Raw genomic sequence first — 43,293 nt, 5'->3', positions numbered from 1 at the left:
CCCTGGGTCCGCCCGGTCCACGGAGTTGTCGCCCTGTTCGAAGGCCAGATCGTGCCCTTCGAGCTCTTCGGGATCGAGGCCGGTCGCGAGTCCGCAGGGCACTCGACGCTTTCGCCGAAGGGCTTTCCGGTAAAGGGAGTCGAGGACTACCTGGCGGCGTTGGCAGAGCGGGGCATCGTCGTCTTTCCGGCGGAGCGCAAGCGGCTACTGCTCGAGCGGATGACAGCTCGCGCCGTGGCGCTCGGCGGCGTGCTGGTCGAAGACTCTTCCCTGCTCGACAAGCTGGCGGCGATCTGCGAGATCCCCGGGGTGATGGAGGGGGCTTTCGCTGCCGACCTTTGTGCGTTGCCGCGGGAGGTGCTGGCGACGTCGCTGCGCGATCACCAGAGTGCGCTGACAGTGGAGAAGGACGGCGCGCTGCTGCCGGTGTTCCTGACCGTCATGGACCGCCCGGACGACCCGGCGGGGCGGGTGCGGGCGGGCAACGAGTGGGTCGTCGCGGCGCGGCTCGCCGACGCGAAGTTCTTCTTCGAGAAGGACCGCGCGACAGCGCTCGCCGACCGCCGCGAAGGCCTCGCGAAACTGACCTTCCAGGAGAAGCTCGGCAGCTACGCCGAGAAGAGCGTCCGTCTGGTCGCACTCGCCGATTCGATCGCCCGCGCGGCGGGAGTCTCCGACCTTTCTGCGGTGCGATCGGCCGCCGAGTTGCTGAAGGTGGATCTCGCGACCGACATGGTGAAGGAGTTTACCGACCTGCAAGGCGTCGTCGGTGGGCTCTACGCCCGCGCCGAAGGGGCGCCGGAGGCGGTCTGGCAGGCGATCTACGATCAGTATCGTCCGGCGGGAGCGAAGGATGCCTTGCCGCGCGGTGCGGTCGGCCAGGTGACGGCCCTCAGCGACCGCCTCGACACCCTCGCGGGGTTCTTCGGCCTCGGCCTGATTCCGACCGGCTCCAAGGATCCGTTCGGACTCCGGCGCGCAGCGCTCGGAGTCGTTCGCCTCGCGCTCGAAGGCGAGGTCGAGGTGAACCTCGAAGCGGCCCTGGGAGTCGCCTTTGGACTTCTTCACGAGAAGCTTCCAGTAAAGGGTGTCGTGGACGGCGGGGCAGCGGTGCCTTCGCCGAACGTTCCTTCTGCGCAGGCGAAGGCCTTCGGCCAGTTGGTCGAGTTCCTGCGTGATCGGCTGACGCATGTGCTCGGCGAGCGCGGCTTCGCCTACGACGAGGTCGCCGCGGCCATGGGGGCCGATGGCGACAGCCCCTTGGCCTTCCGCGCCATCGCCGCGCGAGCGGCGGCGCTCCAGGGCGCTCGCCAGGAGCCCGATTTCGCCATCGTCGCGCAAGCCGCCAAGCGCATCGCGAATATCACCAAAGGAAGCGAAGCCTTTCCCTTTGCTGAAGCCTTTTGCACGTTGGAGGCCGAACGCGCGCTGCGTCAGGCAGCCCTTGCATTGCATGACGAGATTCTCGCTGCGCGAGCGACTCGTGATTTCGCAACCGGTCTGCGCAGCGTGCGCAAGCTGGCTTCGCCGCTCGAGGTCTTCTTCAAGGAAGTGATGGTCATGGACCCCGACCCTCGACTGAAGCAGAACCGTATCGCCCTGCTGCAGTCGATCCAGACAGAGATCCGCTGGCTCGCCGACCTGTCGCAGATCGTCGTCTAGTTCGCCCCCGGAGTCAGACCGCCGGAGATCAGCGAGCTTTCAGGGACTGTCCCCAATTCTCGGAGGCGGCTTTTCAGGGCTGTCCCACCGCGACGCGAGGGGCGCTCGGGATCCAAAGTGGAAAAACTGGTGACAGTTACCTCATTTCGCCCAAGTTGAAGACCTGCGGCTCGGAGCGGACGCCGGGCGAAATCAGGTAACTGTCACCAATTTTTCCGAGCACGCGACCTCCGACGGTACGCCGGGGGCACGTATCTGCCCAGGGGAGCCGGGGCTCTCCGAAGCGTTGGCTTGGGGCAGGCACATGTCCCCAGCTGCGGGTCCGGCTACCCTTCGTCGTTAGGGCGGAGAAGAGAAGCCGTGTCGGAACCGTCCCAGCGGCCTACTCGCCGGCCGGGGGTTCCCAGAGCTCGACCTTGTTGCCCTCCGGATCGATGACCCAGCCGAACTTGCCGTATTCGGAGTCCTCGCCGCTCTTGTCGACGACGTTGCAGCCCTCCCTGCGCAGCTCGACGAGGAGTGCGGAGAGATCGGCGACGCGGTAGTTCACCATGAACGGCGCCGTGCTCGGGGCGTAGTAGTCGGTTGTTTCCGGGGCGATGTTCCAGATCGTGGTGCCCCCCGTCGGAGCCCCGGCGGCGTCGACCCAGCGAAAGGCCGCGCCCCCCCAATCCTGGACGTCGATGCCGAGGTGCTCTTTGTACCAGGCGCGCAGCGCGACCGGGTCCTTCGCCTTGAAGAAGATGCCTCCGATACCCGTGACTCTTTGCATGTGAACCTCCGGAGCTTGGAAAGCGAGTGAATGGGTCGTCTCGTCCTGCGCGGCGGCGGAATCGTTTCGTGCTCGGAGCCCCGGGTCCCGATCCCGCACCCCGTAAGCGGCCGCCTTGAGAACATCGGCGGCCACGGGGTAAGCCGCGGGATGTGGACTCCGGTCTCCTGCGCGCGAAACGATACCGCCTCCGCTCTCATCTGCGAATGGCCGAGCGCGCGACCGGACCGGGTCACTTCTTCCGCAGGATGCCGGCCGAGATCGCCGAGGCGAGGAGGCCGACCGGGAACGGCTCGAGGAAGGCCATGGCGGCGTTGATCAGCGGATTGTCCATCATGCGCTTCATCTGCGCCGCCTGGGCGGTCGCTTCGGCGATCTTCTCCGCCGATCCGCCGGCGGCCTTGACCTTGTCGATCATGAAGGCGGCGTACTTGTCACAGAAGTCGGGCATGAAGTTGGCGTAGACGATCGCCCAGACGATGCCGTAGCAGACCGACGCCACCGCGGCGATGCCCAGGCCGACGAGAAAGCCCCTGCCGAAGCTCATTTTGCCTCCGGCGACGCTGTCGCGATACGAGCGCATGCCGGGGAAGATCAGCAGCGCCGAAAGCACCAGCGCGGTATAGCCGATCACCATGCCGTACTCGAAGCCGATGCGGTCGGCGAACGGCATGGTGGCGAGCATCATGCTGATCGAGACGACGCCCGCGATCAGGCCCCAGGTGAGAATCGTGCGCTTCATCGACATGGCTTTCGTCTCCTGTGACGGCGGGGAGCAGCGGCTTCGATGCCGCGATCCGGTGCGGACGATAGGTCCTGCGCCGCGCCGCCGTCGTCACCCGTTCGAGTGATTTTTCGCTGTACCGGGCGATTCTCGCCCGATTTCGTGCTTTCGGGTGAGGGCTCCCGCCGGAGAGGAGCCCGGCGGTACTGGGAAAGGGGCCTGCGGTACCTGGAAAGGGCCCTGCGGCACCGGGAAAGGGGCCTGCGGTACTGGGAAAGGGGCCTGCGGCCCCGGGGGGAGCAGGCCTGCGGCCTGGCCGAGCTGCACCGCCTGCGTCCTTCGGCGGGCTCCCAGCTTGTCGAACAGCCGGCTCGAGTGGGTCTTCACGGTGTTCTCGCTGACGAAGAGGCGTTCGGCGATCTCGCGGTTGGAGAGGCCTGCGGCGATGAGCCCGAGGATCTCGAGCTCGCGGGCGGTGACGCCCAGCTCTTTCCGGCGGCGCTCGTCGACCGAAAACGGGGTGCCCCCCGGAACGGGCACGCCGGCCGGCACCGGGATGGGCACTTCGACCGGGACGAGGACCCTCTCGACGCGGGTGCGGGTGAGGCGCAGGCCGAGGAAGATCCCGAGCGTCGCGAAGAGGGCGGCGATGAGCCCGCCCCAGATCTCGACCGAGTGCTCGAGCACCAGGAAGCGGTACTCGGTGAAGCGCAGCGCGGCGAGCAGCAGACCGCAGAGGGCGCCGTAGCCGGCGATCCGTCGAGCGGTGGCAAGGAGCGGGGATGCGGCCACGCCGCGATGATAACCGCCTCAGGGCACGGTCGAGGACCAGGCGCCCGTGCCGCCGCTCGCAAAGCCGTCGAGAAAGAGGGCGCCGCCCGGGTTGTCTTCCGGTGTGGCGTCGAGTTGCAACAGGTAGGCCGCGAGCTCGGCGCGCTCTCCGGGGGCGAGCGCTCCGGCGACCCGGTGCGGGGCGGCGAGCGCGAGCTCGTCCGGCCGCGTCACCGTGATCTCGTCGAGGCTCAGGTTGGGGAAGGCGCTGGTGGCGGTGATCTCGAGCGTGTTCGTGCCACCGGCGGCGAAGACGACCCCCTCGAGCCGCGCCGTCCGCCAGTTCGTGTGGCGCCACGAGGGGTTGTTGCCGACCGCCGCCAGGGCGAGATCTTGCGCCACGCCGTTCACCGCGACGCCCACCTGCGCCGCACCGGAGCTGCTGTAGCGGAGCTCGATCGCCCCGATGCCGCCGGCGCCGCCGTCGACGCCCGCGAAGGTCACGCGCGCCCCGTTCGGCCCGAGCGCCGCGTAGGCTCTGCCGCGGACGGTGTCATCGTTGTTGAGCTCGACGTAGTTGCTGACGATCTGGGCGCCGGCAGAGGGGCTCGCCGCCTCGGCCGGCAGGACGGTACCGCCGGCTGTGTTGAAGAGGGAGTCGAGGTTCGGAGCCGAGCCGTCGTGGAGGTAGCTCGACTGCGTCCAGAGCCCGAGAAGCGTCGGCGTGTCGATGCCGGTGAGCGGTCCGCCGAGGCGGCCGCCCGACGTCGTTCGCAACGTTCCGACGTCGTGGAGGGTCGCTGTGCCCAGGCTCGAATCGGTGAAGGAGGGGCCGCGGTGGCAGGCCGTGCAGGCCAGGGCGCGAAAGTGCGTCCGGCCGGCGACCGCGGCGGCCGTGAGACTGCCGTCGGCGTTGCGGTACGGGCTGCGCGGGACGGCGGTCCTGCCGAGGGAAGCGACGTAGGCGGCGAGCCGATCGAGGTCCATCGACAGACCCGCCTTGGGCGGCCCGAGCGGCGCCGCGGTCGCGGCGTAGTCGTCGTCGTCCATGAAGCCGTTACCTCCGAAGGCGTCGCGGATGTCGTTCTCGAAGTCCTGGATCTCGTCGAAATTGGCGCTCCAGTGGACGTTGCCCTGTCCGGTCCCCGCCCGGCCGACCAGGGGCAGGGTGCGGCGCAACCCCTCGCCGCGGCCGGTGAAGTCCCAGACGCGGCCGTCGGCGCGGCCTTCGAGATGACAGGTGGCGCAGGAGAGGTAGCCCTCGGCGCTCATCCGCGGATCGCGCGCATGGTAGAAGAGGCGCTTGCCGGCGAGGACGTCCTCCGGCAACGGCTCGCCGGCGAGCGTCCCGGCGCTCTCGACGGCGCTCGATGGCAGCTGGATCGAGCCGCCGGCATAGAAGTCGCCGGCGTCGAAGAGGGTGGTCGTGCGGCCGAGGAAGTCCTTCGTGAAGATGCGGTCGCTCGCGGCGTCCGTGCAGAGCCCCTGGGGCGCGGAACCGGTCGCCAGGCGGGTGACGAGCGAGCCCAATCCGGCCGCGTTCTCGATTTCGAAGGCGTCGAGGATCACGAGCTCGTCATCTCCCTGCAGGGTCACGAAGAGGTAGTCCCCGAGCGGCGAGAAGGCGAGCGCCGAAGGCGAGTCGCTGTTGTCGAGGTCGATCGCCCGCACGGCGGTGCCGGAGGCGAGCGCCAGCTCGACCAGTGTCGCCCGTACCGTGTTGTCGGAATCGAGGTCGGGGCCGAAGAGATGGCCGCGCTCGACGTTCGGTTTGGTGGCCGCGACCCAGGCATGGGTGCCGGTGGGAGAGATGGCGATGGCCACCAGCTGGTTCGGCGTGCCGCGGCCATCGGCGGTGCTGTCGCGATGGGCGTCGCCGCCGAGCTTGGGCAGGCGGATCGTGCGGGTGAGCGTCAGAGTCGCCGTGGAGACGTCCCAGACCTCCCCCCAGTCGCGGTCGGAAAGGAAGCGGGTGACGAGCAGGCGTGCGCCGTCGGCCGAGAGCGCCAACGCCCGCGGCGACGGTCCGAGCGTGAGCGTCGCGGTGGTCTGGCGCGAGGCGGCGTCGATCCGGCGCACCTCGCCGCGGCCTTCGAGGGCGACGTAGAGCGTCTCTCCCGCCGGGGAGGCGACCAGCCCTGCCGGCCCACTGCCGTAACCGGTCGGAATCTCGTCGACCACCGAGCCGCCGGCATCGAGAACGCGGATGCGGTCGTCGTCGCCGCAGGTGACCCAGATTTCGCCGCCCGCCGCACGGGCGAGCGCTCGCGGTTTGGCGCAGACGGCGGTCTCGAGCTCGAACGCCCCCGAGTCGGCGTCGAGCGCGGCGACGGTGCCGTGGTCGGGGTTCACCGTCCAGACGCGGCGGGCGGAGGCGTCGCACAGCACCGAGGTGCTGGCGGCAGGCGACGGCCCTCCTGGCGGAACCGCGACGGTGACGACGCGGGTGCGCGAGGCGATCGCGCCGTGCGGGTCGCGCGCCTGAACGGTGGCACGGAAGTGCCCGGTGGACGCGTAGGTGTGGTTCGCGTTGGCGCCACCCCAGACGGTCTTCGGCGAGCCGTCGCCGAAGTCGAACCGGTACTCGACCGCCTCGCTCTGCGGTTCGACCGCGGTCGCGACGAAAGTGACCGACTCCCCGGGAGCGGCTGGGTACGGTGAGGCCGCGTAGCTGGTCAGGGTTGGCGGCGAGTTGCCGTTCACCGTCGAGCCGGTGGAGAAGGTGAAGCTGTAGCCGGCCATGCCGTTGCCGGCGGCGTCCTCGATGCCGCCGGCCGGCAGGAGCACCTCGTAGGTCGTGTTCGCGGAGAGCGGCTGGTCGGGGGTGAACGTCAGGATGTCGTCGAAGGCGAAGGTCAACCGGCCGGCGATGCTCGAGCCGCCCACCGGGCGGACGATGAAGGTCGCGCCGTTGACGACGGTCGGCGTCTCGAGAGTCTCGTGGATGAGCAGGGTGATCGGCGAGCCGGCGGGGTAGTTCGTCTGTCCGGCGCGCGGGATGTGGAAGCCGACCGACGGCCCGCGCGTGTCGGGAGCCGCCTGGTGCGCCCAGACCGCCATGCCCTGGTTCTCGCCGACGCCGCCGGTGACCAGGAGGTTGCCGAGCGGCAGGGCGAACTGCGAGGTGTCGATGCCGACGCCACCGCCGGTGGTGTGCGGCACGGTCGCGCCGTGGAGGTCGAGGACCGACTCGAAGGTGCGCATGTCGACCTTGTGGTCGCCGATGAAGGCGAACTCGTCCTGGAACTGGGCGTACATCGCGGCCGCGCCCGGCAGCGGGGTGTCGGCGATCAGCCGGAGATCCGAGGGGTCGGTGACGTCGACCACCTGCATGCCGTTGCCGCCGTCGCGGTAGGGGAACACCACGTAGAGCTTGCCGTCCCCGCCCCAGACCTCCGGCCAATAGCCCCCCGGCCCGCCGCTCGTCAAGACGTCGAGGAGCACCGGATTCGCCGGGTCCGAGACGTCGTAGGTTGCCACTCCCGTGCGGCTCTGGTCGGAGGCGAAGATGAGGAGGTTGCCGATCAGGAACGGATGGCCGACGACCCCGGTGAGACCGAGGTGATCCCAGCTGCCGAGCTCCACGCCGTTTCGTTCGATCGTCGCGAGGCCGGAGATCGCGCCGTAGCTCCACCAGGTGTCGCCGACGAAGAACGGCTGGAAGAGACAGCCGCGGACGCCGGCGCAGAGAAGATCGGGATAGGTCGTGCGGGTGAGGCTGCCGAAGGCGGGGTTGGCGCGAAACGACCAGGGGGCCTCCGGCGGCCAGTTGGCACCGAGGACGAGGTAGTCGCCGCTTTGCAGGTAGCCGTGGGCGTTGATCGGCATGGGGGTGACGCCCCAGGTGGCGAGCTGAACCGGATTTTCCGGGTCGGCGAGATCCCAGGTGCGCACCTGGAAATCCGATCCGGGCTCGCTCGAGGGCACCTCGGGGACCGAGAACAGGATGCCGTTGTGGTACGCGAGGATCGCCGTCCGGCCCTGGTTCGGCGCGAGCAGCCCGGACAGGAGCGTGCCTGGAGTCTGCGGAGCATTGGGGAAGCCCGCTCCGGCGAGGAGCGCCGGGGCGAGGAGGGCGGCCGCCACCAGTGCGTGGGCCAGCCGGGGCTGAGCGCGCCCGTGGTGTCGCCGTTCGCGCCGTCTGCCAGGAGCGCAGGGGTCGGCGGCAGGCGTCGATCGTAGCGAGTGCGAGGCGGAGAAGGGCATCAACGATCTCCTCGGAGAAACCTGGGAAGTTGCGACACGGAGGCTCGCACGAGGCCGCGCGGTCGGGGTGTGAAGCAGTTCGCGGTCGGCGGTTACGGCACGACTACGGTTCCCTCACCGCGGGATTCCGGCCGGTTCCGGACCTAGACCACCTCTTTGGACGGCGGGCAGAAATGCCCGCCGCTGTCAGAGTTCCCGAGCGGGTCGGCGATAGACTCGAGCGAGTCGCTCCTGCAGGTCTCGCCGTGCTTTCTTCGGATGACGAACGGATCTCCCGGTCGCGGAGGGTGCTCGATGGGCAACAAGTGGGTCTACGGCTTCGACGAACTGGCAGCAGCGGAGCGCACCGCCGGCAACTGGGACGCGGTTCGCGGCCTGCTGGGAGGCAAGGGCGCGAATCTGGCCGACATGACTCGCCAGGGACTGCCCGTGCCGCCCGGCTTCACCGTGACGACAGCCGCCTGCAACGCCTATCTCGAAGGCGGCGAGACGTTTCCGGATGGCCTCTGGGAGGAGGTTCTCGACGCGCTCGCGAGACTCGAGAGGATGACCGGCAAGCGCTTCGGTGATGCCGCGAATCCGCTGCTCGTCTCCTGCCGCTCGGGAGCCCGGTTCTCGATGCCCGGCATGATGGACACGGTGCTCAACATCGGCCTCAACGACGATGTCGCGGCCGGTCTCGAGCGGCTCACCGGTGACGCCCGCTTCGCCTTCGACAGCTACCGCCGGCTGGTGCAGATGTTCGGTTCCGTCGTGATGGAGATCGCTGACGAGCCGTTCGAAGAGGTACTTACCGAGGCCCGCAGGCGGGGCGGGGTGGCGAGCGACTCCGACCTCGGTGCGGACGACTGGCGGCGGGTCACCGCGGAGTTCAAGGCGATCATCGAGCGTCGGACGGGTCGGCCGTTCCCGCAGGACCCGCGCGAGCAGATCCGGCTCGCCACGGAGGCGGTCTTCCGCAGCTGGAACGGCCGCCGCGCCGTCGACTACCGGAACGCCGCCCGGATCGCCCACGACCTGGGCACGGCGGTCAACATCTGCACCATGGTGTTCGGCAACCTCGGCAACGATTCGGCGACCGGGGTCGCGATGACGCGCAGCGGCGCGACCGGCGCGCCGGGGATCGAGGGCGATTACCTCACCAACGCCCAGGGCGAAGACGTCGTCGCCGGAGTCCGGCTGACCAAACCGATCGAAGAGCTCCGCGCCGAGATGCCGGCGGCCTATGCGGAGTTCGAAGCGATCGCGGAGAAGCTCGAGCGCCACTATCGCGACATGCAGGACGTCGAGTTCACCATCGAGCGCGGCAAGCTCTGGATGCTGCAGACGCGGGATGCCAAGCGCACCGCCCAGGCCGCTGTCCGCATCGCTGTTGACATGGTCCAGGAGGGTCTGATCACACGCGAGCAGGCACTGCTGCGCGTCTCGCCGGACCAGGTCGATTTCTTCCTGCACCCGCAGTTGGAGAGGGGCTCGGTCAAGAAGGCAATCCAGGCTGGAGATCGGATCGCCCGGGGCTTGAACGTTTCACCAGGCGCAGCCGTGGGCGTCATCGCTTTCGACGCCGACGTCGCGGAGCGCTGGGCGAAGGAATCCGATCGGCCGGTCATCATGGTTCGCCCGGAGACCAAGCCGGACGACGTCCACGGCATGCTCGCGGCGAAGGGGCTGCTGACCAGCCGCGGCGGGCGCACGAGCCACGCGGCACTCGTCGCCCGCCAATTCGGCAAGCCGGCAGTGGTCGGAGTGGCGGAGCTCGAGATCGACCTCGAAGGTCGCACCATGCGGGTCGCGTCGCGGACCTTCGCCGAGGGCGACTGGATCTCGATCGACGGCACCTCGGGAGAGGTTTTCGCCGGCGAGCTCGCCACCATCGTGCCGGATCTCAAGGACCCCTATTTGCTGAAGCTTCTTTCCTGGGCGGATACCGAACGCCGCCTTCAGGTCTGGGCGAATGCCGACTATCCCACCGACGCCGGGCGGGCGCGCGACTACGGCGCGCAAGGCATCGGCCTCTGCCGCACCGAGCACATGTTCTTCGAGACCGAGCGCATGCCGGTGGTGCAGCGGATGATCCTCGCCAAGGACGACCCGGTCGTCGTCGCCGAGTGTCTCGAGTTTTTGCTTCGGCATCAGCGGAAGGATTTCTACGGTCTCTTCAAGGCGATGGACGGGTTGCCGGTCATCGTGCGTCTGATCGACCCGCCGTTGCACGAGTTCCTCCCCGGCCATCTCCAGGTCGCCATGGAGGTCGAGAAGCTCGAAGAGTCCGGCGCGGATCCGGCGGCGCTCGCCGATCGGCGCCAGGTGCTTTCGGCGATCGAGCGCCTGCACGAGTCCAACCCGATGCTCGGCCTGCGCGGGGTGCGCCTCGGAATCCACATGGCGGCGCTCACCCGCATGCAGGTCCGGGCGATCTTCGAGGCCGCCTGCCAGGCGGCGAGCGAGGGCATCGAGGTGCACCCGGAAGTGATGATTCCGCTGGTCGGGCACTGGCGCGAGCTCGAGGTGCAGCAGCAGGCGCTCGAGCAGGAGGCCGAGAAGGTCATGGCCGAGCAGGGCCGGCGGGTGAGCTACAAGTTCGGCACGATGATCGAGATCCCGCGCGCCGCCCTGACCGCCGACGAGCTCGCCCGTTTCGCCCAATTCTTCTCTTTCGGCACCAACGACCTGACGCAGATGACGTTCGGCATCTCGCGCGACGATGCCGAGAAGGGCTTCCTGCTCGAGTACCTCTCGAAAGCGATCCTGCCCGAGAACCCGTTCGCCTCGATCGACGAGCCCGGCGTCGGCAAGCTCATGCAGATGGCGGTCGAGCTGGGAAGAAAGACCCGTCCCGGCATGGAGATCGGCATCTGCGGCGAGCACGGCGGCGACCCCAAGTCGATCGCCTTCTGCCACAAGATCGGCCTCGACTACGTCTCCTGCTCCCCCTTCCGCATCCCCATCGCCCGCCTCGCGGCCGCCCAGGCAGCGCTCAAGGAGCGTGGAGTCACCGCGAAGTAGGGGAGCTCACCAGCCCAGCCGCACGTGGCGTGCGATGAGGTCGAAATGCTCGTCAGGGTACCCTCGGCCCCGGCTGCCAACCGACTGCCCAAACCGAGGATCCTCAGCGCCAAGGCGCTTCCCAGTGCAGACCGCTGAAGGCCTGGCCCCCGAACGGATTATTCGGCAGATTTCGCCAACTTTCCCACCCCAGATGAGCACCAGAAACTCCCCGCAACTACAGCAACCAAAGGCCCGTGCTTGCACTTCAAGGCGAATGTGCCACACTCCATACCGCCCAATGTCACACCCAACGCCCACGCCCCCTGTCGCGACGAATCGCAGTTAGGCCCGTTATCGTGACTCCGTCGCACACTGCAGCCACCTACGACAAAATCGCTCAACACTGGGACCACCCGGACTTCGATCACTTCAACGGAGTGGCGCAGCACCACCGGGCCCTTGGGTTCGTGTCCGCGTTTGGCACTGCGCTCGATGTCGGCTGCGGCAGCAACGGGCGCATCGTGTCTATGCTGCTCCAACGCGGCTTCAAAGTTGAGGCGCTGGACCTGTCGCCGGAGATGCTACGGCGCGCCAGACTTCACAATCCCAACGCTACGTTTCACCAGGCTGACATCTGCAGCTGGGAGTTCCACAGGCCCTTCGATTTCATTTCCGCGTGGGACAGCATCTGGCATGTCCCGCTTGATGCTCAAATCGCGGTGGTGAGAAAGCTCTGCTCCGGTCTCTCGCCGGGCGGCGTTTTCATATTCACCTCCGGCGGCGTCTACGAGCCTGATGAGGTCACTGCCAGGTGCTTTGGGCAGCCTCTGTACCATGCTGCGCCGGGAATTCCCGCACTGCTGAGAGCAATCGAAGAGTCTGGCTGCTTCTGCCGCCATCTTGAGTTCGATGCAGGTCCCAACGACAAGCATGTCTACCTGATTGTGCAACGGGCCTAACCAGTCGCTCGAGCGGACGCGTTGGGCGCCTGCTGTCCGCTTCGCGGGTCGCCAATGGTGGCGCGCCGCTCAACTCCAGATCAGTTAGGCGTCGGCCGGTCCATGGTCGCCGGAGGAAAGGAACCCATGCGCCTCCGCATCGCACTTTGTTCAATGAGCGCGGCGTTGGTGATTTCCATCGCCTGCGGCTCAAACGGGAGGCCAGCGAAGTCAATGGACCTAGAGAACTTCGGTACTCGCTATGCGGCTGCGTGGAGCAGCCAAGATCCCGCTCGCCTGGCGTCCTTCTATTCCGAAGAAGGGACTCTCATCGTGAACGCTGGCCCTCCGTCCATAGGGCGCGCTGCGATCACGGCAACTGCACAATCGTATATGGCAGCGTTTCCCGACATGGTCGTGACCATGACGCGAATGAGCGAGGAAGCCGGGCACCCAGTCTTCCATTGGCTCTGGACGGGCACAAACTCGGGCCCGGGGGGTACCGGCCGGTCCGTTCGAATTAGCGGTTATGAGGAATGGAACCTAGATGCAAACGGGCTTATCGAAGTGTCGAACGGCCATTTCGATGAAGCGGAGTACCAGCGCCAGCTGGAGTCTGGTGCCCCTCAGCAGCCGTGATGCACGACATGAAGAGTGTTCGGGAGAGGAATTCGACCCGACGCCCAACAGTCCGCTCAGCTCCAGATCCGTTAGGCGGCGCAAGCCACCATGCCTAGGTCCATCGCGCTCTTCACATTCGCCCTCTTGCTGCTTGCCTTGGTGGCTTTTTGGCCAATGTATCTGTCGAAGGACTGGGCTGCGATAGACCGCTACACCCACGCTCACGCGCTTTTTGGAACGATGTGGATGCTGGTCCTGATCTTCCAGCCGGTCTTGATACTTCGCGGCTACAGACTTGCTCATCGGATAGTTGGACGAACGTCACTGATCGTTGCTCTCGGATTTGTTCTCTCCGGCCTGATGCTCACTCACTTCCGTGTCAGCCGACTGACAGAAACCGCCTTTGCGAAGGAAGGGATCTACATCTACCTCCCCATTTTCATCGCGCTTCTCTTCGCCGCCGCGTGTTTCTTGGGCTTTCGCTGGCGCACGTCCATGCCAGTGCATGCACGCTTCATGTCGTCCACTGCACTCCTGCTGATTGACCCGGTCCTGGCCCGCATCATGTTCTTCTACGTGCCACCACTGCCGTCAGCTCATCTTTACCAAGGCATCACCTTCACGCTGATCGTGGCCGCGATGGCCTACCTTGTGAATTCACTTCCGCGGCAAGCGCCCGGCCGGATCTGGTACCGAAACTACTGTCTCGGGACGGCAGCAATCCTCGCACTCTATTTCGCGGTTCCCTACACCAGTGCGTGGCTGGCGTTTGCGAACTGGTTCCGTTCACTTCCGCTGACCTGATGCAGTTCAACGCTCTCTCGGCGCCGCCGAATAGCTCGCTCCAGCGGCCGGCCGGGCTTCGCCCGCCCGCCGCTCAGCTCCAGATCCGGTAGCAGGCTGCTGACAAACTCGAGTCTGTCAGCAGCCTGCTAGGCGAGACGAAGGAGTTGCACGTCGTAGGCGCGGAAGCCGGCGTCGAGGGTGACGAGGCGGAGGGAGTCGAGCTGCGCTTGCGCGATGAGCAGGCGGTCGAAGGGGTCGTCGTGGTGGCGGGGGAGGGCGCCAGCCCGTTGGGCGTGGCGGGCGGTGATCGGCAGCTCGGTGAAACCGTTGGCGTCGATCTCCTCGACCAGGTCGCCGGAGGTCTCGAGCTTGCCGAGGGCGATCTTGCTCGACGTTTCCCAGATCGTCGCGGCGCTCACCAGAACCTCATTCACCGGATCGGTGATGGCTGCGGAGAAGCGCGCCGGCAGGCGGCGGTCGTCGCGCAGCCACCAGAGCAGGACGTGAGTGTCGAGGAGGAGTCTCACTCCCCGTCTTCGCCGCCCTGGCCGAGAAAGGCAGCCATCATTCCTGCCGGCAGTGGCGCATCGAAATCGCGGGCGATGCGGATCTTCCTCTTCAGCCGGCCGGGTCGGCGCGGCTCGCCGTCGAGCGCCACCAGGCGAGCGACCGGTTTCCCGCCGCGCGTGATGACGATCGACTCGCCGCCCTCGACGCGGTGGAGGAGCCGCGAGAGGTGGGTCTTGGCCTCGTGTACGGTGACCGCGTCGCTCATAACTTAGTCAACTTAGTCCACCTGCGCCCAGGCGTCAAGAACCTGGGCCGCAGTTCACCCCGGCCCTTGCCGCCACTGTTAGTAGGATGCCCCCATGCCGCGCATCCAGATCCTGCCCGACCGGTTGGTGTCGCAGATCGCCGCCGGGGAGGTGGTGGAGCGGCCGTCTTCGGTGGTCAAGGAACTGGTCGAGAACGCCCTCGACGCCGGGGCGACGCGGCTCGAGATCGACCTCGAAGGGGGTGGCCGGCAGCGGATCCGGATCGCCGACGACGGCTCGGGGATGGACCGCGACGACGCGCTGCTCGCCTTCGACCGCCACGCCACGAGCAAGATCACCTCGATGGCCGACCTCGAGCAGGTCGCCACCCTGGGCTTCCGCGGCGAGGCGCTGGCGACGATCGCCGCGGTGGCCAAGGTCGAGCTCACCACCGCGATGGCGCCGGGGGAGGGGACGCGGGTGCTCCTCGAGGGCGGCCGGATCCTGGCGGTCGAGCCGACGGCCCGCACCCGCGGCACCACCATCGACGTCGCGTCGCTGTTCTTCAACGTCCCGGCGCGGCGCAAGTTCCTGAAGTCCCGAGAGACCGAGCTGCGGCGCTGCGTCGAGGTGGTCGAGGGCTACGTCCTCGCCCGGCCGGACGTCTCCTTTCGTTTGAGAAGCGAGGGCCGAGTCCTGCTGGAGGCCTCGGCGCAGGCAGGCGGCGAAGACGCGAGATCTGACGGGTTGCGTCGGCGGATCGGTGAGGTGTTTGGCCAGGCGTTCGAAAAGCTGCTGGTAAAGGTAAGTTCGGGCGAGGCACCCGCGGCGGGCTCGGAGCATTTTGCTCACGGTTTCGTCGGCTCTCCTGCGACGGCGCGCGGGGCCCGGCGCAGTTTTGTGTTCGTGAATCGCCGCCTGGTCCGCGATCGCGCCGTGCTCGCGACCTTCTACCGTGCGGTGCGCGACGAATGGCGCAGCGACGAGTTCCCGTCTCTTTTTCTATTTATCGAGCTTTTGCCTTTCGACGTGGACGTCAACGTCCATCCCCAGAAGGCAGAGGTCCGCTTCCGGGATCCCCGGCTGATGGATCGGCTGGGGGAGACGTTGCGCCTTGCGCTGGCGCGGGCGCGCGGGGAGGAGGCCGCGCCGCTGCGGACCACATCGCTCCTGCCCGAGGCGCCGTTCGCATGGGAGGGATCGGGCGGCAGGAGCTTCCCCCACCAGGCCGGCTTCACCGACGAGGTGCGGGAAGGTCTTTCTGCCGGCTCCGTGGGCACGGTGGGGCAGGCGGTCCACCTCGCTGAGCTCTCGCTCGCTCCGCTCGATCGGGCGCCGGTGCCGCTCTCGGGGCGCGGCGGGGAGACACGGCGCTTCCGGCTGCTGGGGCAGTACAAGGGCGCGCTGATCCTCCTCGAAGGGCCCGACGGGCTCTATCTCATCGATCAGCACGTCGCTCACGAGCGGGTGCTCTACGAGCGCTTCCGGCGCTCCCTCGCCACGGAGCGGGCCGACTCGCAGCGTCTCGTCGCGCCCCTGGTTCTCGAGCTTTCGCGCGGCGAGCGCCTGCGTCTCGTCGAGCTCGCGCCGGCGCTCGAGCCGGCCGGCTTCGAGATCTCCGAGCTCTCGGGCGGGTCGCTCGCGGTCGCAGCGACGCCCGCCGTGCTTTCGCCGGCGGAGGGAGAGGCGCTGCTCCTGCGTCTCGCGGCGGACAGCGCGGCCTCACCCGAGAACCTCGGCCAGCGGATCCTCGACGACTTCGCCGCCAGCCTGGCCTGCAAGGCGGCGGTCAAGATGCACCAGGCCTTCTCGGCCGAGAAGCTTGAGGCGCTCGTTTCGGAGCTCTTCGCCGCCGAGAATCCGTATGCCTGTCCGCACGGCCGCCCGGTCGTGCTGCAGTTGACCGATGCCGACCTCGAACGGCGCTTCGGGCGGCGCTGAACGGCGCCCGTCGAGAACGTCTAAGATCGTTCCCGTGGCAGATCGCAGCGAAATCCTGGCGGCCCTCGAATCGCGGCTCGGGCACGTTTTCCGCAGTCGCGAGCTGCTCGACGACGCGCTCACCCATCGTTCGTGGGCGAACGAGGCCGGGGGCGTCTCGCACTACGAACGGATCGAGTTCCTGGGCGACGCCGTGCTCGGTCTGGTCACGGCGGACTGGCTCTTCGAGCTTCACGCCGGACGGGCGGAAGGGGAGCTCTCCCTGCGCAAGTCGATGCTGGTGAGCGAAGACGCCCTGGCGAGTTACGCGACGAAGATCGCCCTCGGGGAGGGGCTGCGGCTCGGGGCGGGAGAGGAGCGGTCGGGGGGGCGCCTCAAGGCGTCGCTCCTCGCCGATGTGCTCGAGGCGCTCTTTGGCGCGGTCTATCTCGACGCCGGTTTCGAAGCGGCGCGCCGGGTCGTGCGGGCCTACCTCGAGAGTGCGAGCGAGCTGCCGCTCGAACAGCGCGCTGTCGACCCGAAGACGACGCTGCAGGAGCAGGTCCAGGCGCGCGGCTGGCCGCTGCCGGTCTACAGCGTCGTGGAGGAGAGCGGCCCCGACCACGACAAGATCTTCACCGTCGAGGTGCGGATCCGCGGCGACCTCGCCGGCCGGGGCATCGGGCGGACGAAGAAGGGCGCCGAGCAGGCCGCGGCCGGCGGTGCGCTCGCCGTCCTGGACTCGCTGCCCGCGAGCCTGGCGTCGGAGGCATCGGCGGCATCGGTGGTATCGGCGGCATCGCCGGAATCGGTGGCATCGGTAGATGGGCCGCAAGAGGCGCCGTCCGACAGCTCCGCCGGTTGACCGCTCCGGGTTGACCGGGGCCAGACGGGTTTCTACAATGACCGGTTCCATGACTACCCTGGCACCTACCATCCGGCGTCTGAAGAACCATATCGGCGAGAGCGTCACCCTGCGAGGCTGGATTGTCCAGAAGCGCTCGAGCGGCAAGATCGGCTTCCTCCAGGTTCGTGACGGCAGCGGCGTCGTGCAGGCGGTGGCGAGCCGCGCCGACATCTCCGAGGCGGCCTGGGCCGACGTCGAGCAGGCGACGCAGGAGTCCACGGTCCATCTGACGGGGACGGTCAAAGAGGACAAGCGCTCTCCCTCGGGGGTCGAGATCCAGCTCTCCGACTTCGGCGTCGATCATCTGACCCACGACTTCCCGATCACCCCGAAGGACCACGGCACCGCCTTCCTGATGGAGAACCGCCACCTCTGGCTGCGCTCCAGCCGCCAGCGCGCGGCGCTCAAGGTGCGCAGCGAGGTCGAGCAGGGGATCCACGACTTCTTCCACAGCCGCGACTTCGTGCGCATCGACTCGCCGATCCTGACGCCGGCGGCCTGCGAGGGAACCTCGACGCTCTTCGAGACCGACTATTTCGGCGACAAGGCGTTCCTCACCCAGTCGGGGCAGCTCTACCTCGAGCCCGCGATCTCGGCTTTCGGCCGGGTCTACTGCTTCGGACCGACCTTCCGGGCGGAAAAGTCGAAGACCCGAAGACATCTGATGGAGTTCTGGATGGTCGAGCCCGAGGTCGCCTTCCTCGAGTTCGACGGCCTGTGCAATCTGGCCGAGGAGTTCGTCACGTCGCTGGTGGCGCGGGTCCTCGACCGCTGCGCCGAGGATCTCAAGGTTCTCGAGCGCGACACGAAGCTCCTCGAGGCGGTCGTGCCGCCGTTCCCGCGGATCACCTACACCGAGGCGATCGAGCGCCTGAACGCCAAGGGCAACCCGATCGCCTGGGGCGACGACTTCGGCGCCGACGAAGAGACCCTGGTCGCCGCCGATTTCGACAAGCCGCTGATGGTGAGCCGCTTCCCGACCGCCTTCAAGGCGTTCTACATGCAGCCCGATCCGGAAAACCCCAAGGTCGTTCTGGGCCTCGACATCCTGGCGCCCGAAGGCTACGGCGAGATCATCGGCGGCAGCCAGCGCATCCACGACCACGACTTCCTGCTGCAGCGCATCCGCGAGCACAACCTGCCGATCGAGGCCTTCCAGTGGTACCTCGACGTGCGCAAGTACGGCTCCTGCCCGCACTCCGGTTTCGGCATGGGTCTCGAGCGCTTCGTCGCCTGGATGTGCAAGCTCGACCACGTCCGCGAGACCATCCCCTACCCGCGGATGCTCTACAAGATCTACCCCTAGGAACTCCAGTCTCCCAGCTTCGGTGGACTCCCCACCCGTTCGGCCGCGAGTCGCGAGGCATGCCCGGTCGCGGCCTCCGATCTCGCCGGGACCGCCGGAATCTCGGGCAGCGGCTACCGCGGCGCTCCGCGTCCCGGGTTGTGAGACCATCGAAGACTGGAGGCCTTCCATGACAAAGAGAACGCGAATCGCAGTGGTTGTGTGCGCCTGGATCACAGTTGCGGGCGCCGTCGTGTCACGTCTACAAGCCGTGGCCTGTTCCCCGGATTGCGGGCCACAAGAGGTCTGCAACGAGACTACCGGCCAGTGCTTCGAGCTCGATCTCAACTGTCCGGCCGGCGGTCCGATCGCGCAATTCGACCCATCTGCCCTCGGCATCGCGACCAACGAGCTCGCCGATGGCAGGTACGACGCGGCGAGTCGTGCGGAGCTCCTTTCCTACATCGGCGTGAAGCGAGGACAGATTGCGATCTCCTGGGGGCAGATTCAGCCGTCGCCGCATGCTCCCTACGACTGGGCCAAGGCCGACAGTCGGATCGAGGCGCTGGTGAGCGAGGGCCTGGATCCGGTCGTGCTTCTCGGAGATCCGGCGCCCTGGGCGGGTCGAGGCCATCGGATCCTCGACTTGCCGGCTTGGAGCGATTTCGTGCGCGCAGCAGTCTCGCGTTACGGTGGCGGCTCGAGCGGAAATGGTACGGTGCGAAATTGGCAGTTCGAGAACGAGCCCAATCTTCCCATTTCCCCCTACTACGGCGACCCTGCCGGGTATGCCGCGCTCCTCAAGAGGATGATGACGGAAGCTCACGCGGTCGATGCGACGGCGCGCGTCTGGGGACCGTCTGTCGTGTGGCTCGCGGGCAATGACGGCTATGGCACCAATGGCACCGGTGGCCCGGGCTGCGTCGCTTGTCCCGATTGCACCGAATGGCCCCGGTCTCTAGCGTGCTCGGAGCCGATGGACTACCTGCAGAGGGTCCTCAATGGTGCGCAGCCCGACGTCGTGTCGATCCACATCTACGAGCCCGATCCGGAGCGGATGCTCGACGTCTATCTCGCAGTTGTCGATCGCCTGGCCAATCGCCCCACTCCTCTTCGCGCAATCCCGATCGTAGTGAACGAGGGTCATTTCGGATTCAGGCCTGACCGGACGTCGGAGAATGAGACTTACCCCGGCTGCCCCTACGACATCGGCCAAGACCTGCTCGCCCAGGATGTCGCCAGCTTCTATTCCTGCATGCTCAGCACCAACGCCAGCGAGGTGCTCTGGTTCAACGGCAGCGATCGATTCACTCCGGGTTCGCCGTGCGGTCCTGGCACCATCAACATCCGCGGGACAGGTGTCCTGGGTTTTGCCGTCGACCCCAATTTGCCCGTCGACCCTCCTCCTCCCTACCCCTTCGAGCCCGCCTCGATTAAGAACGCTTACTACGCGCTGCGCGCCGTCGCGCGCGCCCAGGAAGCGCGAGCGGACGCGGACGCCCGCCTCGCGGCGGTGCCGTCCACGTGTCGCATCGCGCCGGGAGCCAGCAGTTGCGCGACGACACTGGTGTGGACGGGACGGTACTCCCCGCCCAACTCCCCGCCCAACTTTCTCCAGGTGTGGCGCGACGCCTTGCCCAACCCTGTGTCCGTAGGATGCACCGCGCCGGGCGCTCTCGGCCAGGCGGTGGTCCAGCTCGACAGCGCGTGGGCGAAGTTCGAGCTTCGCGAAGTGACCGACGACACCTGCCCCGACTCGCCAACCGGACTGATTGTCGATCACGTGAGCGTTCGCGGCGACGCCAGCCTGTCAGATCGGGCGCGCGGCGCGGTCTTTGCTCTCGACTCGCCGTGCTCCATCGTTCCCGCTCAGGGAAACGATCCAGCGGGATGCTCGCTAGCGCTGGCGTGGTGGAGCGACGGCGTGGACACCGTCCAGTATCCGAAGGTTAAGGTGTTCGCAGGTGGGATGAAGTATCTCTGCGTGGACGCTGAGACGACGGGGATCGTGAGGACGCAGGTGTGGTCGACCGCAGGCGGAATTCTGTTCCGGCTCTACGAAGCGGAAGGGTGTGAGTCGACGGCAGGGTTGGGGCGGCTGCTGGCAGCGACTCGCGCACGAGGTGAGTGACCATAGCCGTGGCGGGTGCCATCGGTCCCCGCCGCTGCTGTGCGCCGATGTCGGTGATTCCGCGACGCTTGAGAGACCGGATGCGCGTCGTCGGTCCGACGCCGCATCCGGATCCATTCAGCCGGTTGCCCCCGTCCGGAGCCCCCGGCGCAGCAACACGAGATTGCGCGCGTAGAGGAAGGGCAGGAAGGCGAACGAGAGCAGGATCGGCAACTTGTCGATGTGGAAGGCGTAGACGAGCGACAGCGAGCTGCCCCAGAACGAGAGGTGCCAGAAGATCGGCGGCACCACGAGCTCCTTGCGCCTCTCCGAATGCAGCCACTGGATGATGAACCGGCTGCTGAAGAGGGCATTGCCGAGCAGGCCGAAGACCGTCCACCAGCGCGAATCGACATAGAGCCAGGGCAGGGCCTGGCCGAGGAGGGGTTGGAGAAATCCGGCACTTTCGTTCATGGCCCTATTCTGTCGCCCTTTCCCTCGCCCGTGGATGGGGCGGGGTAGAGTGCCCGGCATGCGCGTGACCGGCCGGGAGATCGGCGTCTTCACCCTGTTGACCGTCATCTGGGGGACGACCTGGGCGGCGATCCGGGTCAGTCTCGCGGGGATTCCGCCGGTCACCGGCGTCGCCATCCGCTTCGCCCTGGCGGGGCTCGTTCTGGTGGCGATCGGCCACCTGCGCGGCGTACGGTTCGGCCGGCTGCCGGGCGAGGCTCGCCTCTGGTGGATCAACGCCGCGACCACGTTCGCCGGCTCCTACGGCATCGTCTACTGGGGGGAGCAGTGGGTTCCGTCCGGACTCGCGGCGGTGCTCTTCGCGACGCTGCCGCTGTGGATCGTCTCCCTCGGGCACTTTCTGCTGCCCGGTGAGCGGGGGGGATGGCGGCGCTTCAGCGGCGTCCTCTTCGGCTTCGCCGGGGTCGCGATCATCTTCTCCGAGGACTTCGCGAAGCTCGGCGGGCCGCAGGTCTTCTTCGCCTCGATGGTCTTTCTGCTGGCACCGTTCGTCTCGGCCCTGGGCAGCCTCTCGGTGAAACGGTGGGGGGGCGCGATCTCGCCGTTCTCGGTCGCCGGAGTGCCGATGCTCATGACCGGCGGGGCAATGGGTCTCCTCGCTCTGCTGATCGAGCGCGACCGGCCGATCGCCCCGATCTTCGGGGAGGGTGCCGCCGCCGGCCCCTGGCTGGCGACGCTCTACCTCGCGCTTTTCGGATCCGCCCTGACCTTTTCGCTCTATTTCTGGCTGCTCGCGCGGCGCTCGGCGGTGGCGGCGTCGCTGATCTCCTACACGGTGCCGATCTGCGCCGTGCTGGTCGGCTGGCTGATGTTCGACGAGCCGGTTACCTGGCGGCTGGTCGCTGGCGGTGGAGTCGTCCTCCTCGGCGTGGCTGCGACCCTCTGGTCCGGGCCCGGCCCGGGCGCCGCCGCGGCGGCTCCGGCTGTGCCGCAGCGCGACAAAGATGCCGCTTTGCGGTAAAATCTAGCCGCACTGCGGCATCGACCGCGAGGGAGACGAGCCCATGCCTCCGACAGCTGCGACAACCGCCTCCACCCCCCGTCCCGGGAGCCAGGTCAGCGAGCAGGAGGCGCGCAAGGTCGCCGAAGCGGCGCGCGAGAGCGAATGGAAGAGCCCAAGCTTCATGAAGGAGCTCTTCCTCGGCAACTTCCGGCTCGACCTCGTCCATCCTTATCCGCTCACCGGCCGCGAGCGGCCGGAGTTCGACGCCTTCTACGACGCCTTCCGCGAGTTCCTGGTCACCGAGGTCGACCCCGAGGCGATCGACGCTACGGGAGAGTATCCGCCGCACGTCCTCGACGGCCTGCGCAAGCTCGGCGCCTTCGGCCTCAAGATCCCGAAGGAGTACGGCGGTTTGGGCTTCAGCATGCTCGAGTACTCGAAGCTGATGGAGCTCCTCGGCAGCGTCGACGGCAACGTCGAGGCGCTGCTCTCGGCGCACCAGTCGATCGGCGTGCCGACGCCGCTGCTTTATTTCGGCACCGAGGAGCAGAAGCGCCGCTTCCTGCCGCGCTGCGCGGCGGGCGAGATCTCGGGCTTCGCTCTGACCGAGAGCGACGTCGGCTCCGATCCGGCGCGCCTCGCGACCACCGCCGAGCTCTCGGCCGACGGCACGCACTACATCCTGAATGGCAGCAAGCTCTGGTGCACCAACGGCACGATCGCGTCGCTCCTCGTCGTCATGGCCAGGGGAGCGCATCCTCCGCACAACAAGAAGATCACCGCCTTCGTCGTCGACATGAAGTCGCCCGGCGTGAAGGTCGAGCATCGCTGCCACTTCATGGGGCTACGGGCACTCGCCAACGCGGTGATCTCGTTCACCGACGTCAAGGTGCCGGTCGAGAACCGGATCGGCGCCGAGGGCAAGGGACTCAAGATCGCCCTCACCACCCTCAACACCGGCCGCCTGGCGATCCCCGCCGGTGCGCTCGGCTGCTCCAAGCTCTGCCTCGAGATCTGCCGTACCTGGGCCGCCGAAAGGGTGCAGTGGGGCCGGCCGGTCGGCAAACACGAGGCGATCACGCACAAGCTCGCCGACATGGCGGCGGTCACCTTCGCCATGGAGGCGATGACCGAGCTCGCCTGCCAGATGGCCGACCGCGGTGGCTACGACATCCGCCTCGAAGCCGCGGCGGCGAAGCTCTGGAGCACCGAACGCGGCTGGGAGATCGTCGACGACACCATGCAGATCCGCGGTGGCCGCGGCTACGAAACCGCGCAATCGCTCGCGGCGCGCGGCGAGAAGCCGATCGCCGTCGAGCAGATCTTCCGCGACTTCCGGATCAACCGGATCTTCGAGGGCTCGTCGGAGATCATGCACCTCTTCATGGCGCGCGAGGCGGTCGACAGGCACCTTCAGGTCGCCGGCGACCTCATCGACCCGGAGAAGCCCGTGGGCGCGAAAGTGAAGGCGTTCTTCCGCGCCGCCGGCTTCTGCGCCTGGTGGTATCCGTCGCGCTGGCTCGGCTGGGGGCGTTTTCCGCGCTACGCCGAGTTCGACACTCTGGCGACGCACAAGCGGTTCATCGACCGAGCCTCGCGCAGACTCGCGCGCCAGGTCTTCCACGGCATGAACGTGCACCAGGCGAAGCTGCAGTTCAAACAGGGCTTCCTCTTCCGGCTCGTGGACGTCGCGGACGAGCTCTTCGCCATGGCGGCTGCCGTGTCGCGTGCCGAGGCGCTGCGGCGCAAAGGGGATGAGTCCGCCACGCAGGCGCGGGACCTCGCCGACCTCTTCTGCCGCGGCAGCCGGCGCAAGGTGGCGAAGCTCTTCCACGACCTCTGGCACAACGACGACGACCGCAAGTACAAGGCGGGCCTCGCCGTGCTCGACGGCCGGCACGAGTGGCTGCACGACGGCACGATCTCGATCGACGAGCATCATCGCGAGCTCGCGGGCCGCGCCGCGGAGGCATCTCCGGTCGCCGAGCGCTCGCCGGTCGGCGTGGGCTGAGGCGGCCATGCTGGCGGTTCTCCCCTGGCGGCTCGAGATCTCCGGCGCGATCGCAGTCGGGGAGGTGCCGGCGCCCGAGCCCGGGCCCGGCGAGGTGCGACTTCGCGTCGCGGCGGCCGGACTGAACCGCGCCGACCTCCTGCAGATGCGCGGGCAGTATCCGCCGCCCCCAGGGGCGAGCTCCATCCCGGGACTCGAGTGCGCCGGCGTCGTCGACCGCCTCGGTGACGGGGTGGAGGGCTTCCGCATCGGCGATCGCGTCATGGCTCTCCTCGCGGGTGGCGGCCAGGGCGAGTGGGTCGCGGTGCCGGCCGGGCAGCTCCTGCCGGTGCCGACGAACCTCACGCTCGAAGAGGCAGCGGCGATTCCCGAAGCCGCTCTTACCGCCTGGACGAATCTGGTCGTCGAAGGCGAGCTGCGGGCTGGCGAGACCGTGCTGGTCACCGGCGCGACCTCGGGGATCGGCACGTTCGCAGTCCAGCTGATCCGCGCGCTCGGCGGCAAGGTCGTTGCCGCCGCGCGCTCGGCGGAACGCCTCGAACGCCTGCGCGACTTCGGCGTCGAGCATCTCGTACCGTTCGATGCCGACTACCCGAAGCGGGTGCGCGCGGCGACCGGCGGCAGCGGCGTCGATCTCGTGCTCGATCTGGTGGCGGGGGAGTGGCTGCCACCGACTCTCGACTGCATGGCCGAGCGCGGCCGCCTGGTTCTCGTCGGTCTCACCGCGGGGCGGAAGGTCGAGCTCGACCTGAGCGTTATCCTGAAACGCCGGCTGCGGATCGTCGGCTCGGTCCTGCGCGCGCGACCCGTGGCGGAGAAATCCGCGCTCGTCCGCGGCTTCGCGGAGTTCGGCCTGCCGCGCCTCGCCGACGGCCGCCTGCGCCCGGTCGTCGACCGTCTCTTCCCGCTCGCCGAAGCGGCACGAGCCTACGCCCACCTCGAACACGAGCGCCCGCTGGGCAAGGTGCTGCTGACCGTGCCGCCGGCGGTCTAGCTTTTCGACTGCGGCGTCTGCGTCGGAGCCAGCGGGGCCAGCAACCCGTCGAGCGACAGCTGGGCGAGCGGATGGTAGCCGGGGCGGGCCCGGGTGTAGACGTCGCGCGCGAAGGCGAGCCCATTCGGAGTCTTCGCCAGAGAGGCGTAGAGCGGGCCGATGAACTTCCGCCGGCCGACCGAGAGCAGGAAGCGCTCGAGGGCCGGATAGGCCGGCTTGTACTCGGCGGCGATCGCGCGTTGGAACCAGTCGAAGAGAATCTCGGCGTTGCCCGATTCGGTGAAATGGAAAGCGGCGTCGAGCGCCGCGAGGCGGTGCGTCGCGACCGGTGAGGGTGCGGGCAGGTTGCGCAGGAAATGCTGCCACTGCTGGGTAACCCAGCCGGTGGTCGCGAGCTCGCCCGGGGGCGTTCCGGCGGCCAGGCGGGCAAGCTCGGTGTCCACCTTGCCGAAGGCCGGCGACTTCGGATCGGCGATGCTCGCCGGCAGCCCTGGACCGTAGACCCACGCCTGCACGTCGGCCTTCGCCGCGATGGCCGGGTTCGAGTCGAGGAGCTTCTTCTCGAGCTCGGTGACGAAACCGGCGGTGGTCATCGACTGGAAGGCGTGAGCGGTGAAGTAGTCGTGGAGGAAGCGGTCCCACGTCTCGCGGCCGACCGTTTCCTCGAGGTGCCGCAGGAAGAAGTAGCCCTTGTCGTAGACGATCGCCCCCGGCGCATCGTCCGGGTCGCGGCCGGCGAGGTCGCCGTAGAGCCAGGTCTCGCGGCTGCCGGCGCCGGTCTCGCCGAGTGCCGCCTCGAGCTCCCGCTTCGACAGCTGCGCCTGCATCTCCGAGTAGTCGCGGCCGTAGACCGCTTCCATGATCCGGCTCTCGAAATAGACCGTGAAACCCTCGTTGAGCCAGAAGTCGTTCCAGGTGGCGTTGGTCACCAGGTTCCCGGACCAGGAGTGGGCGAGCTCGTGCGCCACGAGGGCGACCAGGGAACGGTCGCCGGCGAGGATCGTGGGCGTTGCGAACGTCAGGCGCGGATTCTCCATGCCGCCGAACGGGAAGCTAGGCGGCAGGACGAGCAGGTCGTAGCGCTCCCAGCGGTAGGGGCCGTAGAGCTTCTCGGCCGCGGCGATCATCTTCTCCGTGTCGGCGAACTCCCAGGCGGCTTTGCCGACGACCGAAGGCTCAGCGTAGACGCCGGAGCGCTCGCCCAGGGGGCGAAATTCCAGGTCGCCGACCGCCAGGGCGAGAAGGTAGGACGGAATCGGGTGTGTCATCTCGAACCGATAGACACCGCTCGAGTTGCGGCCGGTCGGGTTGGTCGCCGACATCACCGCCAGGAGCTCTTTCGGCACCCGGATCGTGGCGCTGTAGGTCATCCGGACCCCCGGACTGTCCTGGCAGGGGACCCAGGTGCGGGCGAGGATCGCCTGCGACTGGGTGAAGAGGAAGGGGCTCTTGCCGCCGCCGGTCTGCTCGGGCGCGAGCCACTGCAGGGCACCGGCCTCCGGCCGGGTGCGATAGTCGATGCGCACCGATCGGGTCTCCGGATCGAGCGCGATCGCGAGCTCCTGGCCGAAGATCGGCACCGCTTTCGCCAGGGTGAACGCGGCCGGGGCGGGGTTGCCGTCGAGATAGACCGCCGCGATCTCGAGGTCGCGGGTGTCCAGACGGAGGGTCCGGGCGGCGGGGTCGCGGCGCTCCAGGTCGAGGGTGGCGCTGCCGGTCAGGCGCCGACTCTCGAAGTCGACCGTGAGATCGAGCGCCAGGTGGCGGACGGCGACCTCGGCCGGGCGGCCGAAGGAGTGCGGGTCAGCCGGGGAGCCGGCGGGGGGCGGCGGGGTCGGCGGGGTCGGCGGGGGCGCCGGGGTCGCCGGGGTCCCCGGGTTGCCCTGGCTGGTCTCGACGGCAGGGCCGAGCGCCGCACGGGCGGAGATCGAAGTGGCGCAGAGCAGCAGGGCGGCGGTGACGCAGAGGCATCGGGTCATCGTTTTCATCCCTCTTTGCCAGTCGGAAAAGTCGCGCTCTGGCCGGTTTCGGCGGCGGGAGATAAGCTCATCTACCGTGCCCAAGCGAATCATACCTGTCGCATCCGGCAAGGGCGGCGTCGGCAAGACGACCTTCGCGGTCAACTTCGCGCTGGCACTTTCGCGGTTCGCACCCACGGTTCTGGTCGATCTCGATACCGGCACCTCGTCGGTGCGGAGCTCGCTCGCCGCTCCGGTCACAAGGGATCTCTACCACTTCCACCGCAAGGGCGCGGCGCTCGCCGACTGCATCACACGGCTCGACGCCTCGTTCGACCGGACAGGGCAGTTCCGCCATTTCGGTTTCGTCGCGGCGCCCCGCCACTTCATCGAGGACCTGGGCAACCCGAGCGCCGACTTTCGCCGCCGCCTCTCCGAGGCGATCAACCTGCTGCCGGCCGACTACGTCGTGCTCGACCTGCGCGCCGGTCTCGACGCCAACGTGCTCGACTTCCTGCCGTACACGAACTCCGGGATGCTGGTGGTCACGCCCAACCTGCCGCAAGCGACGCTCGCCGCTTCCGACATCGTCAAGGCGATCCTCTTCCGCACCCTGCGGCTGATCTTCGCCGACGGTTCGGAGGTCTATCGCTTGCCCGGGCTCTCCGACGGTCGCGAGCTCATTCACGACCTGCTCGACCAGGCCGAGGACGTCTACGACGACCGGGTGCAGAACCTCGACGGCGTGATGCGAGAGCTCAAGGAGCTCTTCGGCGACCAGCCGCTGCTGCGCGTCCTCGACTGGGTGATCAGCGACTTCCGGATCCACTACATCCTCAACATGTTCAACGGCGTCGAGGAGAGCGGGCGCTCAGCGATCGACCCGTTCGTGCGCAATATCGCCGAGAACGTCTCTTCCGGCCTGGATATGACCCAGCTCGGCTGGGTCGTCCAGGATCCTCGCATCCACCGCGCGAACTGCTCCGGCATGCCGCTGCTGCTCGATGGCGAGCCCGAGCGCCTCCGGCCGGCTACCGTCGATCCGGTCCTGGCGGAGCTCGAGGCGCTGCGCTCTTCGATGCTGGGCATCGACCGGCGGGCCGCCGCGCGCCTCACGGCACCGAAGCGCGCCGCGCTGCCGGAGCCGGATCTCGCCGGGATCGAATCGCTCCTCGGCGAGCAGCTCGACTCGTTGCGGGCGATGTTCGCCGACCGCCGCCAGGACAGCGTGCAGCAGAACTTCACCTATGCCGTCTTCCGCGCCCTGAACCTGATGGAGCCGCCGCGCCTGCCGACCGAGTTCGGCATGAGCCGGCTCGCCCCGCCCGAGCGCCTGGTGACCTGGCTCCTGAAACGCATGGCGCTCACCTCGTCGCCCACCCCGCAACTCGTGCGCTGACCGGCCGCCACCGGCCGCCCGCCACTGCAAGCCGGCGCACGCGCGCCCTGCCGCGGTCTCTGCCGCAGCCGGCCGAAGCGCCGTTTGCTAGACTGGCTCGATTGTGGCGACCCCCAGGAACCCCTCCAGCGTCGGTCTGATCAGTCTCGGCTGCGCCAAGAATCGCGTCGACAGCGAGATCCTGCTCGGCGAGCTGGCGCGGCGCGGGCATGCGATCACTCCCGACATGGAGGGCGCCGAGACGGTCATCGTCAACACCTGCGCCTTCATCGACGAGGCCAAGCGTGAGTCGATCGACGCCATCCTCGAAGTGGCGGCGCGCAAGGGCAAGGGGGTTTCGAAGCTCCTGGTGGCCGGGTGCATGGTCAACCGCTTCGGCCAGGAGCTCGCGCGCGATATCCCCGAGATCGACGGCTTCATCTCGCTCGACTCGCTGCTCGACGTCGAGAGGGTCGTCAACCTCGGCGGCGCGGCGCCGCCGCCGTCGCCCTCTCACATGGTCTTCGACCACACCGCGCCGCGCCTGCTGACGACGCGCGGCTACGCCTATCTCAAGGTGGCCGAGGGCTGCAACAACCCCTGCACCTTTTGCGCGATCCCGCTCTGGCGCGGCCGCTTTCGCAGCCGTTCCGTGGAGAGCCTGGTCGAGGAGGCCCGCGGGCTCGAGGCGCGCGGGGTCGGCGAGCTCTGCCTGATCGCCCAGGACACGACGCGCTACGGCGAGGACCTCGACTACGGCAAACACGGGCTCACGCGCCTGGCAGAGGCGCTGCTCGCTTCGACCGGCTTCAAGTGGATCCGCTTCCTCTACGCCTATCCGACGACCCTCGACGAGCAGCTGCTCAAGCTGATGGGGGAGGAGGAGCGGCTGGTGTCGTACGTCGACATGCCGCTCCAGCACAGCCATCCCGACATGCTCAAGGCGATGCGCCGGGGTGGCAGCGCCGAGCGCTACACGCGGCTCCTCGAGCGCGCCCGCGAGCTCGCGCCGGACATCTTCCTGCGCACCACCTTCATCGTCGGCTTCCCGGGCGAAACCGACGAGCATTTCGATCACCTGCTCGACTTCGTGAAGCGCAGCCGGTTCGACCACCTCGGGGCGTTCGTCTACAGCGCCGAGCCCGGGACGCCGGCGGCGGAACTGGCCGATCCTGTGCCCGCCGCCGTCGCCCGGCGCCGCCACCGGCGGCTGCTCGCGGCACAGAAGCCGATCGCGCTCGCGCGCCGCAAGGCGCTCGTCGGCCGGACCTTCGACGTGCTGGTGGAGGGGGTCTCGCCGGAGACCGAGCACCTCCTCGAAGGGCGTCACCACGGCATGGCACCGGAGATCGACGGCCGGCTGCTGATCAACGACGGCTCGGCTCCGGCCGGGACTTTCGCCCGGGTCGAGATCACCGACGCTTTCGCCAGCGACCTGGTCGGCCGGATCGTCGGTCCGGTGGATACCCCCGGAGTCGAGATCGCGGCATCGGTGGCCTGAGCCCGATGCAGGTTGTCGCTGACGCGTTCGGTCCCTGCGATCTGCCCTCTCCGGCGGTGGTCACCGTCGGCAACTACGACGGCATCCATCGCGGGCAGCGCGCCGTGCTCGATCGCGTCGTGGCCCGCGCCCGGGCTCTCGGGCTGCCGGCTGTTCTGGTGACCTTCGAGCCCCACCCCCTCACCGTTCTCGCCCCCCATCTGGCGCCCGCGACGCTTCTCACCCGCGAGCAGAAGGTCCAGCTCCTGGCGGCGGCCGGGGTCGACCTCATGGCGGTCATTCCCTTCACCGCAGAGTTCGCCGCGACGCGGGCCGAATCGTTCGTCCGCGAGTTCCTGGCCGGTCGGCTGGGCGTCCGCGAGCTCTACGTCGGCCGCCAGTTCGCCTTCGGCAAGGACCGCGAGGGCGACCTCGCCCTCCTCGCCCGGCTCGGCGCGGAGCTCGGGTTCGCCGTCCACGGGCTGGAGGAGGAGCGCGCCGACGGCCATCCGGTCTCGTCCACCCGGATCCGGCGGGCACTCGCCGAGGGGGAGGTCGAAGTGGCGGCCGAGCTCCTGGGGCGCCCCTACAGCCTGACGGGCCGGATCGTCGAAGGGGACCGCCTGGGGCGGCGCCTCGGCTGGCCGACGGTGAACCTGGCGCCCGAAGGCGAACTCCTTCCGCTGGAAGGGGTTTACGTCACAGGAGTCCGCTTCCTGGGGAGCGAAGAGCCGGCCGGAACCTTCGACTCGGTGACCAACCTGGGCCGCCGGCCGACGGTGGACGGCAGCCGCCGGCGGGTCGTCGAAAGCCATATCCTGGACTTCGACCGCGACGTCTACGGCGCCCGGATCGAGCTCTTCTTCCGCAAGCGGCTGCGGGATGAGATGCTCTTTGCCTCGGTAACCGAGCTTTCGGCCCAGATCGGACGGGACGTTTCCCTCAGCCGAGAATACTTTGCCCTCCTCCGGCGTTCTCATGGGAGCACCGGACGAGGTTCGGCGATCTGAGATCGCGCAGAAACTCGCCAGATCCGTGTTTTTCAACAGAAAGGGACCAAAGCAATGGCCAGCAGCAAGATCGTGACGGTCGACCAGAAGAACTTCCAGTCCGCCGTCCTCCAGTCCACCAAGCCGGTTCTGATCGATTTCTGGGCCAGCTGGTGCGGCCCGTGCCGGATGGTGGCGCCTCTGCTCGACGAGCTCGCTGACGAGCTCGACGGCAAACTCCAGATCGCCAAGGTCAACGTCGACGAGAATCAGGAGCTCGCCATGCAGTTCCGGATCTCGAGCATCCCCGCCTTCCTGCTGTTCAAGAACGGGGAGGTCGTCGAGCGTGCCGCCGGCGCGATGCCGAAGGCGATGTTCAAGAACCTCGTCGCCGAACACATCTGACCGTTTGACTTGAACGGCGACCGGGATCGTCGCAACGCCGGCTTCCAGGCGCTCCTCGGAGCGCTCGAGGCCAGGGCTTTGGTGCTGCTCTCGGCGGCCGGCGACGATCCCGAACGGTCTTTTTTCGTTCATCCAGCGAAGCTCGGGGAGGCGCTCGTCGTGGTGCCGGCGGGGACTGGACGGTCGCCCCGCCTGGGCTACCTGACGCCGATGGAGCGCGACGAAGCCGCCGCCACCGGCCTCGAGCTGCTCTCGCCGGACGACCTCGATGTCGCGCGCTGGTCGCGCGACAGCCCGCAGCCCGGGGCCTTCCACGCCAATCTGCTCGCCCAGGCCCTGCAGCGCTCCGGCGTCGCGCCGGGGCGGATCGCACTCGCCGGCCGGCTGCCGTTCGGACTGGCACACGAAGTTCTCGAGCGGCTCGGCAGCGAGGGCTGGAGCTTCGTCTCGGCGAGCGCGGGCCTGCTCGCCATCCGCAAGAGAAAGACCGCAGGCGAGCTCGCAGAGATCCGCCGGGTCGCCGGCGTCACCTGTGAGGCCATCCGCTGGGTGGCCGGTTGCCTCGCCGGTGCGACGGTCCGCGATCGCGAGCTTTGGCGCGAGGGCGAGGCGCTTTCGGTCGGGCGCCTCAAGGCCGGGATCGCTGCCGTCTTCGCCGCCGCCGGCCTCGAGCAGCCGCGCGGCAATATCGTGGCGCCGGGCGGCGAGGGCGGCGTGCCCCACAGCTCGGGAAGTCCGGAGCGGGTCCTGCGGGACGGCGAGACGCTGGTTGTCGATCTCTTCCCGCGCGGCGGCCTGTTCGCCGACTGCACGCGCACCTTCTGCTTCGGCGAACCGCCGCCGCGAGTCGCGGCGGCGTTCGCGGCGGTGCACGAAGCCCTGCAGCAGGCGCACGCTGCGGCCCGGCCCGGAGCACGCGGGTGGGATCTCCAGGTGGCCGTCTGCGAGGCGTTCACCGCCAGGGGCTACGCGACCCCGCTCTCCGAGCCCGGGACGCTCCAGGGCTATGTCCACGGCCTCGGACACGGCGTCGGCTTCGAGCTCCACGAGTCTCCGAGCTTCAAACGCCACGCCGAAGAGGAGGGCCGGCTCGAGATCGGCGACGTTCTGACCCTCGAGCCCGGCCTCTACGACCCCGACCCGGCCACCGGCTTCGGCATCCGCCTCGAAGACCTCGTCCACCTGGACGAGGCGCCCGAGAACCTCACCCCTCTGCCCTACGACCTCGATCCCCGGGCCTGGGTCTGAGGACGGGACCTCGCCCGCTGAGGAGAGCTTCCTAAGAGCGGGGAGGCAGCGGGGCGGGCGCGGCCTGGAAGGCGAGTACGAATCGGGCCCCCCTGGCCGTCGAGGCTTCGACCCAGACGCGGCCGTTGGAGGCGGAGACCAGGCCCCGGACAATGGCCAAACCCAGCCCGGTTCCGCGGGAGGCCGATCCGCCATCGTGCTGGGTGGTGAACTGGCGCTCGAAAATGGTCTCTCGAATCTCGAGCGGGACACCTGGGCCCTCATCCTCGACGACGAGTCGGAAGTCCTGCTTCCCCTGAAGGATCTCCACCCGGATCTCTGCCCCTTGGGGAGAGAACCGGATCGCGTTCTCGAGCAGGCCGAAGAGGATCCGATGCACGCGGTCGCCATCACCCGAAACGAGCGCCCGATCCATCGACGCGGGACCGATCACGCGCAGGCCTTTCCGCTGTAGGAGGGGCTGTGCGGAGTTCAAGACAGAACGCGCCACGGCCACCAGGTCCACAACCTCGCTCGCCGGCTGCGGTCGGCCACCTTCCATCCGGGACAGCTCGAGAATTCCGGCGACCAGGCGTTCGAGCCGTTCGGACTCGGTGACGATGTTGTCGACGAATCGTGCCCGGTCCTCCTCGCTCAACTGTCTGTCCGAGAGGATTTCAGCGGCTCCACGGATGGCGGCCAGCGGAGTCCTGAGCTCGTGACTGAGGTTGACCGAGAACCGGGCCGCTTCCTGCGCCTTGTGTTCGAGCGTCTGCACGCCGTTATCGAGCGCCCGCGCCAGGTCGCCGATCTCGTCCGGGCGATCGCGCTCGAGCGGAATCTCCCAGGGGGTTCGTCCGGCCGTGCGAGCCCGACGCGCCAGGTTGGCGAGCGGATCGACGACCGTCCTGCGGAGATAGGCCACCGTCCCCGCCAACACCAAGAGGCTAGCGACCAGGGTCAGCGCCAACTTGAACCGGACCTCGCGCTGGGCTTCCATCAACGTGGCTTGCCCTGCTGCTGGCAGCGACTCCCAGCGTTCGCCCGAGGTGAATTCGGCGATGAAATACCAGCCCCCCGTGGGCAGGATCATCAACAGGAAGAGCGCCGCCATCAAGCGGCGGCTGATCGGGCGGCGCGCCTGCGCGGGCACCGGGGGCCGTCGGGCCGTGGTCACTCGATTCCCCGGGCTCGATAGCCAACCCCGAACACCGTTTCTATCGGATCCGCCGCAACATCGACCAACTGGAACTTCCGCCGCACGCCCTTCACATGCGAATCGATCGTCCGGTCCGAAACCAGCGCCTCGCCGCGATAGACGCGTTCGACCAGTTCGTCGCGTGAGTAGACGCGATGGGGGACCTTGAAGAGGAGATAAAGGAGGTCGAACTCGATGCGCGTCAGCGGTACGGCGACGTCGCGCAACGTGGCCAGATGGGGTCCGGGGTCGACGCGCACGGCGCCATGCATGACGGCAGGCGCACCCCTCTCCGGTTCCGGGTGGACAGATCGGCGCAGGATGGCTCGTACCCTCGCGACCAGCTCCCGGGGCGAGAACGGCTTGACCACGTAGTCGTCGGCCCCGCTCTCGAGACCGATCACCCGATCCACCTCGTCGTCCCGGCAGGTGAGAATCAGCACGGGAATATCGGACCCGGCGGACCCGGCGGACCCGGCGCGGACCCGGCGGCAAAACTCCATCCCGTCGCCGTCCGGGAGACCGAGGTCGAGCACCAGGAGGTCGACGGACCGGGCGTCGAGGAGGCGCCTCGCCGCGGCGAGCGTTCCCGCCACCTGGACCAAGAAGCCCGCCTTCTTCAACGCGAAGACCACCACGTCGACCACGGCGGGCTCGTCGTCAATCACCAGGATTCGGTTCATCCCCCTCCTTTCCTGGCAACCAACCCAGCCGGTTGTGCAACGCCTCCTCGGCGACGATCGCGAGGAAAGCCGCCACCGAGTTGATCATCATGTCCCGTGCATCGCAGACCCGGTCCGGCGTGACGCCCTGCAGCACTTCGTCCAGGACTCCGGCTACGGACGCCAGGGCCACGGCGCCGAGAACCTGGCCGCGCGGCTCGAAATGCCAAGCCAACGCTCTGCGGCAGAGGAGAGCCAGGAGGCCGTACTGAAGAAAATGGATACGCTCTTCGGGCACTGCGAGGCCGAGGACGAGGCTCCCGGTCACCAGCGCCAGGAGAACCAGCGCCAGGAAGGCGATTCGATCCGATAGCCTGACGTCGAAGACGACGTGATAGACGAGCCCGACCACCGCGGCGAAGTAGAGAAGCGTCACCGACGTGCCGAGGAGATGCTGCTCGCGCAGCCCCACGACGATGTCACGCGCGAACGGTACGGATGCGAAGAGGACGGCGACGTAGATGCCCACCAGCACCCAGGTTCGAGCCGCGCTCGATCTCAGATGGAGTTTCATCGGTTTTCGAGGTTCGCTCCTCGGAGATTCAGATCGAGTCGAATCGCACCCGGCTCCTGCTCCTGACCCAACAGCGCCCGGCGAGCGGTGACGTTGGTCGGGTCCAACGCTAGCGCCAATTCGAGCGCCTTGCGAGCCTCGCCTTCGCGCCCGCGTTCCCGGAGTGCCAGACCGCGCACGACGAGCGGCTCGACGCTCTCCGGATCGAGAGCCGCGACCTTTGCTGCCAACCGCTCAGCTGCCTGAGGATCGCCAGCGCGAAGCGAACGCCACGCCTTCGCGAGCGCCACCTCGCTCCAGGCTGAATGGCCGGGGTAGTCGGCCAGAAATCGCTCCTCGACGCGGTGGAGCTCCGACCAGTTCTTCCTCGAGGCCAGGTGGCGACGCAGGGTCAGGGCCTTGTTCGCGGTGTCTCCAATCCCGGCGAGGGCAACCACGCTGTCGGAGAGGTCCGAGTCGTCCGACTGGAGAACCGCCGCCAGTACCCTCTCGGACAGTTTCTCTTCCTGACTGGAGTCTCCTGGAACGGTTCGCAACCACTGGGCGGCGAGATCGGGGTCCTGACCCTCGAGACACTCGCCGACCAGGGCGAGTCGCCAGGCGCCCGGCAGGTCTGGGAATTCGGCGGGCTCTGCCTTCCTGGCGACCCAGGCCTCGACGGCTGCCTCTACGGTCGTGGGATCCGCGCCGCCGCGCGCGTCCAGCGCCAATAGAATCGGCAGGGCCTCCGCCAGGCGCCCGAAGCGGATCAAGAGGCGGGCCTTGAGGTTGAGAAACCGGTCGTCCCGTTTCGCGTCGGCGGGGAATCGATCGAGCAGCACTTTCGCCTCCCAGGCGAGGTCTGCCCCAATGAGGACTTCGGCCAACCGCGTCACTGCTTCGACGTCGCTGGGGTCGTAGCCGACTGCCGTCTTGAGCTGGGCAATCGCGCGCGGCAGGTCGCCTGCCTTGGCGGCCGCGTCGGCCTGTGCGAAGAGCGCCGCCTGCCGCTCAGCTGGAGAGAGGCAGGCAGCGCCGATCAGCAGCACGCAGAAGAGAAACCAGCGGTGGCACCGGATCATGGGCTAGCTTCCCATCATCCCGATGATGTGTTTGAAGATGTTGCCGTCGAGATTCCGAAACAGCTCGAAGCCGAGAGTTGGCGATCCGATGAAGGGTCTGAGTACCCACGCGAGCTGCGCGCCGACGACCGCATGGATCACGAAGTAGAGCAGCAGCGCCTTGGCGGTGCCCCGCTTCTGCTCCGGATCACAGAGCTTGCGATAGCCCGCCCTCAGGCGCGCCAGCCCCACGAACCCGCCGGCCGCTCCCACTCCGAGCGCCAGGAGCTGGGCGAGCTTGTAGTGCCGGGTGGTTCCGATCAGGAAGAATAGCGGCAGCGAAAACGAGGCCCAGACCACCGCCGTCGAGGAAAGCGCGGTCGCCTGGAGTGCCAGAGACTGCGCGAGAGAGAGCGCTTTTGGGGCCCGCAAGACCTGCACTGCGTGAAATGTCGGAAAGCAGAGAGCGGCGCTTCCGAAGAGCAGGAGCGGCAACTTCACCGCCGAGCTCGCGACCTGGATCCAGGACTGGTCGTAGGTTCCCAGCGTCACCCCGAAGAGCGCCGCCGCGGCTGCCCCCCAGAAGAGCGCCTGGCGGGTGGTCCGACCGAGGTCTCGGTCTTCGCCAATCTGGGAGAGGACGCTCGTTTCGTCACGCAGGACCGCTTCGGGAAAGGTGAGAGTCGAAGTCGCGTTGTGCATTCTGGTCTCCTGGCTGAGAGCTGCTGCTGTTGCCGAAACCCTAGCGAGGAGAGATGGAGAACTTGTGGAGGCGGCGGGGAGGATCGGAGAAAGTCCCCCTGGCCTCGGTTAGGATTCATTCCAGCTGGGGGAGGTCTGCATGCAGGATTTCGAGAAGCTCGGACTGTTCTATCTCGGCCGGCCGGTCGATGCGGCGACGGGGGAGGTCCGCGAGGAGCCGCTGCTCTACGATTCGCGCGATCTGGTGACTCATGCCGTTTGTCTCGGTATGACCGGGAGCGGCAAGACCGGGCTGGGGATCGCCCTTCTCGAGGAGGCGGCGATCGACGGCGTGCCGGCTTTGGTGATCGATCCCAAGGGGGATCTCACCAACCTGATGTTGACTTTTCCCGGCCTCTCCGCGGCCGAGTTCGAGCCCTGGGTGCAGGAGGAGGAGGCGCGCCGCAAGGGCCAGGACGTTCCGGCCTACGCCGCGGCGGAGGCGGCGAAGTGGAAGAAGGGGCTCGCCTCCTGGGGCCAGGACGGCGAGCGCATCCGGCGCCTCCGGGCGGCGGCGAGCTTCCGCATCTTCACTCCGGGCAGCAACGCCGGCGAGCCGATCTCGATCCTCGCGACCTTTGCCGCACCGCCGCCCGAGCTGGTGGAGGACGCCGAGCTCTTCGGCGACCGCGTGCAGTCGACCGCGACGAGCCTCCTGGGACTGGTCGGCATCGCCGGCGATCCGCTGCGCAGCCGCGAGCACATCCTGGTCTCGTCGCTCCTCGACCGCGCCTGGCGCGACGGCAGGAGCTACGACCTCGCACAGCTCATCGCCGACGTGCAGAAGCCGCCGCTCGACAAGGTGGGCGTGCTGCCGCTCGAGAGCTTCTACCCCGCAAAGGAGCGCTTCGAGCTGGCGATGACCGTGAACGCGCTGCTCGCCGCGCCCGGCTTCGAGGTCTGGCTCAAGGGCACGCCGCTCGACGTGCAGCAACTGCTCTACACCGCGGATGGCCGGCCGCAGATCGCCGTGCTGTCGATCGCCCACCTCTCGGACGCCGAACGGATGTTCTTCGTCTCGCTGCTGCTCAACCAGACGCTCGCCTGGATGCGCACCCGGCAGGGCACGAGCAGCCTGCGCGCGCTGCTCTACATGGACGAGATCTTCGGCTACCTGCCGCCGACCGCGAATCCGCCGTCGAAGAAGCCGATGCTGACGCTCCTCAAGCAGGCGCGGGCGTTCGGCCTCGGCGTCGTCCTCGCGACCCAGAATCCGGTCGATCTCGACTACAAGGCGCTGTCGAACATCGGCACCTGGCTGCTCGGTCGTCTGCAGACCGAGCGCGACCTGGCGCGTGTCCTCGACGGCCTCGAGGGGGTCGCCGGCGGCATCGACCGCCAGGAGCTGTCGCGGATTCTCGCCGGTCTCGGTCAGCGCCGCTTCCTGCTGCACAACGTCCACGAAGAGAGGCCGGTGCTGTTCGAGAGCCGCTGGGCGATGTCGTACCTCGCCGGACCCCTCACTCGCGACCAGATCCGCAGGCTCAAGGGGAACGGCGCGGGGCCGGCCGCGACTGCCGCCGTTCCGCCAGCCAGTGCGACGGCAGCGACGAGAGCGACGGGAGCGACGGGAGCGGTCGAGGCGAGCGAAGCGACCGGCGCCGGCGCAGCGCCGATTCTGCCGGCGCAGATCGCGGTGCTCTTCGCCGGCGCCGCCGGGAGGGCTGAGAGCTACGGCGCCGCGATCCTCGGCCAGGGGAGGGTGCACTTCCAGAGCCCCGATGCCGGCTGGAGCTTCACGCGTGAGGTGGCGCGGGCGCTGCCGATCGCTGGCGCAGAGGCCCTCATGGTCGACTGGGCGGGCGCGGTGCCGATCGAGGCCAGCGGGCTCTCGGAGACCGTTCCGCCGGGGGCCGGGAGCTTCGCCCCACTGCCGGCCGAGGCCACCCGGCCGAAGAGCTACGACAGCTGGGCGAAGTCGTTCAAGGACTTCCTGGCGCGCGGCGAGGAGCTGGTCCTTTTCACGAGCAAGGAGCTCGACCTGAGCTCGAAGCCCGGCGAGAGCGAAGGGGAGTTCCGGGTCCGGCTGGCGGACCAGGCTCGCCTGCGCCGCGACGCGGAGGTCGACAAGGTGAAGGCGCGCTTCGCTGCGAAGTTCACCGCGCTCGAGGAGCGTATGCGGCGCGCCCAGGCCAAGGTGGTCGAGCAGCAGTCGCAGGCCACGGCGCACAAGTACGCCACCGCCGCCTCGGTCTTCGGCGCCGTCGCCGGCGCGCTCTTCGGCCGGCGCAAGCTCTCGACGTCGACGCTGACGCGTGCCGCCTCTTCGGCCCGATCGGCCTCGCGGTCGATGAAGGAGTCGCGCGACGTCGACCTGGCCGAAGAGGGGGTCGAGGCCGTCCAGGCCCGGATCGCCGAGCTCGAGGCCGAGCTCGCGGCCGCCGTCGCGGAGGTCGAGCAGCGCACCGATCCGCGGACGCTCGCGTTGACGGCAAAGACCCTGAAGCCGAAGAAGGCCGACGTGGAGCTGGTGCGGGTCGGCCTGGTCTGGCTGCCGCAGCCTCGGGCCTGAGGCGACCGCCGGGAACCAAACTCCTCGCCGCGCGTTGGTAGGGATGATGAGCGCTCTCGACGCCGCCCTGCCCGACACGACGGTCGACCTCGACGCCCGGGCGATGGCGCTTTGCCGCGCGGGGGACTGGGAGGAGTTCGGCCTTCTGGTCGAGCGCCACCGCGATCCGCTGGTGCGCTATCTGGCGCGCCTCGTGGGCGACCGCGACCGGGGCGAGGAGATCGCCCAGGAGGCGTTCGTCCGCCTCTGGCTGGCCCGGCGCCGCTACCGCGAGGAGGGGCGCTTCGAGGCCTACCTCTACAGCATCGGAACCCGTCTGGCCAGAAGCAGCGAACGCCGGCGGCGGGTGCGGCTGCGCGCGCTGTTCGCGGGCCGGCTCGGTCCGTTCGGTTGGCAGAGCAGAGGCGGGGAGCGGGCGGCGTTCGAGGAGGCCGAAGCGAGCGAGCGGCTCCTGCGCGAGGAGGCCGAGTCGGAGCTCGCGCGCGCGATCGCGGAGCTGCCGCTCGCCTTCCGCGCGCCGCTCGTCCTCGCGGCGCTCGAGGAGCGACCGATCGACGAGATCGCGGGGCTTCTCGGTCTCCCCGCGGCGACCGTGAAGACGAGGCTCTTCCGCGCCCGGGAGCGCCTGCGTGTTCGCCTGCAGTCCTACTGGAAAGGAGCCGCGCCGTGAACTTTCCGACCGAAGGGGACCGCCGGACGGAGGACGCCGAGAAGCTGTCGCGGGCGATCCGCGAGCTGCCGCAGGCGACCGCCGGTCCCGGTTTCCAAACCACGGTGTTGTCGCGGGCCGCAGGTGCGGCAACGCGCCAGCGCCTCGTGCGGCGGCGCCTGATGTCGCTCTCGGCGGCGGTCTGCGTCGTCGCGGCCAGCCTCGGCACCTGGCGCCTCGAGGTCGTCCGCGAACGTGCCGAGCGCCGGACCGCGCTCATCGAAGAGCATCGCCGCCTGGCGGGCGAGCTCGAGGAGCTCCGCGCCCTCGCCGGGCGGCGATCGTCGATTCGCCTCGGAGGCGATGCCGCGACCGATCTCTACATCGATCTCGCACCGGCGGCGGCAGCAGGACCGGCCGCCACCGGCGGCGAGCGACCTTCCACCCCGACAAGGAGTCACTCATGAACCCGCTGCGATTCCGGATCGTGCACGCTTCGACCTGCCTGGGGGCGCTGGCTCTGGTGCTCGCTGCCGGCGGCAGCGCGCAGTCGTCCCCCACTCCCGAGGCGTCTCGCCCGCCGCGCCCGCCGCGGGAGGCGACAGCACCGCCCGCTCCGCCTGCACCTTTCGCTGCTCCGGGTGCCCCTCGCGCAGCGCAGGCGCCGCGGGCGCCGCGTCTCTCCGGCGGCTATCTCGGCGTCGAGCTCGTCGACCTGACTCCCGAGCTGCGCGAGCATTTCGGAGCGCCGCGCGAGGTCGGCGTCATGGTGGGTCGCGTCGCGCCCGGAAGTCCGGCGGCCCGCGCCGGCCTCGCGGTGGCCGACGTCGTGACCCGGATCGGCGACGAGCCGGTGCACGACAGCTGGGGTTTCGCGGGCGAGGTGAGCTCGCGCGAGGCGGGAGAGAGACTGGCCCTCGCGGTCGTTCGCGCCGGACGGGAGCGGGAGGTCGAGGTGACCCTGGAGCGCCGCGAGCGCGATGCGGTCGATATCGGCCGCTGGATCTTCCCGCCATCGCTGCCATCGCTGCCATCGGCGCCAGCGGCGCCAGCGGCGCCGGGCGCCACGCCGTTCCCCGAGATGGGGCCGGCGTTCGAGCGCCTCGGGCGCCTGCTCGAGAGTCCCGACTTCAAGGAGCAGCTCAAGGCGACGCAGCTGCGCATCGACGCCGAGGTCGAGCAGCGGATGAAGGAGCTCGAGCTCCGGCTGAAGGAGCTCGAGAAGCGCCTGCAGGAGGGTGGAAACCGGCGCTGAATCGCCGGCGCGGCTTCAGTGACTCAGCGGTCGACCCAGTAGTTCGGGGCCTCTTTGGTGATCACCACGTCGTGGGCGTGGCTCTCCTTGAGGCCCGCCGCTGTCACGCGCAGGAATTTCGCGCGCGTACGCAGCTCGTCGATCGTGGCGCAACCCGCGAGCCCCATTCCGGCACGCATGCCGCCGGTGAGCTGGGGGAGCATCGAGTGGACGCTGCCCTTGTGCGGGACCATGCCCTCGATCCCCTCCGGGACGAGCTTCGAGAGGCTCGCTTCGCCCTCCTGGAAGTACCGGTCGGCGCTGCCGCGCGCCATCGCGGAGAGCGAGCCCATGCCGCGATAGGCCTTGTAGGTCCGGCCCTGGTAGAGGATCGTCTCGCCGGGACTCTCTTCGGTGCCGGCGAAGAGCGAGCCGATCATCAGGGCTCCCGATCCGGCGGCGATCGCCTTCGTCAGGTCGCCCGAGAACTTGATGCCGCCGTCGGCGATGATCGGAATGTCGTTCTCGGCGGCGGCCCGGGAACACTCCTGAATGGCGGTGATCTGGGGGACGCCGGCGCCGGTGACGATGCGGGTTGTGCAGATCGATCCCGGTCCGATGCCGATCTTCACCGCGTCGGCGCCGCGCTCGATGGCGGCGCGGGTGCCCTCGGCGGTGGCGACGTTGCCGACCATCAGGGCGACGTCCGGGAAGCGCTGGCGCAGGATCGCCGCCGCGTCGAGCACGCCCTTGCTGTGGGCGTGGGACGAGTCGAGCACCAGCAGGTCCACCTTGGCGTCGACCAGCGCGGCGGCGCGCTCGAGGTACTCGCCCGAGGCACCCACCGCGGCTCCGACCCGCAGGCGCCCGAGCTCGTCCTTGCAGGCGCCCGGATACTCGATCATCTTCTGGATGTCCTTGACGGTGATGAGGCCCTTCAGGCCGCCGGAGCGATCCACTACCAGGAGCTTCTCGATCTTGTGCTTGTGCAGGAGCGCCTTGGCCTCCTCGAGGGTCGTGCCCTCGGGGACCGTGACCAGATTCTCGCGCGTCATCAGGTCCGAGATGCGGCGGTTCAAGTTGCTCTCGAAGCGCAGGTCGCGGTTGGTCAGAATCCCCACGAGCCGGCCCTCGGCATCGGTCACCGGCACGCCCGAGATCTTGAAGTGCGCCATGAGCTCGAGGGCCTCGGAGATCCGCTGCTCGGGGCGCATGGTCACCGGGTCGACGATCATCCCGGCTTCGCTGCGCTTCACCTTGTCGACCTCCGCCGCCTGGAGATCGATCGACAGGTTCTTGTGGATGATGCCGAGACCGCCCTCCTGCGCGAGCGCGATGGCCAGCCGGGACTCGGTCACGGTGTCCATCGCGGCGGAGAGGATCGGGATGTTGAGGTAGATCTGCCGGCAAAGGCGGGTGCGCAGATCCACCTCGTTCGGGTGCACCGACGAGTAGCCGGGCTCGATGAGCACGTCGTCGAAGGTCAGGGCGAGGCGCGGGGCGTTGCGGGGTTCGGTCATCGATTGGGTGGCAGGGGATGTGAGTGCAACCGTCTCGCCCGCCGCGGCTAAGATATCAAAGTCAGGACGGTCCAACAGGGTTCCCGAGAGGAGAGAGGCGATGAAGAGCCGAATCGGAAGTGGCAGGTGGATGCGAACGCTGGTCGTCGTGGTGGCTGTCGCGATGGCGGCGTCCGCGCTGGCGCAGGCGCCGGGCGAACAGCCGATGACCCCCGAGCAGAAGGCGCAGATGGAGGCCTGGATGAAGGCGATGACGCCGGGCAAGGCGCATCAGGACCTGGCCGGGAAGACGGGCACCTGGGAGGGCACCTCGACCATGTGGGATGCGCCGACCACGCCGCCTCAGGTCAGCCAGGTGCGCGCCGAGCGCAAGATGGGGCTCGGCGGCCGGGTGCTCCTCGACAGCTGGAGCGGCACCATGATGGGAATGCCGTTCGAAGGCACGGGGATGACCGGCTTCAACAACGTGGACGGCAAGTGGTGGGGGACCTGGGCCGACAACTTCAGCACGGGTCTGATGACGACGACGGGTACCTGCGACGCCGACCTGAAGAAGGGCTGCACCTTCACCGGAACCTACGTCGATCCGATGAGCGGCAAGAGCCGGCAGAACCGGCAGATCGTCTCCTGGCCCTCCCCCGACGACGAGCGGATGGAGATGTGGGAGAAGGGCGACGACGGCAAGGAGTGGAAGATGATGGAGATCGTGGTGAAGCGCGTCAAGAAGTAGTCGGCACGGTCCCTCGGCGGGGCCCGGGCCGCGCCGAGGGGGGGATTCGCGCCTGGGCGGCGCAGTGTC

At 68.5% G+C, this 43,293-nt stretch carries 36 protein-coding genes; 22 read left to right on the top strand and 14 right to left on the bottom strand.

Annotated features, from left to right (window positions below; translation table 11 throughout):
- The coding region (locus KBI44_08605; protein ID MBP9144530.1) for a glycine--tRNA ligase subunit beta at positions 1-1,662 on the top strand (1,662 nt) is incomplete at its 5' end.
- A 382-nt stretch (positions 1,663-2,044) separates the two neighbouring features.
- Here the strand turns inward: KBI44_08605 and KBI44_08600 are convergent.
- From KBI44_08600 to KBI44_08585, 4 genes are all read right to left on the bottom strand, one after another.
- Positions 2,045-2,434 carry a VOC family protein gene (locus KBI44_08600; protein MBP9144529.1) on the bottom strand — a complete coding sequence of 130 codons (390 nt, stop codon included), beginning with the start codon at positions 2,432-2,434 and terminating at the stop codon, positions 2,045-2,047.
- A 232-nt stretch (positions 2,435-2,666) separates the two neighbouring features.
- Positions 2,667-3,182, bottom strand: coding sequence for a DUF4199 domain-containing protein (locus KBI44_08595; protein ID MBP9144528.1), 516 nt, complete (start codon positions 3,180-3,182; stop codon positions 2,667-2,669).
- Between the two features lie 87 nt (positions 3,183-3,269).
- Positions 3,270-3,950, bottom strand: coding sequence for a hypothetical protein (locus KBI44_08590; GenBank protein MBP9144527.1), 681 nt, complete (start codon positions 3,948-3,950; stop codon positions 3,270-3,272).
- Between the two features lie 18 nt (positions 3,951-3,968).
- Positions 3,969-8,135 (bottom strand): Ig-like domain-containing protein, encoded by a 4,167-nt coding sequence (locus KBI44_08585; protein MBP9144526.1) that lies wholly within the window; start codon positions 8,133-8,135, stop codon positions 3,969-3,971.
- A gap of 294 nt (positions 8,136-8,429) precedes the next feature.
- Here KBI44_08585 and KBI44_08580 point away from each other — a divergent pair, with 294 nt between their 5' ends.
- From KBI44_08580 to KBI44_08565, 4 genes are all read left to right on the top strand, one after another.
- Positions 8,430-11,141: a pyruvate, phosphate dikinase gene (locus tag KBI44_08580; protein ID MBP9144525.1), complete on the top strand. Its 2,712-nt coding sequence runs from the start codon at positions 8,430-8,432 to the stop codon at positions 11,139-11,141.
- A gap of 338 nt (positions 11,142-11,479) precedes the next feature.
- Positions 11,480-12,082, top strand: a complete 603-nt coding sequence (locus tag KBI44_08575) for a class I SAM-dependent methyltransferase (protein ID MBP9144524.1) — start codon at positions 11,480-11,482, stop codon at positions 12,080-12,082.
- 213 nt (positions 12,083-12,295) lie between these two features.
- Positions 12,296-12,700 carry a nuclear transport factor 2 family protein gene (locus KBI44_08570; protein MBP9144523.1) on the top strand — a complete coding sequence of 135 codons (405 nt, stop codon included), beginning with the start codon at positions 12,296-12,298 and terminating at the stop codon, positions 12,698-12,700.
- 90 nt (positions 12,701-12,790) lie between these two features.
- Positions 12,791-13,486: a hypothetical protein gene (locus KBI44_08565; protein MBP9144522.1), complete on the top strand. Its 696-nt coding sequence runs from the start codon at positions 12,791-12,793 to the stop codon at positions 13,484-13,486.
- 128 nt (positions 13,487-13,614) lie between these two features.
- Here KBI44_08565 and KBI44_08560 read toward each other — a convergent pair whose 3' ends face one another.
- A complete protein-coding gene (locus KBI44_08560) occupies positions 13,615-13,995 on the bottom strand; it encodes a type II toxin-antitoxin system VapC family toxin (GenBank protein MBP9144521.1) in 381 nt (126 codons plus the stop codon).
- Positions 13,992-14,243 (bottom strand): type II toxin-antitoxin system Phd/YefM family antitoxin, encoded by a 252-nt coding sequence (locus KBI44_08555; protein MBP9144520.1) that lies wholly within the window; start codon positions 14,241-14,243, stop codon positions 13,992-13,994. Before KBI44_08555 ends, KBI44_08560 begins: the two co-directional genes overlap by 4 nt.
- Positions 14,244-14,337: 94 nt before the next feature.
- On the opposite strand from KBI44_08555, the gene mutL reads away from it, so the two are divergent.
- From mutL to KBI44_08535, 4 genes are all read left to right on the top strand, one after another.
- Positions 14,338-16,164, top strand: a complete 1,827-nt coding sequence (gene mutL, locus KBI44_08550) for a DNA mismatch repair endonuclease MutL (protein MBP9144519.1) — start codon at positions 14,338-14,340, stop codon at positions 16,162-16,164.
- On the top strand, positions 16,130-17,008 hold the full coding sequence (gene rnc, locus KBI44_08545) for a ribonuclease III (GenBank protein MBP9144518.1): 879 nt from the start codon (positions 16,130-16,132) through the stop codon (positions 17,006-17,008). The genes mutL and rnc overlap by 35 nt, the downstream gene beginning before the upstream one ends.
- Positions 17,009-17,057: 49 nt before the next feature.
- The gene (gene asnS, locus KBI44_08540) at positions 17,058-18,356 is read left to right on the top strand and encodes an asparagine--tRNA ligase (GenBank protein ID MBP9144517.1); all 1,299 of its coding nucleotides are present in this window, start codon (positions 17,058-17,060) and stop codon (positions 18,354-18,356) included.
- A gap of 169 nt (positions 18,357-18,525) precedes the next feature.
- Entirely contained in the window at positions 18,526-20,466 is a 1,941-nt protein-coding gene (locus KBI44_08535) for a hypothetical protein (GenBank protein ID MBP9144516.1), read from the top strand.
- Positions 20,467-20,583: 117 nt separating this feature from the next.
- Here KBI44_08535 and KBI44_08530 read toward each other — a convergent pair whose 3' ends face one another.
- Positions 20,584-20,919 (bottom strand): lipid-A-disaccharide synthase N-terminal domain-containing protein, encoded by a 336-nt coding sequence (locus KBI44_08530; GenBank protein ID MBP9144515.1) that lies wholly within the window; start codon positions 20,917-20,919, stop codon positions 20,584-20,586.
- 58 nt (positions 20,920-20,977) lie between these two features.
- Here KBI44_08530 and KBI44_08525 point away from each other — a divergent pair, with 58 nt between their 5' ends.
- From KBI44_08525 to KBI44_08515, 3 genes are read left to right on the top strand one after another with little or no spacing between them, the layout of a single operon-like run.
- A complete protein-coding gene (locus tag KBI44_08525; protein MBP9144514.1) occupies positions 20,978-21,940 on the top strand; it encodes an EamA family transporter in 963 nt (320 codons plus the stop codon).
- A 43-nt stretch (positions 21,941-21,983) separates the two neighbouring features.
- On the top strand, positions 21,984-23,933 hold the full coding sequence (locus tag KBI44_08520; protein ID MBP9144513.1) for an acyl-CoA dehydrogenase family protein: 1,950 nt from the start codon (positions 21,984-21,986) through the stop codon (positions 23,931-23,933).
- Between the two features lie 7 nt (positions 23,934-23,940).
- Complete coding sequence (locus KBI44_08515) at positions 23,941-24,927, top strand: NAD(P)H-quinone oxidoreductase (GenBank protein ID MBP9144512.1); 987 nt, start codon at positions 23,941-23,943, stop codon at positions 24,925-24,927.
- Here the strand turns inward: KBI44_08515 and KBI44_08510 are convergent.
- Positions 24,924-26,906: a M1 family metallopeptidase gene (locus tag KBI44_08510; protein ID MBP9144511.1), complete on the bottom strand. Its 1,983-nt coding sequence runs from the start codon at positions 26,904-26,906 to the stop codon at positions 24,924-24,926. The genes KBI44_08515 and KBI44_08510 overlap by 4 nt on opposite strands.
- A 76-nt stretch (positions 26,907-26,982) precedes the next feature.
- On the opposite strand from KBI44_08510, the gene KBI44_08505 reads away from it, so the two are divergent.
- From KBI44_08505 to KBI44_08485, 5 genes are all read left to right on the top strand, one after another.
- Entirely contained in the window at positions 26,983-28,284 is a 1,302-nt protein-coding gene (locus KBI44_08505; protein MBP9144510.1) for a P-loop NTPase, read from the top strand.
- A gap of 103 nt (positions 28,285-28,387) precedes the next feature.
- A complete protein-coding gene (rimO, locus tag KBI44_08500; GenBank protein MBP9144509.1) occupies positions 28,388-29,764 on the top strand; it encodes a 30S ribosomal protein S12 methylthiotransferase RimO in 1,377 nt (458 codons plus the stop codon).
- Between the two features lie 5 nt (positions 29,765-29,769).
- On the top strand, positions 29,770-30,753 hold the full coding sequence (locus KBI44_08495; GenBank protein ID MBP9144508.1) for a bifunctional riboflavin kinase/FAD synthetase: 984 nt from the start codon (positions 29,770-29,772) through the stop codon (positions 30,751-30,753).
- Positions 30,754-30,807: 54 nt separating this feature from the next.
- Positions 30,808-31,137, top strand: coding sequence for a thioredoxin (trxA, locus tag KBI44_08490; GenBank protein MBP9144507.1), 330 nt, complete (start codon positions 30,808-30,810; stop codon positions 31,135-31,137).
- 9 nt (positions 31,138-31,146) lie between these two features.
- Positions 31,147-32,385, top strand: a complete 1,239-nt coding sequence (locus KBI44_08485) for an aminopeptidase P family protein (protein ID MBP9144506.1) — start codon at positions 31,147-31,149, stop codon at positions 32,383-32,385.
- A gap of 31 nt (positions 32,386-32,416) precedes the next feature.
- On the opposite strand, the gene KBI44_08480 is transcribed toward KBI44_08485, so the two are convergent.
- Genes KBI44_08480 through KBI44_08460 form a run of 5 tightly spaced genes read right to left on the bottom strand, consistent with a single transcriptional unit; the run spans position 32,417 to position 36,540 of the window.
- Positions 32,417-33,541, bottom strand: coding sequence for a HAMP domain-containing protein (locus tag KBI44_08480; protein ID MBP9144505.1), 1,125 nt, complete (start codon positions 33,539-33,541; stop codon positions 32,417-32,419).
- Complete coding sequence (locus tag KBI44_08475) at positions 33,538-34,245, bottom strand: response regulator transcription factor (protein MBP9144504.1); 708 nt, start codon at positions 34,243-34,245, stop codon at positions 33,538-33,540. The genes KBI44_08480 and KBI44_08475 overlap by 4 nt, the downstream gene beginning before the upstream one ends.
- Positions 34,223-34,798, bottom strand: coding sequence for a VanZ family protein (locus tag KBI44_08470; protein ID MBP9144503.1), 576 nt, complete (start codon positions 34,796-34,798; stop codon positions 34,223-34,225). Before KBI44_08470 ends, KBI44_08475 begins: the two co-directional genes overlap by 23 nt.
- Positions 34,795-35,859 carry a tetratricopeptide repeat protein gene (locus tag KBI44_08465; protein ID MBP9144502.1) on the bottom strand — a complete coding sequence of 355 codons (1,065 nt, stop codon included), beginning with the start codon at positions 35,857-35,859 and terminating at the stop codon, positions 34,795-34,797. The genes KBI44_08470 and KBI44_08465 overlap by 4 nt, the downstream gene beginning before the upstream one ends.
- A 3-nt stretch (positions 35,860-35,862) precedes the next feature.
- A complete protein-coding gene (locus tag KBI44_08460) occupies positions 35,863-36,540 on the bottom strand; it encodes a hypothetical protein (GenBank protein MBP9144501.1) in 678 nt (225 codons plus the stop codon).
- Between the two features lie 139 nt (positions 36,541-36,679).
- Here KBI44_08460 and KBI44_08455 point away from each other — a divergent pair, with 139 nt between their 5' ends.
- The 4 genes from KBI44_08455 to KBI44_08440 are packed head-to-tail and all read left to right on the top strand — an operon-like array spanning position 36,680 to position 40,995.
- Positions 36,680-39,091 (top strand): ATP-binding protein, encoded by a 2,412-nt coding sequence (locus KBI44_08455; protein MBP9144500.1) that lies wholly within the window; start codon positions 36,680-36,682, stop codon positions 39,089-39,091.
- Between the two features lie 46 nt (positions 39,092-39,137).
- The gene (locus KBI44_08450; protein MBP9144499.1) at positions 39,138-39,761 is read left to right on the top strand and encodes a sigma-70 family RNA polymerase sigma factor; all 624 of its coding nucleotides are present in this window, start codon (positions 39,138-39,140) and stop codon (positions 39,759-39,761) included.
- Positions 39,758-40,207 carry a hypothetical protein gene (locus KBI44_08445; protein ID MBP9144498.1) on the top strand — a complete coding sequence of 150 codons (450 nt, stop codon included), beginning with the start codon at positions 39,758-39,760 and terminating at the stop codon, positions 40,205-40,207. The genes KBI44_08450 and KBI44_08445 overlap by 4 nt, the downstream gene beginning before the upstream one ends.
- Entirely contained in the window at positions 40,204-40,995 is a 792-nt protein-coding gene (locus KBI44_08440) for a PDZ domain-containing protein (GenBank protein MBP9144497.1), read from the top strand. The genes KBI44_08445 and KBI44_08440 overlap by 4 nt, the downstream gene beginning before the upstream one ends.
- A 23-nt stretch (positions 40,996-41,018) precedes the next feature.
- Here the strand turns inward: KBI44_08440 and guaB are convergent, their stop codons facing one another.
- Positions 41,019-42,494: an IMP dehydrogenase gene (gene guaB / locus KBI44_08435; GenBank protein ID MBP9144496.1), complete on the bottom strand. Its 1,476-nt coding sequence runs from the start codon at positions 42,492-42,494 to the stop codon at positions 41,019-41,021.
- A gap of 100 nt (positions 42,495-42,594) precedes the next feature.
- Between guaB and KBI44_08430 the strand changes: the two genes are divergently transcribed.
- Positions 42,595-43,224: a DUF1579 family protein gene (locus KBI44_08430; GenBank protein MBP9144495.1), complete on the top strand. Its 630-nt coding sequence runs from the start codon at positions 42,595-42,597 to the stop codon at positions 43,222-43,224.
- Positions 43,225-43,293: the final 69 nt, after the last annotated feature.

This window comes from Thermoanaerobaculia bacterium (genome assembly GCA_018057705.1).
Classification (GTDB): domain Bacteria; phylum Acidobacteriota; class Thermoanaerobaculia; order Multivoradales; family JAGPDF01; genus JAGPDF01.
This window is presented reverse-complemented; position numbering and strand designations above follow the sequence as displayed.

Excerpts from the sequence above, each read along its gene's own strand:
- KBI44_08600 (MBP9144529.1), bottom strand. The coding sequence starts at position 2,434 with ATGCAAAGAGTCACGGGTATCGGAGGCATCTTCTTCAAGGCGAAGGAC.
- KBI44_08595 (MBP9144528.1), bottom strand. The coding sequence starts at position 3,182 with ATGTCGATGAAGCGCACGATTCTCACCTGGGGCCTGATCGCGGGCGTC.
- KBI44_08585 (MBP9144526.1), bottom strand. The coding sequence starts at position 8,135 with ATGCCCTTCTCCGCCTCGCACTCGCTACGATCGACGCCTGCCGCCGAC.
- KBI44_08580 (MBP9144525.1), top strand. The coding sequence starts at position 8,430 with ATGGGCAACAAGTGGGTCTACGGCTTCGACGAACTGGCAGCAGCGGAG.
- KBI44_08570 (MBP9144523.1), top strand. The coding sequence starts at position 12,296 with ATGGACCTAGAGAACTTCGGTACTCGCTATGCGGCTGCGTGGAGCAGC.
- KBI44_08565 (MBP9144522.1), top strand. The coding sequence starts at position 12,791 with ATGCCTAGGTCCATCGCGCTCTTCACATTCGCCCTCTTGCTGCTTGCC.
- KBI44_08555 (MBP9144520.1), bottom strand. The coding sequence starts at position 14,243 with ATGAGCGACGCGGTCACCGTACACGAGGCCAAGACCCACCTCTCGCGG.
- mutL (MBP9144519.1), top strand. The coding sequence starts at position 14,338 with ATGCCGCGCATCCAGATCCTGCCCGACCGGTTGGTGTCGCAGATCGCC.
- rnc (MBP9144518.1), top strand. The coding sequence starts at position 16,130 with ATGCCGACCTCGAACGGCGCTTCGGGCGGCGCTGAACGGCGCCCGTCG.
- asnS (MBP9144517.1), top strand. The coding sequence starts at position 17,058 with ATGACTACCCTGGCACCTACCATCCGGCGTCTGAAGAACCATATCGGC.
- KBI44_08535 (MBP9144516.1), top strand. The coding sequence starts at position 18,526 with ATGACAAAGAGAACGCGAATCGCAGTGGTTGTGTGCGCCTGGATCACA.
- KBI44_08530 (MBP9144515.1), bottom strand. The coding sequence starts at position 20,919 with ATGAACGAAAGTGCCGGATTTCTCCAACCCCTCCTCGGCCAGGCCCTG.
- KBI44_08525 (MBP9144514.1), top strand. The coding sequence starts at position 20,978 with ATGCGCGTGACCGGCCGGGAGATCGGCGTCTTCACCCTGTTGACCGTC.
- KBI44_08520 (MBP9144513.1), top strand. The coding sequence starts at position 21,984 with ATGCCTCCGACAGCTGCGACAACCGCCTCCACCCCCCGTCCCGGGAGC.
- KBI44_08515 (MBP9144512.1), top strand. The coding sequence starts at position 23,941 with ATGCTGGCGGTTCTCCCCTGGCGGCTCGAGATCTCCGGCGCGATCGCA.
- KBI44_08510 (MBP9144511.1), bottom strand. The coding sequence starts at position 26,906 with ATGACCCGATGCCTCTGCGTCACCGCCGCCCTGCTGCTCTGCGCCACT.
- KBI44_08495 (MBP9144508.1), top strand. The coding sequence starts at position 29,770 with ATGCAGGTTGTCGCTGACGCGTTCGGTCCCTGCGATCTGCCCTCTCCG.
- trxA (MBP9144507.1), top strand. The coding sequence starts at position 30,808 with ATGGCCAGCAGCAAGATCGTGACGGTCGACCAGAAGAACTTCCAGTCC.
- KBI44_08475 (MBP9144504.1), bottom strand. The coding sequence starts at position 34,245 with ATGAACCGAATCCTGGTGATTGACGACGAGCCCGCCGTGGTCGACGTG.
- KBI44_08470 (MBP9144503.1), bottom strand. The coding sequence starts at position 34,798 with ATGAAACTCCATCTGAGATCGAGCGCGGCTCGAACCTGGGTGCTGGTG.
- KBI44_08465 (MBP9144502.1), bottom strand. The coding sequence starts at position 35,859 with ATGATCCGGTGCCACCGCTGGTTTCTCTTCTGCGTGCTGCTGATCGGC.
- KBI44_08460 (MBP9144501.1), bottom strand. The coding sequence starts at position 36,540 with ATGCACAACGCGACTTCGACTCTCACCTTTCCCGAAGCGGTCCTGCGT.
- KBI44_08455 (MBP9144500.1), top strand. The coding sequence starts at position 36,680 with ATGCAGGATTTCGAGAAGCTCGGACTGTTCTATCTCGGCCGGCCGGTC.
- KBI44_08450 (MBP9144499.1), top strand. The coding sequence starts at position 39,138 with ATGAGCGCTCTCGACGCCGCCCTGCCCGACACGACGGTCGACCTCGAC.
- KBI44_08440 (MBP9144497.1), top strand. The coding sequence starts at position 40,204 with ATGAACCCGCTGCGATTCCGGATCGTGCACGCTTCGACCTGCCTGGGG.
- guaB (MBP9144496.1), bottom strand. The coding sequence starts at position 42,494 with ATGACCGAACCCCGCAACGCCCCGCGCCTCGCCCTGACCTTCGACGAC.
- KBI44_08430 (MBP9144495.1), top strand. The coding sequence starts at position 42,595 with ATGAAGAGCCGAATCGGAAGTGGCAGGTGGATGCGAACGCTGGTCGTC.